Here is a 57671-nt window from a genome sequence, read left to right on the forward strand (position 1 = left end):
GCACCCAGGCATCGATCACCCGTTGCTCCTCAGAAGACAGCGCGATTGGCTCGGCGATATTCATCGCTGGCCAAAATATCAAAGTTCAAATCAAATGTCAATACAATTATGAAACACTACACTAGCTAGCCGGTTCGTGACCACAATGGGTATCGCACTCAATTTCTGAGCAAATCGGTCTTTTTTAGCTTGCTCTCCCAACCGGTCCGTCGTTTCCTTCAATCCCGGTGTTCACACGGGTCTTTTTCAAAGTCAGGCACGTTCAGGGACGAACCGAGATGGGGTGCCATTCATGAAGAATCGTTTCAAGGAAATTGACTGCTTTATCCTGGCCGGAGGCGAAAGCAATCCACGCGAAGATTTCCAGCCGTACGGGGAGCTCACCCGCCTCGAACAAGGGTATCGCAACTACGCCAGGTTGTTCGAGAAAGTCACGCTGGTGCTAAAGAAAGACCAGGCGCGCGAATGGTATTTGAATTACCCGCATGTGTGCGATGAATCCCCCGAGTTGGGCCCGGTGCATGGGGTCGAGGCTGCGCTCAACAGCGCCGAATCGGATGTGGTGTTCATTGGTTCCGCCGATATCTACGACTTCCCGGCCGAACTGGTGGCTGAGTTGATCCGCAACTATGACGGCGAACTATTTCTGGGGTATCGTCTCCGAGCTACCAAAGCCAGCAGCGTGCAGCCATTGTTCGGGCTGTACAACAAGAAGCTGGCCGCACGACTCCGCCAGCCGCAGACCGACCATCCGGTCAATCTTGCCGCACTGTTGAAAGCCGAGGGACGCCTGCTGCCATTACCTGCCTCAATTCCCGCCGAACAGATCGGGCTGCACTGAACGGACATTCTTGTCGCCGTTTTCGGAGATTCCCGTAGAAACGGCCGACAGCGCGATTGCTTTTTCATCACAGCAGCATATATTGTCGCATCGGGGAAACAGTGCACCGATGGGACGACTCAACGATTTTTTCGATTTTTCACCCGGACAGATCAAGTTCCTGGCTGTTCTGACAGCTACGGCCGCAGTCATGACCGTGTACCTCTTTGTTCGCCATTACGCCTATCGCCCCGCGCAAGCGGAGCCGCTGCCGGTGTTTCTGGCGGATGAAGAAAAATTCACCGGGCTTTTCGTGCTTGACCCAAATAGTGCACCGGCCGATTCGCTCGAACTTCTCCCCGGAATCGGCAAGACCCTTGCCGACCGCATTGTCGAGCGCCGGCAAGTGAAACCGTTCCGCGCTGAGATCGACATCACCGAAGTCCCTGGGATAGGCCCCAAGCTATACGAGCGGATCAAGCCGTACCTGAAAGTGCGGCGTTAGCCATGACCCGGCGGATCGGAATCGATTTTGTTGAGAACGGGATGCGTGTCGCAACAGTCGACACGGATGACACCGGACAAACGACAGCGAAAATCGAGCTCTTCAATGCAGCGTACGAACAGAAACCGGATCTTGTCGAGCGCGATGCTGTCACGGTCGGCGTTCCGGATAACCTCTGCCAGGTGAAACCGCTTCGACTGAGTGCGCCCACAGAATCGGACCTGCGACTGAGGGTGGAATTCGAGCTGGCGCAGACACAACTGGAACCGCCGGAGACGTTTCTTTACGATTTCATCAGCACGGCAAGGGACGATCGCCTGCTTGGCATGGTGTACCGAAGAGCATCACTCGCCGAATGGCAAAACGCACGACCGCTGCCTAACCCTCTTTCCAGCGGGAGCATTCGATACCGCAGCCGGGCCACAGCGCTGGGTCTCGGTTACCTTCAGTACTGCCGCCCTTTCGCCGGCGATCTCATTTGCCTGGCCGATTTTGGCCGGTCGGTAACGCCGGTCTGTTTCGTATACGGCAGGCAGGTTGTCGATCTGGCCCGACAGGTGACCGTGCCAGGCAAACAGACGGATGAGATCGCACTGCGCCGTCAGGCCATGGATCTCAAGACGATCGTCAATTTTCGCCTGATGGGGCTTGCCGATGCCGGTATCACGGTGCCGCTTTCACAGCTTGTGGTGGTGGGTGTTTCAGATGCTTTGCACTCGTTACTCGCCGAGTACTTCCCGATCGGCGTATCGTGTCCCGAACTGCTTCCATCGGTAACCGTCAATGGAGAGGTACAAACAGAGGCTGCCGGACTGGTAGCGCTTGGGCTGACGGTCTATTGACTTGCCTCCAAGTGAGTTGCGATATATGTTGCGTCCGAACCGACACCGTTGAGCGTGTGTCACGGTTCGGTAACGCACTTGTATGACAAAGCGAGCAACCGTTCGCCGGGCGGTCTATCCTGGCTCCTTCGATCCGGTCACAAACGGCCATCTGTCGCTCGTTCAGCGGGCGGCGGCGCTGTTTGATGAGGTTGTGGTGGCGGTATCTTCCAAGCCCAGCAAGGCGCTGCTGTTTTCGTTCGAGGAACGACTGGCGCTCATGAAGGGAGCAGTGGCTAAACTGCCTGAGAATGGCCGGGTCAAGGTGATCGGGTTCGACGGCCTGCTGGCCAGTCTGGTCAAACGGATCCGGGCGACCGCCATCATTCGCGGCCTGAGAGCAGTCTCCGATTTTGAATACGAATTCCAGATGGCACTGATGAACCGCAAACTGGCGCGCGAGGCGGAGACGGTGTTTCTGATGCCGTCGCTGTCGTGGGTCTACCTGTCATCCTCAATCGTTAAAGAGGTGGCTCGAAACGGCGGGGACGTCACCGGTCTGGTCCCGCCGGCGGTAAAGAAAGCGCTCGATAAGAAGCTGACCTCCGGCCGATAAGCGGTCTGACGCCTGGTACCATTTCCACGCCAATACAGGAACGAGATATGAGCGATACACCTCAAGAGGATCGGCACCATCAGGACGTGCCGAGCGATGCGACTATTCAGATACCTCTGGCCGAGTTGATCCGGATCCGACGCCAGAAGATTGCGGACCTTCGCGGCAAGGGGATCGAGCCATATCCCTATCGCTACGAGCGGTCGCACAGCGTACAGGAACTGTTGGACGACTTTGACGCTTTGGCCGCGGCTGAGACAAAAGTGCGCCTGGCAGGCCGGATCATGCTGAAGAGGAAAATGGGGAAATCGATATTCGCCGACCTGCATGACCAGAGCGCCAAGATTCAAATATATGCCAAACTTGACGTGGTCGGGGTTAAGTCATTCGATCTGTTTGATTCGCTCGATATCGGCGACATTGTGGGATGTCGGGGGATGCTGTTCGTGACCCGGACGGGCGAGCGGACGGTGCGTATCGATTCGCTCGAACTTCTTTCCAAGGCGCTTCATCCCCTTCCGGACAAGCACGCCGGCCTGACCGACATGGAGACACGCTACCGTCGCCGCTATGCCGACCTGATTGTAAATCCCGAGGTGCGGGCTGAGTTTATTCTGCGGACCCGCATCATTCAAATTCTCAGGGAGTTTCTGAATTCAAAGGGGTTCCTTGAGGTCGAGACGCCGATCCTCCAACCGCTCTATGGCGGCGCGAGCGCGCGACCGTTCAAAACTCATCACAATACGCTGGATATCCCGATGTATATGCGGATCGCGGATGAGTTGTATTTGAAACGATTGATTGTCGGCGGCTACGAAAAGGTCTGGGAGCTCTGCAAGGATTTCCGCAACGAAGGAATGGACCGCAAGCATAATCCTGAGTTCACCATGATCGAGCTCTATTGGGCGTACGCGGACTACCATGACATGGCGGCCCTGTACGAAGAGATGCTTCGCCACGCCGTACATGCGCTGTACGGCACGTACAAGGTGAAATTCGACCAGCACGAGATCGATTTTGAGCCCAAATTCAGGTGGATCACCATGATCGATTCGGTCAGGGAGGCGACCGGTGTCGATTTCACCGAGCTCACCTTCGAACAGGCATTGGCGGAGGCGAAGAATCTCCATATTGACACTGCGGAGCTGCTCAATCGCGGCCAAGTGATTGAGGCAGTATGGGAGGCTAAAGTGGAACCGAACCTGATCCAACCGACGTTTATCGCCGATTATCCGGTGGAGATTTCGCCACTGGCCAAGAAACATCGCACAAAGTCGGGTCTTGTGGAGCGGTTCGAGCTGTTTATCTGTGGCCAGGAGATGGGGAATGCGTTCAGCGAGTTGAATGATCCGATGGACCAATTGGAGCGATTCCTGCAGCAGGGGAAAGCAATCGCCGCAGGTGACGAAGAAGCGCAGCCGCTGGATGATGATTTCATCACGGCGCTCTCGTACGGCATGCCCCCCACAGCAGGGCTGGGGTTTGGGATCGACAGGTTAGTGATGCTCCTGACCAATCAGCAGTCGATCCGTGATGTTATCTTCTTCCCGCAGATGAAAGAGCTCAAGGAGGGGGCGGTGCCGGTCTCGACAATTCTCTCTCAGTTAGCGGATGAGGAGAAGGGGAAATAGGGTCGATCCGTTACCACCGTTCACGAAACCATGCTGACCATCAAGCCGATCCCGAAAGAACATACCGACCGGTTCGTCGAAATGGCAGCCAATGCCTACCCGGTCATGAAGGCGAACACCGAGGAGGAGAAGAAAAAACTCCGCGAGCGGTACGAAAAGCGAAACGCCGACCCACGCATCTCCATGTGGGGAGCATACGACGGCGACACGCTGCTGGGGGGAATGCGCTTTTTCGATTTCACGATGAACCTTCGCGGCGCCAAAATTCTCTGCGGCGGCGGCGGAATGCTGGCTGTTGACCTTGCTCATAAGAAAGAGCATGTCGCACGAGATTTGGTGCGGTTCTGGCTGAATCATTATCGGCAGAACGAGGCCCCGATGGCGATGCTCTGGCCGTTCCGTCCGGATTTCTACAAGCAGATGGGGTTCGGCTATGGCGCCAAGCTCGATCAGTACCGGGTGAAGCCGGAGCATTTCCCTTCCCACGGTCACAAAAAGCGGGTACGCCTGCTCGGACGTGCCGATATCCCAGCCCTGTGCGCTTGCTATAACCGATATGCTGACGGCATAACCGGTATGGTTGTAGAATCTGAGCTTGCCTGGCAGGTGCAGTTCGACATGTTTCCCCAGTGGCGGATGGCCGGCTACGAAGAACAAGGCAGGCTTCTCGGGTATATCATCTTTGAGTTCGAACCGGCGCAGCCGCCGACTTTCGTGAACAACAACATGCGAGTGCACCGACTGGTGTACGAAACACCAGACGCATTACATGGCCTCATGAGCTTCTTGCACAGTCAGGCTGACCAGGTCAACCGGGTTCTCATTAGCACCAACGACGAGTATTTCCATTTCCTCCTCGGAGATGTCCGCAACGGCACAGATAATCTTGTCGAAATTTATCACGAGAGCCACGTCTCCGGGGTGGGGGTGATGTATCGGGTCATCGATCTGCCATCGGTTTTCGTGGCATTACGAGATCACAATTTCAACGATCAAAGCTGCGCGCTGAAGATCACACTGCGGGACAGTTTCATTCCTGAGAACGAAGGAAACACACTGGTTCGGTTTGCCGGAGGACGTGTGACTGTTGAGCCCAGCGGTGACCCGGAAGCAGAGATTACTCTGGATGTTGCGGATCTCAGCTCGTTGTTGATCGGCTCCGTTTCTTTCCAGGCGCTCCACCGGCTCGGCCTTGTCCAAATCTCCGACGCACAATGTCTGAAGACTGTCCATCGCATCTTTGCCACCGACAGCAAGCCATCCTGTCACACCATGTTCTGAAGGAACAGTGGTCGCAAGGCAGTGCCCTTTGCGGGGCTACCGATTCGAACCTGGCGGAACCAGAAGCGGTTCCGCCCTATGGTTACCGAACGGCCTGCCAAATCGATTGATTTCGCACCCCCTCGTGGTGTATAATCGTTGCGTGAGCATACCAATCAGGCACGGAAAATCCTCAGGTCCTGATGACCTTTGAGAGTTATATCGCACGCCGCTATTTCCGATCGGGGCGGTTCTTCACCAATGTCTCCACCTGGATAACGATCATCGGCGTCATGCTCGGCGTGGCGGTCGTCTGCTTTGTCATGTCCATGCACAATGGCTTCGAGCGGGAAGTGCGCACCCGCCTGCTCGGAACTACCTCGCACATCTCGATCTTTCCCACGCAGGATGCGTTTATCAGCCACTATCGCGAACTGATCGATACGCTGGAGAAGATTCCCGGCGTGGTTGCGGCCTCCCCGTTCATCTACTACAAAGCGGCCATCTCGTCGGCATCCGAAGGGGACGGAATCATCGTTCGAGGCATCGATCCGGCCGCGGAACAGCGGACCGCCAATATCGAACGGGATATCACGTCCGGCGTCTATTCGTTCGCGCCGAAGGTTATCGACGGCGATACGATTGCGGGCATAATACTCGGCTCAGACCTCGCGGAGCGCCTGGCGGTGGGCCTGGATGACCCGGTAGTGCTGTATTCGCTTCGCGGCGATGAGCTTCGCAGCAACAGCCGTCCCCGGATCGCCAAGTTCTACCTGGCCGGAACGTTTGAAACCGGCATGTACGAATTCGACAGCCAGCTTGCCTACATATCGCTGGCCTCGGCGCAGCACTTGTTCAAAACCGGCGACGCCGTCAACACGGTGCATCTCAAACTGCAGGATATCTACCTCGCCAACAAACTCACCGGGGTGATCGATTCCGTGCTGGGTCGCAGGTACGACGTGGTCCCCTGGAATATTCTGCACAAGAACCTGTTCACCTGGATCGCCATCGAGAAGAAGATCCTGTTTCTGGGGTTTATTCTCATCGTCATCGTGGCGGCGTTCTCGATCATATCAACGCTGGTGATGATGACGATGGAGAAACGGACGGAGATCGGCATATTAAAGACGCTCGGCGCCACACCGTCCGCGGTCCGACGGATCTTCGTGTACAAGGGGTTGTTGATTGCCGCCGGCGGAGTGCTGGGAGGTTGGATTCTGGCGCTTGGTGGAGCCTTCCTGCAGAACCGCTACAAGCTGGTGTCGCTGCCGGCGGATATTTACTTCATCAGCTATGTCCCGATCGATGCCCACCTGATCGATTTCCTTGTGGCCGGGGCTCTGACGGTGTTGATCTGCTACCTGGCCGCGCTCTATCCAGCCTTGCAGGCGGCACGAATCTCAGTGGTCGAGGTACTCCGGTCGTGAGCCGCAGATGTCGTATGGGACTAAACGTTCGCCCGAAAGTGACGAAAATGAACAGTAGTCGGATCTGCTCGCCGAAGGCAGGGTGGCAAACGGCATGAATGGGATTCGCCCCATACTGACCGCTACCGATCTGCACCGGGAATTTCGGACCGCCAATGGCGTACTCCCGGTGTTGAAAGGAATCGACCTGGTGATCGGACCGCATGAGATGGCAGCGGTGACCGGCGCCTCGGGGGTCGGCAAATCGACCCTCCTGCACATACTTGGCGGCCTGGACCGTCCCACCCAGGGAGAGGTGGCGATCAGCGAGGTGTCGCTGACGGGTCAGGATGAGGAGTCGCTGGCCCGGTTTCGAAATAAGAAAGTAGGGTTTGTGTTCCAGTTTCACTACCTTCTGGAAGATTTTACCGCGCAGGAAAACATCATGATTCCCTTAATGTTGGCGGGTGTGAAGCAGTCCGAGGCCGCACCGCGAGCGGAACTCCTTTTGGCGGAGATTGGTTTAATCGATAGGCGACATCATCGTCCGCGACAGCTGTCGGGCGGCGAGCAGCAGCGTGTGGCGGTGGCACGGGCGTTGGCGAACAATCCGGATATCGTCCTGGCGGACGAACCGTCGGGGAATCTGGACACGGCTACCGGGCGCACCCTCCATGAGCTCCTGTTTCGGCTTAATGCCGAGAAGGGAATGACCTTCGTTATTGCGACACATAACCGTGAATTGGCGGAACGGTGTCACCGCGAGTTGCGCATGGCCGACGGGCGGCTGTGCTCGTAAGCGCAGATAGGACGGGCGAGTATGATTTGCCAGGATTGCAAGAAGCGTGAAGCCACCAAGAAGATGACTGTCGTCGAGGGACAAAAGACGACCATCCTGGTATTGTGTGAGGCATGCGCCGCGGCGCGCGGGTTTCATTCCCCCCTGGCCAACGTGCCGTTCCCGCTGGCCGAGATCCTCAGTTCTTTCGCCAGTTCTCCCAAGCCGCCGTCGAAAGCCGAGCCGATGGCCAAGCTCGTGTGTCCCACCTGTCACCTTACCTTCGAAGAGTTCACTCGCCAAGGACGATTTGGCTGCGGCGATTGCTACCGGGCATTTCGTCCACACCTTGAAGGGCTGATGCGTAAGATCCACGGTAACTCGTTGCACCGTGGGAAGACTCCCGTCGCCGAGGTATCAACTGGCGACACAGGAGCGGTCATTTCGGTCAAAGAGGAAAAACGTCTTGAATCCGAGTTGAAGAAGGCGATTCAGGCCGAAGATTTCGAGCGGGCCGCCGAAATACGAGACAAGCTTAAATCGCTAAAAGAGCATCTTTCGGTTAACTCCTGAGATGAGGAATCACAGGTGATCACCATGTTCGAGGATATGGCCAAGTCTCCGGCCGCCTGGCTGTCGGGCAAGGGGGATGAAGCGGCGGTGGTGTTGTCCACCCGGGTGCGACTGGCTCGGAATGTGGCCGGATGCAAGTACCCCACCTCGGCTGATGCCGAGACCTGTATGCGGGTGGTAGGGTATCTGGACTCCGCCATGGCCCGCTCCAACGTTCTCTCCGAGGGCAGCTACATCAAAGCCTCCGAAATCGACGATATCGACCGTGAATTCCTGGTCGAACGGCACCTCATTTCGCCGGTATTTCTCAATGGTGAATTGACCAAGGCGTTGTTTATCGGCCCCGCCGAACGAGTGTCCATAATGGTCAACGAGGAAGACCACCTGCGGATACAGGCGCTCTCCGGCGGTCTGGCTCCGCGCGAATCTTACGAACTGGCGATCAAATACGAGACAGAAATCGGCCGGCATCTGGAATTCGACTACGATCCGGATTTCGGTTACATGACGGCCTGTCCTACCAATGCGGGAACCGGCATGCGCGCATCGGTACTCATTCACCTGCCGGGGCTGGTGCTCACGCGCGATATCGACAAGGTTATTTCCAAGATCACACGCAGCGGCCTGCTGGTGCGCGGATTCTACGGTGAGGGGTCCGACGTGCTCGGCAATCTCTTCCAGGTAGCCAATCAGAATACGCTGGGGATCTCCGAGGAAGAAATCCTTTCCCAGATCAGCCGCGTTACACAGGAGATTATCGAAAGCGAGGCGGCCGCGCGGCAACGGCTTATGGATGAGGCGGCCGACATGGTTGAAGACAAGATCTGGCGGGCGTTTGGGATACTCAAGTACGCCCGCATGCTGACCTCCGAAGAAGTTATGAATCTCCTGTCGGCGCTCCGGCTGGGGCAGGCGTTGAAGATTATTGATTTTCTGTCCATCGCTCAGATCAATGAGATGCTGCTGCTGTCGCAACCGGCCCATTTGCAGAAATACTACGGGCAGCAGATGGATCCAAACCGCCGCGATTTCGTGCGCGCGCAGATGGTGCGGGAGAAGCTGCGGAACTCACATTGAAGAATTGCTGTTGAGGTGATTGTGTCGGCCGGTCTCCGGCCGTATCTTTGGGATGGCAACCAAGAGGAAGGATATAGACCATGAACGAGATGTTTACCGAAGCGGCCCGACGGGCTATCGAATATGCGCGTGACGAGGCCGCACGACTCCGGCATGACTACATCGGGACGGAACATCTCCTGTTGGGGCTGATTCGACTGGGCGAGGGACGCGCGGTCGACGTGGTGTCCAACCTCGGATTGGATCTGGATGATCTGAAAGCCTCCATCGAGGAAGTGGTGCAGCCGTCGGGCGGCACCATGCAGATGGGGCAGTTGCCGCTGACCGCCCGCGCCAAGAAGACGCTCGAGGTATCCGGCCAGGAGGCGCGCGCGCTCAAATCCAAGGATATCGACACCGAACATATCCTGCTCGCTCTGCTCAAGGATGAAGAAGGGGTTGCCGCCCAGGTTCTCTCGACCTATGAGATCGATTACAAAGAGGCGTACGAAGAACTGAAGAACATCCAGACCGGCAAGCCGTCATCGTTCAAGAAAAAGCGCAAAAAATCCAAGACGCCGGCACTGGACCATTTCGGCCGCGATCTGACCGAGCTGGCGCGTCGTGGTAAACTTGACCCGATCATCGGGCGCGAGATCGAGATCGAGCGGGTATGCCAGGTGCTTTCCCGCCGCAAGAAAAACAACCCGGTGTTGATCGGCGAACCCGGGGTCGGCAAGACCGCCATCGCCGAGGGGCTGGCACAGCGCATTGTCGAGGGGAACGTCCCGCAGACGCTTGAAAACAAGCGCGTGGTCACGCTCGACATGGCCTCGCTTGTGGCCGGCACCAAATACCGCGGGCAGTTCGAGGAGCGGCTCAAAGCGGTTATGAACGAGATTATCAACTCGTCCGATGTGATAATCTTCATCGATGAGCTCCACACTATCGTGGGGGCCGGCGGCGCCGAAGGTTCGCTGGATGCCTCCAATATTTTCAAGCCGTCCCTCTCGCGCGGGGAACTTCGCTGTATCGGCGCCACCACGCTGAATGAATACCGGAAATATATCGAAAAGGATGGCGCCCTGGAACGCCGCTTCCAGACCGTCATGGTTGAGCCGCCATCCGAAGAAGACACGATCAAGATCCTCAAAGGGCTCCGTCCCAAATATGAGGAACACCATCGCCTGTTAATCTCCGATGAAGCCATCGAAGCGGCGGTGCGGCTTTCGAACCGTTATGTCTCTGGCAAGTATCAGCCGGACAAGGCGATCGACCTGATCGACGAAGCCGGTTCGCGTGCTCACCTCTCGACGTTCACGCGGCCGGAGATATTTGGTCAGATCGAGACTCGCCTGGCTGAGCTGCAGCGCAAGAAGGAAGACGCCGTCAAGAACCAGGCGTTCGAAACTGCCGCCCAGCTCCGCGACGAAATCAAAGCCGAAAAAGAGAAACTGGCCGAGCACCAGCACAGCTGGGAAGAGACCCGCGAGAAAGAAAAAGTGACTCTCACGGCCGATGATGTCGCGCTGGTGCTGGCCAAGATGACCGGCATCCCGCTTTTCCGACTGGAAGAAAAAGAATCGCAGCGGCTGTTGCGCATGGAAGACGAGCTCAAGAAGACTATTGTCGGACAGGAGGAGGCGATAACCACTTTATCGCGCACTCTCCGACGCGCTCGCGCCGGGCTCGGGGACCCGCGTCGCCCCATCGGCACATTCTTGTTCCTCGGCCCGACCGGAGTCGGCAAGACCGAGCTGGCCCGCTCACTGGCGGCGTTTCTGTTCGATGACCCGGATTCGCTGGTTAGGATCGATATGTCAGAGTACATGGAGAAGTTTGCCGTGTCGCGCCTCATCGGCGCTCCGCCCGGATATGTGGGGTATGAGGAGGGAGGTCAGCTCACGGAGAAAGTGCGGCGCAAACCGTATTCTGTAGTGCTCCTGGATGAGATCGAGAAAGCGCATCCGGATGTGTTCAATATCCTGCTGCAGCTTATGGATGACGGCAGTCTGACCGATTCGTTCGGTCGCCGGGTCGATTTCAAAAATACCGTGCTGATCATGACCTCCAATATCGGCACCAGGCAGATTCGGGACGGTAAGACGGTTGGTTTCGACGGCGCCACGGTGGACATGTCATACGACGGCATGAAGAAGAAAATTCTGGATGAACTGAAGAAGCTGTTCAATCCGGAACTGCTCAACCGTATCGATGAATCGGTCATTTTCCACCCGCTGGAGCGGTCGCATATCAAGCAGATCATCGATATTCTCGTGACCGATATCGCCAAGCGCCTTGCCGAAAAAGGGATCAGTTTCAAGCTGACCGAAGAGGCCAAGGAGTTCCTGGTGAACAAGGGGTACGACCCGGCTTACGGCGCTCGCCCGCTTAAGCGCGCACTTCAGAAATATCTGGAGGATCCGCTTGCCGAAGAGATTCTGCGCGGCCAGTACGCCGGCGATCTGGACTTGGTGATTGGAGCGGCGGAAGACCACCTGACGTTCAACTTCGAGCGGCTCCAGCCGAAACCGGAGAAGGTCAGGTAAGAGCCGAATTTTGGAGCGTTTCGAAACGGCCGCATCAGTCGATGCGGCCGTTTGCGTGTCTGCAACTTACAATCTGACAATATCTTACGATTCTTCTTGCCATGATGCTGAGTCGCTATATATTAGGCGGCTACCTGAACCGCATGGGTTGATTCTCGTGAACAGGTTCGGGGCGAGAACACGAAAGAACATTTTCGGTTATAGAGGTTAACTATGGCACACAAGAAGGGCGTAGGCTCATCAAAGAACGGCCGGGATTCCGGCGGGCAGCGCCGCGGCACGAAGGTGTACAGCGGCGAAGCGGTCACCGCCGGTTCGATTCTGGTGCGCCAGTGCGGCACGCCGATCAAAGCGGGGTATAATGTCGGCGTTGGGCGCGACAATACGCTGTTTGCCAAGATCACAGGTGTCGTGAAATACGAGCGTGTCGGCAAGACCGGCAAGCGCGTGTCGGTGTACGAGTAAAATATTCCCGCGGTATCCCTCCCTCCCTCCCCCAAACCGCGGGATGTAAGCGTCGCCTGGGCTCACGCCCCGGCGACGTTTTCTTTTTTTGCTTTCCCCTGCTTCCCTTGCGTTCTACCTTGTTGACACAAGCGTAAACCGACATCACTGGAACAAATCAATGATCAAAACAGTGTTGGCAGTCGCCCTCGTTGCTGGCTTGGCCGTGCCTGTTGGCGGTCAGGACGCGGCGGCACAAGCATTCGACAGCGCCGGCCCCCAGCCGGACACGACCATCTCACGAACTGATACCGCGCAGGCTGCGGCCAGTGTCTACCCGCTCTCGCCCGAACGCAAAGAGAAGCTGATCGCCTATTCCCGTTTCACCATGCTCTGGCGGTTTGCTGATTTTGCCATCAGCGTGGGGGTGTTACTTCTGATCCTGTTCACGGGGTTCTCGGCTCGACTGTGCCAATGGGCGCAGGTCGCACGGAAACGCTTTCTCGTCACATGGCTCTATCTCGTTCTCGTCCTATCCACGATCTGGCTGCTCGGGTTCCCGTTCGATTTCTATCGGAATTACGTCGTCGAAAGCCGCTTTGGCTTCATGAACCAGACCTTCACCGGCTGGTTCAGCGAAAACGTCCTCTCGCTTGCACTCAGTATGCTGCTCGGCATCGTTCCGGCCTGGTTCCTCTATTGGTTGATCGGGAGGTTCCGCAAATGGTGGCTGTCGTTTTCGATCGGCGCGATCCCGTTCATGGTCTTTTTCATTGTGATCGCACCGGTTGTCATCGCGCCGCTTTTCAACAAATTTGAGCCGCTCAAGGACAAACAACTCGAAACTACCATCTTGAACCTGGCCGATAAGGCTGGTATCGAGGGGTCCGATGTGTTCCAGGTGAATGCCTCCAAGCAGTCCACCAAGGTGAACGCGTATGTCACCGGGCTGTTCGGGACCAAGCGGATCGTTCTCTACGACAATCTGATCAACAACTTCACCACCGATGAGATCCGGTTCGTGATGGGGCACGAAATGGGGCACTATGTCATGCATCATGTCTGGTGGGGGCTGCTGCTGGCGATCGTGCTTCTTCTGGTCATTCTGTGGCTCACCAATCTGTCCATACACGGAATAATCAGCAGGTTTCACCGCCGCTGGGGATTTGACCGGCTCTCGGATATTGCCTCGCTGCCGTTAGTGCTCCTCTATCTGACCGTCATTTCGTTTTTGCTCCAGCCGGTAATGAATGGCGTCAGCCGGCATTTTGAGCACCGGTCGGACGTCTACGGCATGGATATCACCAGTGTTTCCGGCGAGACCGCAGCGATTGCGTTCGACAAACTCTCGGCGCTCAACCTATCCGATCCGGATCCAAACCCAATCATCGAATTCTGGTTTTACAGCCACCCCGCCCTGCAAAAGCGGATGGCGTTCGTGCGGGCATATCGTCCTGTCGGCTGAGTGCCCGACATGAGTAGAAAGGGCGGTGCGCAATCGCAATAATGACGCTTGCTCGAACCCTGATGGGATGCCTGCTCCTCGGTATTTCGGGTTACACGCCGGACCTTCGGGCCACTGATGATACCGCACTTCTGACGGCGTTCCAGGAGTTGCGGACGCCGTTGCTCGACAGCAGCACCGCCAGGATAGTTGCCAATGTCATCATCGAGCATAAAGATTTCAGGCTCCTGTTGGATTCCGGAACACTCGTGTTCTTCGCGCCGCTGGTGATCGACGGCGACTCGCGTCGGTACGGCGGCATCTTCGAGGGAACCGGCCGGTTGCAGTTTGCGCCGCTGATTCCCATGGAGAAAGACCAGCTGCGACGGTTCTTTAAGTCCGATTCGATCGACCGTTCGTTTGAACGCGTGCAGTTCTGGTGCAACGGGGCGATCATGCAGAGACTCCTCGATTCCGTGCCGGGCACGCCCGTGCCGACTGAAAGGGGAACCATCAAGTGGGCGCGCTCCTTTATGAAGTTTCTTACCGACGACGAAAAGCTGATTCATGTCTACAGTGCTCTTCAGAACCTCGTACATCCTCGTCGCCAGCCGTACCTGCTGGTGAACACCTACTTGTCGCAAAAGCATCAGGTGGTGTACGAATACGACCCCTACGGTCGCGAAGAGGTGAGTTTTCTCAAGCATTACGATCAGTTTGGTTATGGCCGATGGCTCGAACCAATATGTGTCTATTCGGCCTTCGCCGACGGCTCCCTCGAAAAAATGAACGGTATCGCCAAGGATCAGATCGCCACGAGGCACTACGACATCACTGCCACGATCAGCCGCAACGGCGAGATGAATGCCGATGTCGCCATGAGCTTCGAAGTTAACATGACGCCGGTCCAGATCATTTACTTGTACCTCCTGGAGGATTTGCAGGTGGACAGCGTCCTGGATTCCACCGGCAGGCATCTTACATTTGTCCGCTACAAGAAGGAAAGCCACAAGTCCGGCGAACTGGTATTGCTCATGCCGCGGGTGTTGGATATGGGAGAGAAACTCACCCTCCGTTTCTTTTACCGGGGAGACGTGGCGGAAAAGAACATGGGAGAATTTTTTGTCGGCACCGGCGCCGAATGGTACCCGCGGTACGGCTACGGTCAGCGGGCCACCTATGACATGAAGTTTTCCACCCCGGCCGATTATGGGTTTGTCGCGACGGGCACGCTGGTGGAAAGCCGCAAGGAAAAGCACGTACTGCGCACTCGGTACAAGCAGGACAACCCGGCCAAGAATGTGGCCTTCAATATCGGCACATTCAAGCAGTACGATTTCGAGGAAGAGGGGCAGCCGCCGGTGCAGATACACTTCTCGGAGAGTATGCACAACGAACTGAGCAGGGCGCTGGCCTATGAGATGGTTGGTACCGGCTCCCACATGGAGCGGCAGGTCAGCGGCGATGTCAGAAACAGCCTGAAGCTATATTCGACTTTCTTCGGCGCCTATCCGCATGACCGGATGGTTGTATCAGAGATTCTGGCCGCGCACAGCGAGGCATTCCCAGCCTTTCTTCATCTCGGAGTCGCTACATGGATTAGCACTGACCCCTGGGGGTTCAGTCGTCTCCACCGATCACACGAAGTTGCCCACCAGTGGTGGGGGGGTGGGGTTGGATACGAGACCTACCACGACCAATGGCTCTCCGAGGGATTCTCCGAGTACAGCGCGTTTATGTACCTGCAGGCTACATCCGGCAACGACAAATTCCTGGACCGCCTGAACGACAACCGCAAGGAGATACTCTCGGCGCACCACTATATCTTCGGCGAGGATACCGAATCCGGACCGATCGCGCTGGGGTACCGCACGGCCTCGACAAAGACACTCGAGGATTATGATCTGATCATATACAAGAAAGGGGCGTTCATCCTGCACATGCTTCGGCAATTGCTCCTGGATCTCGAGACCATGAAAGAGGACCGATTCCTCACCATGATGCAGGATTTCTTCGTGGCCTATGTGGGACGGAATGCCTCAACTCTCGATTTCAAACGACTGGTAGAGCGCCACACGGGGGTCGACATGACCTGGTTTTTCGATCAGTGGGTCCTGCAGAGTGCCATTCCAACGTACAACTTCAGCTATCAGGTAGCACCAAAGAGCGAGGGCGGGGTTGATCTGGTCATGCATGTCGAGCAGAAGAACGTGGCGCCCGATTTCAAGATGTACGTGCCGGTTGAGGTCGAGTTGGAAAGCGGCGCCAAATCGTATCTCAGGCTGCTCATTGACGAACCGGTGAAGGAGTTCAGGATACCTACGCAGCAGAAACCACGGAAGGTGAAGTTCAACCCGTTTTATTCCGCGCTCGCGGATGTGAATCAGTAAACATGCCCTCATCCGGCCAAACGACTACACTCGGGACAGGGACTTCTGGCACCTTCTCCTGTATGGTGAAGGATTCAAAGGTGCCGTCAGGCGTCCCTGCCTGACGGCTTATGATACTACGAGGTGACGGCGGGGACGCCCGACACCACAGTCTGGTTCGCGTCTCGACTTCGCTCGACGCGACGAAGCGACTTCTCGGCAACGAATGACTCATGGTCGTCGGTTCGAGCGCAGTCGAGAACAGAGCGCTGGGTGCTTTCCTCCCTCCGATTGAGGTTGTCACGAAGTGACAGGTGAGGGAATGCAGGCCAACGTGTACAGGACCCACATCCGGCCTCTCGGCCACCTTCTGCCCGTCGGGGAGAAGGGATTGAACATGACGCCCGCATTGTGGGGCAGAATCGCCATAGTTTCTGTCACCTATGTTGTGTTTTGTCGCGTCTCGTCCGCGCTCGACGCGACGAAGCGACTTCTCGGCAACGAATGACTCATAGTCGTCGGTTTGAGCGCAGTCGAGAACAGAGCGCTGGGTACTTTCCTCCCTCCGGTTGAGGTTGTCGCGAAGTGACAGGTGAGGGCTTCTAACTCCCGACTCCCCTCCCCCTTGTGTCTTCAGGCCAAACCCGTATATTCTTCTCGATTATTGTGAATTTCGTAACATGCCGGAGGATATATGGAGTATCGCACTGAAACCGATTCGATGGGGGAAATAAAGGTCCGCGCCGACCGTTACTGGGGAGCTCAAACCGAGCGCTCGCTGTTTCATTTCAAGATCGGGGGCGAACGGATGCCGCGTGAGTTGATCCGCGCAATGGGGATTCTCAAAAAGGCGTCGGCCGTTATCAACATGGAACTTGGTCTGCTCCCGAAAGACAAAGGGGAGTTGATTCTGAAAGCAGCCGATGAAGTGATCGCCGGCAAACTGGATGAGCATTTCCCACTCGTGATCTGGCAGACCGGCTCCGGCACCCAGACCAATATGAACGTGAATGAAGTGATCTCCAATCGCGCGATCGAGATGGCTGGCGGCGTCATTGGGTCCAAGAAGCCGGTGCACCCGAACGACGATGTCAATAAGGCGCAGTCCTCCAACGACACGTTTCCGACCGCCATGCATATCGCGGCAGTGGAGGAGATTCATCGGCGCCTGATCCCAATGGTGACACAGCTTCGCGACACGCTGCAAAAGAAATCGAACGAGTACAACGACATTATCAAGATTGGCCGCACACATCTAATGGATGCTGTTCCGCTGACGCTGGGGCAGGAGTTCTCAGGTTATGCCGCACAGTTAACATTCGGCCTGGAGCGGATCAACGACAATATGAAGCGGCTCTATTTCCTGGCGCTGGGCGGGACAGCGGTCGGGACCGGGCTGAACACGCATCCGGATTTCGCCGTCAAGAGCGCCGCAGAGATCGCCAGGATCACCGGCAAGCCGTTCAAGACGGCGCCCAACAAGTATGAGGCGCTCGCCACGCATGACGCCCTGGTGGAGTTCCATGGCGCGCTGAAGACCCTCGCTTGCTCGCTTATGAAAATCGCCAACGACATCCGCTGGATGGGGTCCGGTCCGCGTGCGGGTTTGGCGGAACTGGCGCTTCCGGAAAACGAGCCCGGTTCCTCGATCATGCCCGGCAAAGTGAACCCGACCCAGTGCGAGGCGCTCACCATGGTCTGCGCGCAGGTGCTCGGCAACGATGTTGCGGTCAACGTCGGCGGTGCGATGGGGAACTTTGAGCTGAACGTGTTCAAGCCGGTGATCATCCACAATGTCCTGCAGTCGATCCGGTTGCTGTCGGATTCCTGCGAGATGTTCAACGAGCATTGTGCCGTTGGGATTGAACCGTTGAAAGAGAACCTGCGCAGGCATATGCAGAACTCGCTGATGCTGGTGACGGCACTGAACCCACATATCGGGTACGACAACGCGGCGAAAGTGGCCAAAAAGGCGCATAAAGAGGGGACGACGCTGAAGGAAGCGGCCATTGCGCTCGGTTTGTTGAGCGCGGAGGATTTTGAGAACAAAGTCCGCCCTGCGGAAATGATCGGGCCGAATTTGAAGGGGAAGTAGCAGCGCACGCAGTACTGGTGGCCCACTCGCTTGCGGGTGGGCCAAGGGACTTTTCACTTCACCCCTCACCTGTCACTTCGTGACATCCTCTCCCCAAGGGGGAGAGAAATTCGTTTGGTACTCCGCGCCAGAGAGACACCGATATACTTTCAGGACAACAGAACTGTCACCATCCCTTCTCCCCTCTGGGGAGAAGGTGCCCGTAAGGGCGGATGAGCAACTGTGTTGAGTGTCAAGACCCCTGCCCACGCTTAAACCCTCGATGGGGTCTTGACCTACACGAGCCTTTCGGTGTATCTTGCCTTCACTTTCCTAAGGAGGTCAATGTATGGCCAATCCCACCGGCGGCTTGCTCTGCTGGAACTGTGGCCGCCCAACCGGTATCGAACACAAAGTGACCCGCAACGACAGTTGCCCCCACTGCCTGGCGGACCTTCGCTGCTGCCGCGGGTGCCGTCATTTCGACCCCACCCGACGTTATCAATGCCGGGAGACGGTGGATCAGAATATCGTCAACAAGGAGAAGTCCAACTTCTGCGATCTGTTCCAGATGCGGGATGTGTTCAAGCGCCCGGGCGGCATCTCCACCAGAACCGACACCAAGGACACCCGGAAGAAGAATTTCGACGATCTGTTTAAGGATTAGCCGATCGAGAACACTGTCGCGTCTCGACTCCGCTCGACGCGACCATCTGTCTCTGACATAAATCGACCATACGAACGAGTCAATTCATCGCGAACGTGACAGATTCCTCGCACTCGCCGCCTTCGGCGACGGCTCGGAATGACTGGTCTCTTTGATCTGCCTCCCGAGCCACGGGAAAGTCGCATTTCGACTCCGCTTGACGCGACGATACGTTGCGGAAATCGACCTACCCTATCTGCTGCGCCAAGTAGTTCTCGATGCCGACCTGCTTGATCTGGTCGAGTTGTGCCTCCAGCCAGTCCACATGCTCTTCCTCGTCTTTTAGGATCGACTCCAGAAGCTCCCGTGTGGCGTTATCGGCGGCCTCGGTAGCCTGTTTGACCGCTTTATTATACAGCTTGGAGGCGGTGTGCTCCCCTTTCAGGTCGTTCTTGAGCTGCGCTTCGACATCCTGACCAATCTGGATTTTGTTGAGCTTGCTCACTTCGGGCGCCCCCTCCAGAAACAGAATCCGCGCAATCAGTTTCTCAGCGTGGTGCATCTCCTGAATCGCGCGTTTTTCGATCTTCTCGTGCAGTTTGCCATACCCCCAGTTGTCGCACATCTCCGAGTGCACCATGTACTGATTGATAGCAGTCAACTCTTCGGCCAGCAGGCCGTTGAGCGTGGCGATCAGCTTGTCATTTCCCTTCACCGTGCGCCTCCTCTCAGGCAGTTTGTCAGCAAACCTAATGTTCTGATTGAAATATATTGTCCATGATATCACATTGTCAAGGCGTCGGCGCGGTCGGGACAAAATCGGCCTACATTGTCCCGCTGGCTCAGCTTTGCCTCCGACTTCGGGCATTTTTCTTGTCCGCCAAGCACTCCATTGCGTATATTCCCCACGTGATTACCAAAAAGACCGAGTACGCTATCCGGGCCATGAGCGAACTGGCGGCCGATCCGGAACATCTGGCCACCGCCAATCAGATCGCACAGCGCCAAGCGATTCCGCCCAAGTATCTGCCGCAGATTGTCTCGGAACTGACCCGGGCGGGGCTGCTCATGTCCGTGCGCGGGTACGGTGGTGGCGTCCGGCTCAGCCGTCCGGCATCGGAGATCAATATCCTGAGCATTATCGAGGCGATGCAGGGAGCACTCACGATGTTTGAATGCCAGGTCGGCGAAACGGACTGTGTCCATCATCCCGACTGCCGCCTGCTGCAGGTGTACTGCCAGGCGCAGGCCGAACTGGAACGGACATTTGCGGAAACCAAACTGTCCGATATACCGTTACATCGACAAACACGAGGTTCGCATGCTAAGTAAGGAAGCTGTTCTCCATATCCTGTCCGGGATCGAGGATCCCGAACTCAAGCGACCGCTGACCGAGTTGGATATGGTGAAGTTTGTCGATATCCAGGGGGGGAATGTGACGGTCGGGATCACTCTCACGGTCCCGGGCTGCCCGCTCAAAGAGAAAATCAACGCCGATGTGACCAAAGGGCTGGGACTGATTCCAGGGGTGGAGTCGGTCAACGTGAAATTTGATGTCATGACCGATGAGCAGCGCGAGAAACTCAAAGAAAAACTGGGGTTTGCACGCGGCCCGCAGCGCGAGCCGGTTTCAATAGTCAATTTTGCCAAACGGTTTATCGCGGTATCATCGGGCAAGGGGGGCGTGGGCAAATCGACGATCACCACCAATCTGGCGGCTGCGCTGGCGCGATTGGGACACAAAGTGGGACTGCTTGACGCCGATGTGTACGGCTTTTCAGTGCCCCGCATGCTCGGCGTCCAGGGGCAGCCGACCATCATAGACGACAAGATTGTGCCGCTTCGCAAAGGGGATAACCTTCAAGTGGTCTCGATGGGGTTTTTCGTCAATGAGGATGATCCGGTCATCTGGCGCGGCCCGCTTCTGCACAAGGCGATCAACCAGTTCTTGAGCGATGTCGCCTGGGATGATCTGGATTTTCTGTTTTTGGACCTTCCGCCCGGCACCGGCGATGTGACCCTGACAATCGCGCAGGCAATCCCGGCGGCCGAACTGCTCGTAGTAACCACCCCGCAGGCAACCGCCACGCACGTGGCCGGACGAGTGGCTAAGCTGGCCGAACGCACCAAGTTGCGTGTGATTGGCGTGATCGAGAACATGGCGTATTTTGAAACCGACGGTCGCCGCGAGTACGTATTTGGCCGGGACGGCGGCAAGATGCTCGCCGAGCGGCTGGAAGTGCCGTTTCTTGGCGAGATTCCGCTGAATACATCGATTCGGGAAGGGGCCGACACCGGTCGTCCGGTCGCACTCGACGGGACGCCGTTGCAGATTGCAACGTTCGAAGCAATCGCGCGCACAATAGAGAGGATGCAGTAACGATAACCTTTTGGTGACATTACTGTTTGCCGCTCACGAAAATTTATCCACAGGCGATTTGCCGCGGGGACTCCAGTCGATTCCAAAGATATCCACACCTAATACGCTATCGGGCAAAGCGTTCAGGATCGACACTCTTTTTTGATTCGGAGCGCTTGACGTTTGTGCGACGATGTCATACTTATACTCGTGAATTGTATCGAGTCGCAAATTGTTGGCAGCGTGTGGATAAATTCCGGGGGTATCTCGGAACTCCCGAAACGCAATCACGTTAGAAAATCATTTCACCACTGATCGTGTGAATAAAATTGTGGGGAACGTGCTCACAAGCCGTGGTGACGTATCGCAATTTGCGGCCCGGAAAGGAATTAGGACAAACCTCACATGTTAATAAACGACCGAGGGGGTTCGTACATGTCGGAAAACGTGTCTAACTCGTCACAGTGGAATGACTGTCTCAAGTACATGGCGGTACGAGTCAAGGAACAGTCATTCAACATCTGGTTGAAACACACGAAAGGAGAACCGAACGGAAGCGGGGAGTTCAAGGTAACGGTCCCCAACCAGTTCGTCGCCGACTGGATTGACGACCATTTCCGCGAGTTGATCGATGAAGCGTTCGTCGAGGTGCTGGGGAAACCGTACGAGGTGGTCTATATCGTCACCGGGCAGAGCGACGGTACCGACCAGACAAGTCTCAATTTTGAAGCGGCCATGGGAATGCCCGTGGCGTTGCCGGCCATCAATTACCACCACAACCTCAACAGCAAGTACACGTTCGAGTCATTGGTGGTTGGTGACTTCAATCAGTTCGCCTGTGCTGCGGCCAAGGCAGTTGCCGAGGGGCCAGGCATGACGCGGTATAACCCGCTGTTTATCTATGGCGGCACCGGGCTCGGGAAAACGCACATTGTGCAGGCAATCGGCAACTACATTTTCGAGCAGTTTCCCACCAAGCGGATAGTCTATGCCACCTCAGAGAAATTCACTTCCGATTTCATTTCGGCGATCTCCGACCGGAGCATTTCGGATTTTCACAAGGTTTATCGCGATGTCGACGTGTTGATCATCGATGACATCCAGTTCTTCACCGGCAAAGAGTCGACCCAGGAGCAGTTCTTCCATACGTTCAACACGCTGTATCATGCCGGCAAACAGATCATTCTCACATGTGACCGTCCTCCCAGGGAAATCAAAGGGCTCGAAGAACGCTTGTTGTCCCGTTTCTCCTGGGGTCTGGTGACCGATCTTCAGGCACCGGATCTGGAGAACCGAACCGCTATCCTTCAGAAGAAGCTGGTTGATGAAGGTGCGAGTGTAGCCGACGCTGTGATCACTCATATTGCCGAGCAGGTCCGGACCAACATTCGGGAACTGGAGGGTGCGTTGACGCGAGTGCTGGCGTATGCAGCGCTCCGGGGGGTACCGGTCGACCTTGAACTGGCAGCTAAGATCTTGTCCGATACGCATGCCGACCACAAGAAGGAAGTGACAATCGAGGCAATTCAGCGGAAGACGGCGGATACGTTTCGTATCGAGTCCGGGATGATGACAGCCAAGAAAAAGACCGCCAAGATCGCACTCGCACGGCAGGTAGCCATGTATCTGTCGCGGTCACTGACCGATAACTCCCTTAAAACCATCGGTGCGGCATTCGGTGGTCGGGACCACTCGACGGTTATCCACGCCTGCGATCTTATCTCCAAGCGGATGGCCACTGACCATTCTTTTCGGGATAAAATTGACAAACTTACAGCAGCTCTGCTATATTGATATTGACAATCTGTGGGTAACCGTGTGAATGTAACTGGGCAAGTTCACGCCGGGACGCTATTGTGAGTAACACGAAGAGTTGCAGAGTATCTGTCAACAGGGATATGGATAGTCGTTCCGGCCATGTTCAGTGCAATAATGATATGCATCTATGGAGGATGTGAGAGTACAAGCGGCTTTGCGGTTGGGCTTGTTCACATCTCCACAGATATTATTATCATCAGTATATAGAGATATAACCGGGTAACAATATTATTTGCGTGTGTATGATTTCGAGCAGGAGAGTCCGACAATGAAGTTCTCTTTGTCAAAGACGAAACTCAGTAATTGCCTGCAGTCAGTCCTTCAGGTAGTACCATCCAAGTCAACCTTACCGATTCTGACCAATGTGCTGATTGAGGCGTTGGAGAACAAGTTGAAGATCTCCGCTACGGATCTTGATATCTCGATCACCGCCAGCGTAGAATGTACGGTTGCTAAGAAGGGCTCGGTAGCTTTGCCGGCGAGGATACTTTTTGAGATTATTCGCGAACTGCCCGAGTCGGAGATTACGTTTGAGGCGGCTAATCAGCGTGTTGAAATTCGAATACCCAACGGTTCATACAAGATCGCCAGTGTTTCGCCTGAGGATTTCCCAAAACTTCCTGCCGTTAACACAAAGCGTGAGATCAAAATAGACAGTAGCGATCTGGTTAAGATGATTCGTAAAACAACCTTTGCCTGCTCCACAGATGAAACGCGCCCGGCGCTCAACGGGGTACTCTGGCAGACGAAGGGGGACCGGATGCAGATGGTGGCCACTGACGGACATCGTCTGGCCAAAGTGTCCATGGAAAACAGCCGTCTCAAGGGAATGGCGGAGGATATTATTATCCCGCCGAAAGTCCTCAACCTGATCCCCAAATTCACCGATGGTGAACAAAAGGAGGTTGGTATTATTTTTGGTGAGAACAACATCATCTTCAATCTCAACGATACAATTCTTACATCGCGCCTGATCGAGGGTCCATATCCGAATTTTGAGCAGGTCATTCCAACCAGTAGTGACAAGAAGCTGACTGTATCCAAGGATGAACTGTCAGGCGCCGTGCGGCGAGTTTCTATTCTCTCTAACGCCCTTACTCATCAGGTGAAGTTTGCCATCAAGAAGGGCTCACTCACACTGTCCACCAGCAACGCCGATGTGGGCGGCGAAGGGAAAGAGACACTGGATTGCGACTACCAAGGGGAGCAGGTGGAGATAGGCTATAACGCCACCTATATTAACGATATACTGACCCGCATGGATGGCGGTGAGGTACTATTCGAGCTCTCCACACCGATTGCAGCCGGTGTCGTGTACAGTCCCGGTACACCCAAAGAAGAGTTTCTGTGTCTGGTCATGCCGCTTCGCTTGGCCGAGTGAGACTGACGGCAAGGGATGATCGGGTGGGAGATGTCAGCATCTGCCATTTCCATTGTTGGAAGTTGACATGATTGTCTCGGCACTGACCCTGACGCATTTCCGGAATTTCGAGTCGTTGACAGTCCCGTTTTCGCCAAAACTCAATGTCTTGTACGGTGACAACGGTTCCGGCAAGACAAATCTCCTTGAAGGCATTTTCGTGCTTTGCTTGGGCCGTTCTCAGCGCGGCGCTGCCGACAGCGTGTTGTTGCAAACTGGCCAGGAGGTGTATCGTCTCGAGGGAGTGGTGTGCCACGACGGTCAGGAGCACACGTTGGCGGTGGCATACCAGCGAGCCGGGCGACGCCGCATTACCATCGACCAGTCACCGGTTCGCCAAAGCGAGCTGTACGACCGCTTTTGCGTAGTCTCCGCCGGGCCCGAAGACAGCGAGATCATATCCGGACCACCGTCCATGAGGCGTCTGTTTCTCGACATTTACCTCTCGCAGTTCTCCCGGAGATATCTGGTGGACCTGACCGACTATCAGCGCGCTCTGGCACAGAAGAATGCTGCTCTCAAGGCAGAAATGGACCCATCGCCGTTTGAGAGTATCCTGATCAGTACCGGCGCGCGGCTCATACAGGCCCGCGTGCAGTTCACCACTGAGCTCTCACAATCGGCGGCCGAAAGTTACCGGGCTATTGCTCAGGGGGAGGGGTTGGAACTCCGGTATGAACCGTCGGTCCCGTGCGGAGCTGAAAGCATGGACATTCCGGCTATAGAGCAGTCGTTTGAGATCCGGCTCGCCAGTCTGGCGGAGCGGGAGCGGGCAGCGCACACGTCTCTCGTGGGACCGCATCGCGACGACCTGGCCATCGAGATCAAAGGGATGCCGGCACGCACCTTCGGCTCGCAGGGGCAATGGCGGACCACGGCCATCGCTTTGAAACTGGCCGTCTATGACCTGTTGAAACGGAAGCGGGAGACCACACCGATCCTGTTGCTCGACGAAATATTCGCGGAACTCGATCGCGGAAGGTCCCAGGCACTGGTCGAAGCGTTTGCCGGCTACGAGCAGCTATTTCTGACCACAGCCGGAGAGCCGCCGGTCGGTCTTGCCGCCGAAAGCCGGAAATTCCGGATCGCGTCCGGCGCGATCGAGGAGATACACTGACATGCCGGGACTCTCAGTGAACAATGTCTCCAAAACCTTCGCTGATTCCAGAGTGCTTGACAACATCTCACTCGAACTGACAGGGGGTGAACTGCTCGTGTTGCTTGGGTCGTCAGGATGCGGTAAATCGACTCTCCTGAGAATAATTGCCGGGCTCGAACAGGCTGACAGCGGACAGATATTCATCGATGGCCGCCGTGTCGATGAACTTCGCCCGCGAGATCGGAATATTGCGCTGGTATTCCAGAACTATTCGCTGTACCCGCACATGAGTGTCGAGAAGAATCTGGCGTTCCCGCTGAAGGTGAGCGGTGTAAAAAAAGACGAGATTAGACAGCGGGTCTCGCAGACGGCCCAACTGTTGGGACTGGCGGACAGGTTGAAAGACAAGCCGGGGCAACTTTCCGGTGGCCAGCGCCAGCGGGTGGCGCTCGGGCGGGCGATCATCAGGCAACCCTCGCTGTTTCTTCTGGATGAGCCGCTATCCAATCTCGATGCCGATCTTCGTGTCCGCATGCGCCAGGAGATCGTGAGGCTCCAGAAGGAACTCAACTGCACCATGGTGCATGTCACGCACGATCAGGCCGAAGCACTCACCATGGCGGACCGAATCGCTTTGCTTCACTGCGGGCGTATCGAACAGATCGGCACGCCCGAAGAGCTGTACCAATCCCCCGTGAGCGAATACGTGGCGAATTTTATCGGGCAGCCCAAAATCAACATGATCGACGGCTCGCTTGAGGGGACGAAATTGATGCCGTTCGGGCTGGAGTTCGCGGGGAATCTCGACAAGCTTGATCGGACACGGGTCCGATTCGGCATCCGACCGGAGGCTATAGCAATCCACCCGGAAGGGGATTTCACCGGGCACGTGGTATCAGCCGAGTACATGGGGGACCACTATGTCATGGTGTTGTCGTATCGGGAGCTTGCGTTGACAGTTATGACAGTCGCCACGCCACCGGAACCGACCTTGCCGGTAAGGTTTACGATCTACCCGCGCGACCTGCTTTTCTTCGACTCCGAGAGCGGCAAGAGACTTGAATTACTCTGAGCAGTGCCTGACAGCAATCTATCGGCGCGGCAACCGCTGACATTTTGGACAGAAGTGTGCCGATCGCGAGCCGATCTTCTCCCTCTCAATGAGATGCCCGCAGCGGCCGCATTTCTCCCCTTCCCGGCTGTATACGCGAAGATATTTCTGGAATGACCCCGGTTGCCCGTCCACTCCGCGGTAGCTGTCGACCGAGGTCCCCATCAGGCGGATCGCCCGCTGCAATAGGCTGCGAATATGACCGTGGAGGTCCTTCAGTTTCTCTCTGGAGACTGACGTCGTGATTCGGCGCGGGTGGATGCGTGCGTGATACAGTGATTCATCGGCATAGATATTCCCCAGCCCGGCTAGAAAGCTCTGGTCCAGAAGCGCCGGCTTGAACATGCGGGGCCGTCGATAACACAATTCGACAAACTGAGCGGCCGATATCTGGAGCGGTTCCGGACCAAGATCACGCAGTCCCTTCTGTTGCCAGAGCTCTGAATCACTATACAGACGCAGCCTGCCGAAGCGGCGGTAGTCGGAGAAGCGAAGCTGCATATCATCGGCAACTCTACTGTCCTGTTCAAAGTCGAAGATGACAAGATCGTGCTTTTGCCGGGGGGTCGAGCGAGGCACATAGAAGAAATGGCCGGTCATCTTAAGGTGAACCCAGAGTGTGACATTACCTGAAAGTGATATCAGAATATTCTTGCCGCGACGCGTTATATCCCTGATGGCGCGACCACGGAGCGACTCCGCGAAACCAGACCCAACAGCAGGGCTGACCACGATCGAGGACTTTGGGGCGTGCAGCTCGACCCGCGCTACCATACGCCCCGACAGGGTGTCGCGTAGACCGCGGACAACCGTTTCAACTTCCGGTAGTTCAGGCACATACAGAAGGTAAAGGAAACCTCCAGTTTCCGCAACGGTAACACCTTAAGGACGTGTTTCTCCGGTGCAAATAGTCCACTAGCGATGCGGACATGACATCACATCTCGCGACAGATTGAAATGTGATATTGTGGGCCGCTATTAGCGCAACTACCTCTCTGGACCATCCGTATACAGTTGCCTACACGTGGCCGAAGCGGTTTTTGGCTATGGCAGTAGGGAGATCATACATGATGGGAGCGAACATGTTCAGCAACAGAGATCGTCGTGGAAAAGCGGGGCGGTTTCTGGCTGTACTCTTGATGACAGCAACGGCGTGTGTCTTTGCGTTACCGTTATCCGGCCAGACCATTGAGCAAAAGCTTGACGAATATCTGAAAGCGGCGCAACGAATTCAGCATTTCCAGGGGGCTGTGCTGGTGGCCAAGGACGGCGACATCCTGCTGTCCAAGGGGTACGGTTATGCGGATGCTCAGTCGCTGACGAAGAATTTCGACTACACGGAATTCCTGATCGGCTCAGTGACCAAGCAGTTCACGGCTGTTGCGATCCTGCAACTGGCCGAGAAGGGAAAACTGAACCTCGATGCCCCGATCGGCAAGTATTTGCCGGATTACCCGGGTGAGACAGCTCAGAAAGTGACGATCCATCATTTGCTCACCCACACCTCCGGTATACCGAATTACACGGAGCTTGCCGATGTTGTGGGACGGCGCCATGATCCGATCACGGTTTCGGATCTCTTACACACCTTTGACACCCTGCCGCTGCAATTCGAGCCGGGTTCGGCGTTTCGCTACAGCAACTCCGGTTACGAAGTTCTGGGTGCGATAATCGAGAAGGTGTCCGGCCAGAGCTATGAGGGCTACATTCGCCAACACATACTCAAACCGGCCGGTATGAGTAGTTCCGGGGTCGCCGGCGATCCGAAGAGGGAGATAGCGATGGCCAGCGGCTATGCGCCGGATGAGACAGGCGGACTGGTCTCCGCCCGGTATGTCCACGGCTCGTTCTCGTATGCTGCGGGGGCGCTGTTTTCGACGGTACAGGACATGTATCGATGGGATCAGGCGCTTCGCGGCGAGAGAATGCTGCATAACGATTCCAGGGCCCTGATGTTCACGCCCTTCAAGGAGAAATATGGCTACGGCTGGGTGATTGATACGCTGTACGGGCACCTGGTGGTGACGCACGACGGGGGGATCGACGGCTTTGTCAGCAGTTTCATTCGCTTCGTCGACGTGCCGTTCTGTGCTATCGTTCTCGCCAACAGCGAGCAGGCCAGGGTTAACCCGATCACGTCGGCACTGGCGGCTATCGCCTATGAGCAACCGTACGACATGCCGGTCGAGAAGACGTCGATAGCGATCGAACCGAGTGCATTGGACCAGTATGTGGGAGCCTATGAGATCGGCCCCGAGCAGTACCGGCTGGTGCTCCGCGACGGCGACAAGCTGTTTGCCCGTCGTAGCGGGGGCGGGACAAGCCAGCTGCTCCCCGAAAGCAGGGATAAATTCTACTACGAGTCCGACAACTCGATAACAATGACATTTGTCCGTGACGCCTCCGGCGGCATCGTGGGCCATGTCCTGCACCAACGAGGGGCGGATGTGATGGCGAAACGGGTGGACGGCGACAAGGCGGCGCAACTTCTGGCCTCGACAACAGTAGCGCAGGTCGATCCTTCCGTGTACGACCAGTATGTCGGGGAATACGAACTTTCACCGGGATTCGTGTTGACCGTCAGGCGTGACGGCAGCCGTATCCTCACGCAGGCGACCGGACAACAGGAAGTGGAGATATTCCCCAGGAGTGAAACGCAGTTCTTTCTCAAGGTAGTGGACGCGCAGATCACTTTCGTGCGGGACCACGCCGGACTGGTCAGCAGCCTGGTGCTTCACCAGGGGGGCCGAGACATGCCGGCCAAGAAGATGAAGTAAGCCAAGTCGAGATGCATGGGGCCGCTGACCCTCCAAGGTCGGCGGCCTTTCTCATTCCTTTCGAACAAGCAAATATCGCTGGCGTGCGGTCAGGCCTAACAACGGGGAATACCGGCGGAATGAATCCGGAATCTGTTCCGGCACCAGGTGTAGTTTGGCCAATCGCAGTGAATCCAGAATGATATACTGTACACCCGTCCTTGAAGCATACTCCTCGACCGAAGCAGGTGTGGGCAGTTCATGGGCTGCCCGCTCGCAGCCCCACCAGCTCTGCACCACATATTGATTGGACCCGTTGAAGACGAAATCGAACGGTGCCATGACGATTGAGCCCGGTTCTATCTGCGCTGACAACCATTGGTTAGTGTCGCGCTGAACGCTCCAGTTACATAGGGCGGCCGACCCCAGCGCGAATATGCCATAGGCAAAGAAGAGAACCAGCCAACCGACCAGAATTTTCCGGACCATGCGCCCAATCCGTTCATTCTCAGACGGCTCAGCCCACGCCCGCGCGATGGCGAGCACAAAAAACGGCGTCAACGGCAGCATGTAGCGGGTGATTTTCGGAAGCGGCGCCATCCCCCCTGCGACTATCAGCGTGAGCAGGAATACCCAGAAAAATCGCTGCTGCCGCCACTGCGATTTGGTGGTGAGCGCCAATGCCAGGACGAATGCGACCGATAGGCCGATAACCTCTGGTTTGCGAAACAGGCGGGTATGCTCGCTCAGGAGATTGGTGATCGGCTGCCACCAGGCGAGCGACAATCTGGCATCCGTAAACGCGTTCACGAACAACTGCTTTCCGAACAGATCCGGGTCAGTTATCAGACCGGACAGATACGGCGAGAAAGTCAGCGCGGCGCATATCACGAACAGCCCCGCTGCCTTGAATTGTCGTTCGATGCCGAGCGCGATTACCCCTGCCACCACAAACGCGAGACCGGCGGCATGTGACAGGCCGGCCAACCCTGTCAGTGCACCTGCCGCTGCGACGGCGCTGAGGCGGCGTGACACGGTGGCGCGTTCCAGCACGAGATAACCGGCAAACCCGCACACAAGCAGCAGCATCTCCGGGCGGAACATCCGCATGTAATCCCAAAACAGCGGCGTGAACGCCAGAATGCTTGCAGCCAGAAAGCGCACGCGGCGCGTACTGTCGGCAATCGGACGGAACAACAGCAACAATAGAACGCCAAGGCCGGCCAGAGCCGGGATAAGGCGGAGTTGCAGGATTCCCCATCCGGCGATTCGTGAGATTGCCGCTCCGCACCAGATGAGTAGTTTATGGTACACGACAATGTGGCCATCAAGTGGCGGGACATCACGGAAAAGAGCGGAAGCCACCTCCCCCGTGTTGACCAGCGCCAGTACCTGCTGCCCCAGCCAGGCCTCATCGGTCTGGATGTCGCCGTGAATGAGGGCGAGAGGGAATAAGAAAACGAAGAGAGCGACCAGCCCAATGCAACTGCGGCGCTCCCACCGTGCCGTATGTGCGGTTTGCCCCGGTCGATCCGACATGAAGTGATAGATTCCTCGTTGATCGTTTTAGCGGAAAGCTATGTCCGACGCCGGTAAAGTCAAGCCGCGGCTGACGCCAACGCCACTTGCCGACGGTCGCACTTTTCCGGATATTGGTCACGGTACGTATTGCAACCCCCTGCCGAAAAGGACCACGTATGCCCGTACACGCGAAACCAGCTGCGCAACCAAAGCGCGATGAGATAGACCAACAGTACACCTGGAATCTGGCGGATATTTATGCCAGCGAGAGTTCCTGGGAGGCGGATTTCAAACGCGCCAGGCAGATGGTCGACAACGCCAAGTTGTTTGCCGGTCGCCTTCGGGAGTCGCCGTCCGTTCTATACGATTGTCTTGAAATCCGCAGCGAGCTTGGTATGTTGCTCTTCAACCTGTATCAGTATGCGTTTCTCAACAAGGATCTCGACAACCGGGTCTCCAAGTACCAGGCCATGACCGAGCGAGCCGCCATGCTCTCGGCGGAGGCGTCCACCGCCCTCGCTTTCGTTGAACCGGAACTGCTTCAGATACCGGAGGCGGAACTGCTGCGGATGGCGGCGCAGTTTTCCAAAACCGATGTCTACGATTTCTATATCGCCGAACTGATCCGGTCCAAGGCGCATGTTCGCTCGCACGAGGTGGAGGAGCTCCTGGCGATGGCCAGCACGGTCTCACGTGGGCCGGATACGATCTTCAGCATGCTCGATGATGCCGACCTCACCTACCCGGTGATTACCGACGAGCACGGCAACGAGGTTCAACTCACCAAGCAGCGGTTTGCAAAACTACTTGAATCATCAGATCAGCGAGTCCGGCGTGATACCAGCGACGGCTTCTATTCTTCGTACAAGGCGCACCTGAACACCATTGCCGCCACGCTGGCGGCCAGCGTAAACAAAGATGTATTCGTAACACGCGCGCGCCGATACGACAGCTGCCTTCACCGGGCGCTCGACGGTGACAATATCCCGGCGTCGGTGTATCATTCGCTCCTCGACAGCACCGAGGCGAATCTGGCCGCCCTGCACGACTACGTGACGCTCCGAAAGCGGATACTGAGGCTCGACACGATCCGGCCGTACGACATGTTCTGTCCGCTGTTTCCGGAATATGACTACGAGGTGCCCTACGACGATGCGGTTCGCCAGGTGCTCGAGGCGGTGAAACCGCTCGGGACGGAGTATCAGCAGGCGATGTCGCATGCCTTTACGACTCGCTGGGTGGACGTGTTCGAGACCGAGGGAAAAGGGAGCGGCGCCTACAACTACGGCAACTACAGCGTGCATCCATTCGTGCTGATGAACTACAACGATACGGTCGACAACATGTTTACGCTGGCGCACGAAATGGGGCACGCCATGCACAGCCATTTGTCCAACCGAACACAGCCGTACGCCAAATCACAATACTCCATCTTTGTGGCCGAGGTCGCCTCGACCCTCAACGAGGGACTTCTGTTGCATTATCTGCTGGAGAAGACGACCGACAAGCGGGCCAGGCTCTATTTGTTGAACCGGCATCTCGACAACACGCTCGGCACGTTCTTTCACCAGGTGATGTACGCGCGTTTCGAGCTCGTGATTCACGAACAAGTTGAAAGCGGCAACGCCCTCTCCCCCGAATATCTGAATCAGGTATGGGGTAAGCTGACGGAGCAGTACTACGGTCCGATCATGGAACTGGACGAGCATTCGAAACTCAAATGGTCCCGTGTCCCGCATTTCTACAACATGTATTACGTGTATCAATACGCGACATCGTATGCCGCCTCGCAGGCGATCATGGCGATGTTCCTCACGGGGGAAGCGGGAATTATCAAACGCTACCTCGAACTATTGTCCTCCGGCGGCAAAGATCATCCCATCGAGCTGCTCAAGAAATGCGGTGTCGACATGAGTTCACCCAAGCCAGTGCTGGCCACGATCGATCTGTTCCGGGATCAGGTGAAACAGATGGATAGTCTGGTGTAACGAGCAGCGAGACTCCTGCATGCGGCGCAAAGACAAAGAAATCACCGACCGCGGTCTGATCGAGACCATTCTGAGAGAGGCGCTTGTATGCCATCTCGCCTTTGTTGACAGCGATCGGCCGTATGTTGTGGCGATGAATTTCGGCTATCAGGACAACCGCCTTTATATGCATTCCGCTCCAGAGGGGCGTAAGATTGAGTGTATCAGGCGAAATCCGCTCGTCTGCTTCCAGATGGAGGCGCGCGCGGAACTGGTGACATCGGTCAAAGCGTGCAGCTTCAGTATGCGGTATCTGAGTGTCGTAGGGTATGGCAACGCATCCCTGGTCGAGAGTCCGGTCGAGAAGCGCCAGGCGCTCGACGTGATCATGCGGAAATACACCGGTCGTGACGGTTTCGTCTATGCCGATGCCTCGGTGGAGGAGATCGCGGTGATCAGGATCGACGTCACTGAAATGACCGGCAAGAAATCGAAACTCGAATAAACATGTTACTGTGCAGTGGAGGTTAGGTACATGGCAGGGTATTATGGTGGTGCGGAAGGGGGCGCGGCGGCGGCCGCGATAGCCAACGCGATCAAAGCAGCAGGCGGCATTGTGCGACTCGAACCCGGTGAGTTCGCCAAGATCCTTGTGCGCACGGATGCGCCCCTCGTGGTCACGGGATTCGGTGGTGTATTCACCAGGAAGAATCAATATCTGGCCAACTACAAGGGGATATTTTTCTTCACAGAATCCAGGCAGCCGTTGCAGTTACCCTACAAGGCGGAACAGGTGGAGGCCAAAAATATCTGGATGCCGCGTTAGGTGGCAGATTCTGCTTCAAGCAGTTCGGCTACCGCCTCATGAAGTTCGGCGCGGTACCAGAGTCCCCCCATGCCCATCGTGCGCATCACCTTGCCGAACGACGCAAACTCTGACCAGTCGACCAGACGGACCTCGCGAATCTCGCGGTGATCCGTATAGTTGAAATCCCCACGCAGGTAGGTAGTCAGGAAGACGAACGAACGCCAGCGTACTTCAGATGACGTCACGGAGCTGTCTCCGACGAAGAAACGCACACTGGTCTTGAGGAGGAACCGGTCGATCGATACTTCGCAGCCGGTTTCTTCGCTCACCTCACGCGCGATGCCGGTCTCGAAATCCTCGCCGGGATGAAGACCTCCTGATGGGGAACGGTACAGCCCCGGCGGGTAGGCATGCTTGGCGATCACCACCCATTTGGTTCCTTTGCGGATGTACAGGGTAACATCGTGATCCCGCTGCCCACGCTGCGACGATCGGATCCGGTCCAGTTCTTGTTGTGTGCAAGGAATATCGAAGCGCCGCCCGGCTGGGACACCGTACCGCGTCTCCATGCCGCGAATCATGGCCTCGGTGACGAACATGCTATAAGAGCGGAGTGATCTGCATTTGCAACGGGAGCGTGGTCACTTCGACCCCATCGTGACCGATCAGCACGTTTATCTCAGTGCGGAAGCCGCAGTCTTTCTGGTAAATACCCGGTTCGATCGAGAACAAGTGCCCTTTTTGGAGTCTTCGACGGTCCTCGGTCTCCAGGTTATCGATGTTCGGCCCGGTGCCGTGCTCGGACGACGTAATGGAGTGCCCGGTGCGATGGGTAAAGAACTCGCCGAATCCGGCGGAGCGCACCACGGCACGGCAGGCATCGTCGACTTCGTAGCCATGGACCGGCCGTTTCTCGATGTTTTCGCGCAGGAACGATACCGCCTTGTCCCGCGCACTCACCAGCACGCCGAACATCTGCGTATATCTGGCCGGGATCTGCTCGGTCGTCCCGGCGAACGCCATCCATGTGATATCGCCGAACACACCGTGTGGGACCTTCATTTTTGCCCAGAGATCCAAAAGAACGAGTTGGCCCTTCTTGATGACCGCTGAGCGGTGTTCGTCGGGCTCATAATGGGGGTCGCCGGCGTTGGCATCGACCGAGCAATTGGGGCCGCTTTCGGTGGTCATGTCGTACGCCTCAAACTGCTCTTTGATGAAGCGACAGACATCGAACTCAGTGATAGAGCGGCCATCCTTAAGAGCGGCGGTGACATAGGCAAACGCTTTGTCCTTTATCTCGATGCAGTTGCGCGCAGCGATGCGGTGCGCGGCCATCTGCTCGACGGAAAGACATGCTTGAAACGACGCCACCAAATCAGCCGATGAGACCACTTCGATTCCAAAGTCGCGCACCAGTTCAATGGTGCCGGCATCGACCAATCCGATGTACGGCAACCGGCCCATTGGCGAGTACTCCATGGCTACCCGTTTGCTGTGACTGAGCAACTCTTTGAGCTCTTGTTCGAGCAGGCTGTAGCTGGAAAAGGTGATCAGGCGCCCCTGGACTGCGGTAAACTTGGCTTTTTCGATAGCGTGCACCAGGGCCGTTGGTTCGCCGGCTGCCGGAATGAAATAGAACGAGCGGCGGGTCACGATACCACTCAGCCCCAGTATGGCAACGGCAATGGTGTTGCGGGCGTGAAAATCCGCCATCAGCCAGCCATCAAGCTCATGTTCCGCCAAATAGGCTTGGATTTTTTGTATGTCCATAACGTCTCTTGTGATAATACGAATTTCCGTTGGAGCTATCAACTGCTATTGCGACGGATGATGGCTTGACAGCCACGGAATGTCAAGGTAGATTGGCCGACAAACGGACAAACCACATGAATCACCGCATCGTCATAACCGGCGCTCCGGGGTCCGGTAAGACGGATTTTCTCCTGCGATTGTCGACCCATTCGACGTTTTCGCGTTTCACCTTTTTCGATGAGCTGGCCAGGCAACTGTTGATAGAGGATCCCTCGATTCGGCAGGACAAGAGGCGCTTTCACGGTGAAATCTATCGCCGCCAGACTTCGCGCGAACGGGCGGTCGATGGCCCGTTCATTACGGATCGTGGGACGGTAGATGCTTTCGCCTTTCACCCGGAAACACTCATCGATGTGGCGACCTCGCTGTCGCGTGAGTACAAGAGATACAGCGCCGCTATCCAGCTTGGTTCGGCGGCGCGACTGGGTGACAATTTCTATCGGTGCGACGCCGTACGGAATGAAACCATTGAGGATGCGTTGATTATCGAAGAGGCGCTCCGCCGTGTCTGGCAGGGGCATCCCGGTTACCATTTCGTTTCGGCGCAGCCGGATTACGAGGCCAAATACCAGGAGTTCCTCTCGCTGCTGAACCGTATCACCGATCGGTCCGGGGCGGACACCCGGCAGCCACAACACGAAAAACACTGAACCACCAATTCCGGGGATAGAGATACGTATGAAACTACGGTACCTGTTGATGCTGATGCTGACGGCGGTTGTCGGGACGGCGGCCGCTCAGTCGGATTTCTACAAGAAGTTCAAGTCAGATTACGCCTCCCTTGATCTGGACCTGCTGAACAACCCGTGCGAGCTGGGGATCGTGAAGGACTTTGTGTATCAGAAAGACATCGCGACATTCACGTTCCATGACGGCAAGATGTACCTGCTGCGCCCGATCGACGGACGTCCCACCACGGCCATCTTCATTGGGCGGGGGAGCGCCGCCATTGACATACCCGCACATGTCGAACGGCAGTGCCTCTGGTACGCCTCGGGAGACAGCGGTGTGGCGCAGGATTTCGTGGTCTGTTTCATCCGCATGGCCGACGATCTTGACCTTCGCCTGAAGGAGAAGTTCACGTTTGCCACACAGCAACTCGACTGGAAAGATTTCAACCTGGCCAAGAAGGCACAGGGGGAATTTTTCTTCAAGCCGGTCATCCAGCATGAGTACGACAATTATTTCCAGCTCCTTCGTTCTGCGTACGAAAGGTCGGCCGACGGTTATTTTTGGATCGATTTCAATCGCTACGTCTTTTCCTTTGACCCCAATCGAGCCGAGCAGACCGTTGTTGCCTACGAGAAGGAGGGGGGCGCGGTGACGGTCACTGATGGGGCTGTGTTGCAGCGCAAAGAGCGGGGCATCACTGATGACCTCAAAATGTCTGACATTTTCTATCCTACCACAATCATCGACCGGCGGGCCAACCTGGTGATGCAGGGCATGGAAGGGCGTCAGATCGATTCCGGTGACATACTAGCGCGGCTGGTTGTCAACACCGACAGCACACGGTTCCAGTCGCTGTTTCTCCACTACAATCTCAAGCTGGATTCCATGGCGGTCGACGGTGTGCCGGTCGAATTTCACCGCCGTCGCGATTTTAATTTCATAGGTGTCATGCTTCCGGCGTACCGCCACAAGGGGGACACACTCGATGTCCGGCTCTGGCTGCACGGCAAAGATTTCGTCTCGGCCATGCCGTACGTCGAGAATCCGGCGGTTTCGCCTCACCACCTGACCATCAGTTCGCGTCCTGAATTCAATTACCTGCTGCCGGGGGTCGAGAAGATGGAACAAGGGACCGGCGACGTCACGACTATCACCGTCGAACCAACTCAGCAATTCCGCGATTTCCAATTTCAGGGATATGCGCCAAAGTTCGATACCATTCCGAAAACGACCGAGACGGGCGTGACGGTCAATTTTCTCAAATCCCGCGCCATCACCAAGAAACAGTTCGAGTGTTTTGTTCCTGACGAGACCTATCAAAGCGCCACGCTTGGGGCGTTTAATTACTTCGCCGGAACGCTCGGGAATCCGGCCGGCCTGTTCGGGTTTTCGGTGTTCCCCGAAGGGAGCATGTCCATGCCGGGCATTCTGGAGATTCGCCAGGTGCACTGTATCATCGACGGTACCGGCGGCTTCCACCTGCTGCCCGGTGTCGAGATGGGGAGACAGTATTTTGGAGCGCTCATGCGACCGGCGTCGAGTCGCGAGCAATGGTTGGTCGACGCCGCACCTGAGTATCTCGGTCTGATGTATGTGCAGGAGGCACTGGGGGCCGGTCCGTTCTACACGGAACTGGTCGGTCGTAAGAACGTGGTGACGACGTTAGTCGAGCGAAGCCGGGACCTGCCGTTGGGCACAGGGTACCGTGTCCCCGATTCACTGCGCGTGTGCAAAGGGGCTTGGGTGTTGCACATGCTTCGGTTTATGATGCTGGACCTCGAGAAGCAATCCGATGCGACGTTCCTGAAGTTCCTCCGCGAGCTGTCGAATCTCTGCAACAGCCGGACCTTCACCAATGCTGATATTGTCGCGCTGGCGGAAAAAAGCTACGGCCAACCACTGGAGTGGTTTTTCCGGCATTGGTTGTTCGAGCGAAATATCCCGGAGTACTCGGTGGAATATACCATCGTGGAGAAGGAAAATGGCTGGGGGGTCGATGGTCAGGTGCGCACCAACGGCGTTGGATCGGATTTTCAGATGCCGGTGGTGATGCGGGTGGAAACGACCAACGGCGAATCCAGCTTCATGCGGCAGATGATCACAGGGAACCAGGATCACTTTACTCTGGGGCCGTTCGCGGTGCAACCGAAGCAGCTCTATTTCAACGAGTTTTACAGCGTCCTGTCCAAGGACAACGTGAAGAAGAAATAGCCGCATCACTGCCCTATACCTGTTGAGAGGATTCGTCGCCGCGCGCTTTTGGCCACCCGAACGACGGATTAGTTAACCATGCCTCCACGCTCATCACGCCGCCCGAAGACTCCCTTTCGGGCAGTCTATTTTCTCGTGCTGCTATTATTCGGAGCAGCGGCGCTGGCTCCGGAGTTACGGCTCTGGGGGTTTGGGGGTTGGGCGTTTCTGCCGCCGATACTCACGCTGGCCCTGTTGGCAGCGGGTGTGGCGGCGGGGCTGGGCGCAAATCGATTATACGCTCTTGTGGTGAAGCAACCGGTGCCGGCCGACGAGAGTCCAGGTGCGGATCGCAAATTCCTGCTGATCGCCGCGATCGTCACAATCATCACTACGGCGACGTTCTGGCTCTTCCGTGGACAGACACATTTTCTTGGCGACGGCTACCAACTGCTCTCGCGACTCACCGGTGGAAGCATGATGATCAAGCAATGGGACATAGGGGCATCGTTCCTTATGGACTCAGTCTATGATCTGCTGGGCGGTCCTCCTTCGGACCGGGCCCTGGCTGCGTATCGGATTGTGTCGATTGTTTCCGGTTCGCTGTTTATGATTACCGTTTGTCTGGCGGCCCGTGCGCTGTTCATTCGGAACCTCCACAGGTACCTGTTTTTTTTCGGTCTTGGCACCGGCGGATACATGCTCTTGTATTTCGGCTACGTGGAGAACTACGCCACGTTTATTTTCGCGCTCGTGCTCTTCTGCCTGACCGGATTGCTGGCGGCCAGGGGCCGTATCTCAAAATGGTGGGTCGTGCTGCCGTTTGTCGCAGCGTGTGGCCTGCATATCTTCGGAGCACTATTCCTGCCGAGCCTGATCTATCTGCTGGCGCGCGATACGGCGATAGGCAGGTCGGTCGGCAAAATGTCCGCCCGCGCCAGACTCCTGAGTGGAATAGGGCTCGTGCTGGCCGGGTCGGTCATCTATTACTATCTCTACACCCATTACTATTTCTTCACCTTTGCTTTGTTGCCGCTCTTGCCGGACCGGTTCACCGTGGAAGGGGATTACCTCGTTTCATTGAAGCATCTCGCCGATACGGTCAACCTCCTGGTCTTGCTCGTGCCGGGGCTGCCGTTGTTCATTGCTCTGGCAGGCAGTGCGCAGAACAGACCAATCCTTCGGACGCCGGAGAGCCAATTCCTGATAATCGCAGTACTCTGCTCGCTTATTGGCGTTTACGTGTTCAATCCAGGGATCGGGATGCCTCGAAACTGGGATCTGTTTGCAGTTGTCGGCGTACCGATAGCTGTGCTCTGTTACAGCCTTGCGCTCGGTGACGGCGTTCGCGGCCGGGAGCCGGTCATGGCGGCGCTTCTTGCGATCGTGCTGGGAGTTCTGTCACTCACTACTCGAGTTGTCGGTCAGGCCGTGCCGGAGATCGGTATCGCGACATTCAAGAACTACATGACGCTCGATAAGATTCGCAATCGCAATGCCCGGAGCTTGTTGGTCAGCTACTACCGTGAGACCGGTGATTCTGCGCGGGCCAATGTGGAGCAGGCCGCCGTCGAGGCCGATTTTCCGGAAAGCCTGTTAAACAAGCGCGCCAAATCGCTCATCGCTCAAAGGCAGTTCCGCGAAGCGGAGCGGCTGTTGAGACAATCTATTGAGATCAACCCATTGTATGTCGACGGCTACGGCAACCTGGGAGTCTGTTTGCTCGAACAGGGGAAGGTCGACTCAGCACAACTGCTGTTTGAGCTGGCTGACGGGATCAACCCGTACAATGTCAACACCATCAACAACATCGGCACCGCCATGCTTCGCCGCAAGGAGTATGTCGAGGCGGAAGGTATGTTCCATCGCGCCCTGGCGATTGATTCGACCTTGGTGTCGTCGATGGCCGGGTTAGCATCCGTCTATGTCGGACTCGACCAACTTGATAGTTCCATCGCGTATGTAGACCGGCTGGCGCATGTCGATGGGGTCCCCTCCGATTATTTCAAGCAGGCGGGGGATGCGTTCGTGGCCAGGTCCGCTTACCCGCAGGCGGCGCGGGCGTTCACATATGCTCTCGAAAGAGGGCTGGACAGTTCGTACGTCAGAGTTCTTCAGACAAAACACCCACAGTTGATTTTCCGGTGATCCATTCCCGCAAACGGTGAAAAAAAAAGACCGGCCGCGTGGGAAAGGGGGAGCGCCGGTCTTTGCCGAATCAGGTGGGTATGATTTTCTAACTCTTGGCTGCCTTGTCCATTTCCTCTTCGAACTTGTGCACGACGTTGTCGAGCACGTCGGCCAGATCACCCCCGTGTCCGGGAGAGGTCGGAGTGCCGTCCAGTTTGGCCCGGGTTGTCTCCGGCGTGGTTTGCTGCGACGTCCTGACCTTGTCGGTCGTCTCACTGACGTCTTCGCCCTTGATCTGCTGCGACAGGAGCTCGGGCGTGACAGTGGCGCCATTGCTGGTGACGAATTTGGGGGCCGGTCGGAGAATCGGGCCAGTGCTGCTCGGGTCCGCTTTGGCTCTGGCCTCGGCCAGACGCTTGTAGTTTTCCAGGGCGGCGGCCAGTTCCGGGTCAACGGACGGTTGCGCCTGTGGCTGGTCCTGGATAGCGCTCTTGAGTGCCGCCACGTCCTCGATCCCCGAGTCCGGCGTCACTGAGACGATCCGCTGTGCCGCATTGGCGTCCTCGGTGTGGATCCGCTGGGATTGCGACGGCTGCGTGGCAATGGTCTCGCGGCGGCGGGCATTGATCTCGGAGGTCTGGGTGATCTCAATGTCGTCCTCCGGAGACGAATGCACCCGTGACGGCGCCGGGCTGGTTGTGCCAACCTCGGTTTTCGCCAGTTCATCGACCCATTCCAGATGCGCGGTTATCAGGGCGCGCAGCTTGGAGAGATAGGAGCGGCGCGTCAGTTCGATCCTGGAGATCTCTGCCTCCAGCTCGTCCCGGCGCTGCGTCCGATTGGCCAGTACCTGGCTGGCTTCGGACGCCACTTTGTTGAGCAGCAGTTCGGCTTCTTTCCTGGCATTGGCCATGGTGATATCTGCATTACGGCGGGCATCGATTGCCGCGTTCTTGATGGCATCTTCGAACTGTTTCAGGCCGGCCAACTGCACTTTCAGAGACTCTGTCTCCATGGTGAGCTTCAAGTTCTCCTGCTTGAGCATCTCCAGTGACAGCGCCACCTGCTCCTTGAAGCTGTCTACTGCTTCCTTGTCATAGCCGCGCATCTGAGAGCCAAACTCAAAATTGCGGATGTCGTTGGGGGACAGTTCCATGATCGTTCTCTCTATCTTCTGGACTTACTTTTCAGCCGTTGACTTCTGCCGCTCGTACCCTCTCAGGTCCAAGCGTTTCAAAACGATACACCTCTTTCTATTATCGAACTTTGGCGCGGGAAATTAACCGGAAACGGCCAAAAATATACCGGTATTGAAGGCTGCCGGCGGATGTACCAAAGATGAGCCGAGGCCGGGAAGCTGGCTTTGCGGCTACAGCTGACGCGGGCCGAATAGACCGGTCCCGATCCGGAGCATCGTGGACCCCTCTTCAATGGCGATACGGTAGTCGTCACTCATCCCCATAGATAGAATCCCGAATTGATCGCCTGCTGTTCCTCTTGCCTGACCGAAAAGATCGCGGCAGGTCCGAAATGCGATACGGATATCATTCTCGTCGGAGGTGAGCGGCCCGACAGTCATGAAACCGCACAGTTTTATGTGGGACAAGGAAATGAGGCTCTCGACGAGTCCCAGTGCATGGTCGGGGTTGACGCCGTACTTCTGGGTCTCGCCGGAGCTGTTGATCTCGATACAGCAGTCAAGTGTTCGGCCAACCTCTCCTGCCCGTCGGCTGATCTCTTCGGCCAGTCGTAACGAATCGACCGACTGAATGACATCAAATAGCTGCACTGCTTTTTTCACCTTGTTTGTCTGGAGATGCCCCACCAGATGGTATCGGGCAATCGGCCCCAGCTCGAGCAGTTTTGCCTCCGCCTCCTGAACTCGGCTTTCCCCGATCTCCGAAAGACCAAGCGAGACAGCCTGTCTGATGGTCTCGGTCGGATGAGTTTTGGTGACGGCCAGGATTGTGATTTCGGTGGGGTCACGTCCGCAGCGATTGCACGCCTCGGCGATGCCGATGCGCAGATCATGGAGGTTTGCCGCGATCAGGTCATTCATCGCACAGGGCACGGTACTGGTTTGGCCGGCGGTCCGCAAACAGGTGATTCCGTGGTGTGATCTGTTTGTCGCGGGCTAAAGAAACATCGACGTCGACACTCCCTACCCACGTCTGGTCTGGTGGTGCCTCCAGCAGGAGGTCGCCGGAGGGAGCGGCTACAAGTGACCGCCCGGTGTATGTCAGGTCCCCTTCGGAACCGATGCGGTTGGCGGTGATGACATATACGCGGTTCACCATGGCGTGCACCGGTATCGCCCGTTGTGCCCGTCCCGGAATCACGAGATTCGAAGGATGGCAGATGATATCCGCTCCTTTCAGGGCAAGGGCACGCCAGACCTCGGGGAAATTCCAGTCGAAGCAGATCAGCAGGCCGACCTTGCAGCCGTCTACATCAAACAGAGGCAGGCCGCCATCTCCCGGTTGGAAGAAATCCTTTTCGTTTAAGAACAGGTGCAGCTTGCGATATTTGCCAATGACTCCATTCGGTCCTATCAGCACCGCTGTGTTGTATAGCTTGTCGCCGTCGCGTTCGTTCAAGCCGGACACGATACGCATCCGGTGCCTTGCGCTCAGCTCGGTCAAAAATCGGATAAACCGGCTGTCGGCGATCTGTTCGGCAGTCTCCGCGGCCTGTCGCTCTGAGACAAAATTGTATCCCGAATTACAGAGCTCCGGGAGCACGAGCAGCTCTGCCCCGGCAAACTGCGGGCTGAGCGATTCCAGGCGATGGATCGTAGCGTCCAGATCGGCAAGCGCTGGCGCAAACTGTACGAAACCGATTTTCATGTGTCACCTTTGGTGCAAGATAACGCCAGTTTACACCGTATTGTCAAGAAGCCACTGCGAGAGGTTTGTATGGCCGTATCCACACTCTCACACGAGGGTCGCGCGAGAGAAACGTTGACAAAACCGGGCGAAATTTGTATGTTCTGTTGTAGTATCCCAACCGCCTTTTGATACTGTCAGAAAACATCAGTTGCACGTATATCGGGGCAATCGGAGAAGGAGTGACGCATGAGACGAGCTGTGTGGACGCTGGTCGTTGTTGGCTGCCTTGCGGGAGCGTTCTGGCTCTGGCAAAGTAGCGACATGGGGGATGGTCAGGGCGCATTCAGTACGGGCGAGAATTCCCGCCAGGCCGAGACCGGCTACTACCACATGAAAGGGCACGGCAAGATGCCGCGGCGTTTGGAGGCGAGACCGAACGAGTGGTTCTTGTTCCAGCGCGCCTATCCGTTTGATACGGTACCGAATGACAAGTACCGTGCGGCGGTGACTTACACCGAGGATCTACTCGCCAGCGCCTCGTTCAAGCGGACCCCATTCGCAGCCTCGGTCTGGTCGGAGGCCGGACCAAGCAACATCCCGGGCCGGATCACAGATATTGAAGCCCTTGTCTCCGATCCCGCGAAAGTTTACGCTGCGAGCGCTGCGGGTGGCGTCTTCTATTCCACCAACTACGGACAGAACTGGACGCCGGTCTTTGATAACGCCGGCAGCTTCTCGATAGGCGACATCGCCATCAATCCAAGTAACTCTGACACGATTTTCATTGGCACCGGCGAGGCTAACCCCGCTTTCGACACCTACGAAGGAAACGGCCTCTGGCGTTCGACCAACGGCGGCACTGTCTGGACCCAGGTCGGACTACCGAGCAGCTATCGCATTGGTCGGATCATTATCGATCCCACCGATACGCGCCGCATCTGGGTGGCGGCCGGCGGCAAGGTGTTCGGTGGCGGGAATCCGGAGCGCGGCATCTATCGCTCTACTGATGGCGGCAACAACTGGTCGCAGGTGTTGTACGTATCGGACACAACCGGCGGCATAGATCTGGCCTACAACGCGACCGGCAACGTGCTGTTTGCCGCCATGTGGGAGAGAGTGCGTATTGTCAACCTTCCTCGCCGGCTCGGTGGCATCACCAGTGGGCTCTATCGCTCGCTCGACAAGGGGGACACCTGGACCCTGCTTGGTGCCGGCAACGGGCTGCCGGGTCCATCGGCGGATATGGGCCGGATCGGGGTCACACTCGACCCCGGAAGCAACACCGTGTACGCAGCCTATGCGGATCGTTTCGGTGTCTTTACCGGCCTCTATAAGAGCACGAATCTGGGAGTATCGTGGACAGAGGTAAACGATGCTGCGCTGTTCAGCGCGCCTCTCTATGCCTCCTGGCAGGGAGGTTGGTATTTCGGTCAGGTCCGAACGGCTCCCAATAATCCAAACGATGTCTACGCTCTCGGGCTGGATATATGGAAGAGCTCTGATGGCGGTGGTTCATGGAACTGGTACTCCTCCGGTGTCCATGTCGACCAGCACGCTCTGTGGATCAACCCTAACAACTCTAATGAAATGTACGCGGGCTGTGATGGCGGCGTCAACTACTCCAGCAACGGTGGCGCTTCGTGGACTGTCCGCGACATGCACAATACGCAGTTTTACGCCATCACGATAGACCGCAACAATCCACAGCGTCTGTATGGCGGCGCGCAGGATAACGGCACCATGCGCACCCTCACCGGCGCTCTGAATGACTACCAGCCGATCTGGGGAGGGGATGGCTTCTACGTTCTGGTCGACCCAGCCGATCCGAATATCATATATGCCGAATCACAGAACGGCAATCTGGTAAAGTCTATCGATGGTGCCGCCACGTTTTCGGGCGCTACCTCGGGAATCGATTTCAGCGTGGAGCGTCATGCCTGGAATACCCCGGTTGTCATGGACCCGAGCAACCGTAACATTCTGTATTACGGCACCAACTATTTGTACAAAACCACCAACGGTGCCAATTTATGGACGAAGATCAGTCCGGACCTGACGAACGGCCCCCACCCATACTCCGCGTTTGGTTGCGTGACCACCATCGCAGTGGCCAACACCGACGGTAATGTCGTGTATGTGGGAACCGATGACGGCAATGTCTGGGTAACGCAGAACGGCGGCACTGGGTGGACGGCGATATCGGGCACGCTGCCCGACCGCTGGGTGACCCGCGTGGCAGTCGACCCAACCAGCGCCGGAACCGCCTATGTCACGCTGTCGGGTTACTTCGAAGGCTCCTCCACTCCACACATCTACCGGACCACGAATTTCGGAACATCCTGGACCGGTATCAGCGGCAATCTACCGAACGTGCCGGTCAACGATGTTATTGTCGACCCAGCCAACACCAGCCAGTTGTTTGTTGGCACCGATGTTGGCGTATATATCACGACCAACCTTGGCACCACCTGGTCGCCGCTCGGTACCGGCCTGCCGATCCTGCCGATTCACGACATCGCCTTTGACCAGCGCTCCCGCAAGCTGGTGGCCGGGACGCATGGGCGCTCCATGTATTCGACCACGGTGGACTGTCCGGGGATTACGGATTCCGACCTTGACGGCAAACCGGATCTCTGTGACAACTGTCCCTCGGTCTCGAATCCCGATCAGGCAGACCTTGACTACGATAACATAGGTGATGCCTGCGACAACTGTGTCGACCCGGATAAAGACGGCTTCGGCAATCCCGGCTATCCGGGGACCACGTGCGGCATCGACAACTGCCCCACGGTCTACAATCCCGGCCAGGAAGATTCGGATATGAACGGCATCGGTGACGCCTGCGAGGTGAGCCAGAGTTTTGTCGAGGATACGATCGCCACCACCTGTCTGCAACTGGCGGTCAACGACGGCGGGCGGTTTGGTATCTCCCGCGCCGGCGCTTCCATGGACTATCTATTCCAGGGAGACTGCGAGGCGGTGTACATGTACGACGGTTCCCCGGTGATCGCCTGGACCTCAGGCGGCAACTACTTCGCGAAATACTACATGTTCAGTCAGAATCTGTTTGTCAAACCGCTCAGCGGCGACCCCACCATTCCATCGGTCGATTCCGGCGCTTTTGAGTTCTATCGGACCGGTACATTTATGTCCGATGATCAGACTATTGGTCTGCAGAAGACTTGGTGGGCGCCTCGTCAGGCCGACACGTGTACGTTTGTCATCCAGTGTCTCAAGCTCTATTCGTATGATGGCGGCACGCACAGCGGTCTGTCGGTGGGCGAAGTGATCGACTGGGATGTTCCGGCGTCATCGAGCTCGCAGAATACCGGGGGTTCCGACGCCGGTCGGAAGCTTATCTATCTCCGCGGTACCGGCACCGGCTGCCAAGCCAACACCAATCGCTGGGCCGGCCAGGCGCTGCTTGGCACACGCATTAACGGCGGTTGTATAGACACCAGTGCCACACCATACAGTGCATACACCGCCAGCAACGTAACCTATGTCTATCCGACCAACGGATTCGTGGCTTCGGAGATATACGGTCTCATGCAGAATGCAGGTTACCACCCCAGTCTGTCCTCGGTGGACCAGCACGCCAACCTGGTCACGTTCGGTTCGTTGACAATCGGTCCGAATGACACGGTTGAGATATACACGGTCATCACGACCGTCCGCAACAGTGCCAGTAACGGTCAGCTTCTGACGCAGGTTGACCAGGCCCGCAAGTGGTTTGCAGTCCATGTGCCGCAATGTACCGGCGGCGGATGCTGCACTGGGACAACCGGCAATCTCGACGGGGATCCAAGTGACCTGATCGACATATCCGACCTATCAGCCATGGTGGATTATCTCTTCTTTGGCGGTTCAATCTCCAGTTGTTTTGAGGAGAATGATATCGATGGGTCACTAAGCGTGGATATCGCCGACCTGTCATTGCTGGTGGATTATTTGTTCTTCGGTGGGACTCTGCCGAACTGCCCGTGAGGCATATTTGATTTCTTACTATTGAAAGGAAGCTGGGCACCCCAGGTGCCCGGCTTCTTTGTCTGCAACAGGTCGTCGAGGATAATACTTCCGAGCATGGATAGCAAGAGAGACCTTCGCCTCGCCCCCGGTGCACGGCTATCGGCGCTTACCGATCATCGCCCCACGACATCTCTTGCATTGAGGGACCGAATGTGCTACCATATCATCAAGCACTGGGGCTTCCCATAACGTGCGCCGGCCGGAGGGCCCGCCCAATGGACCAGAATCACAATACCGACGATCAAACCGATTCATTCGCCATGTGGTGTGCGGGTGCGACAGTCGCCCACTACAAAATCATCCAGCGCATCGGCGCCGGAGGTATGGGGGAACTGTTTTTGGCCCAGGACACCCGCCTCGACCGACTGGTGGCGCTCAAAACACTCGCCCCGAAACTGGCAGCCGATAACAAAGCACGCAACCGTCTTCTGACCGAGGCGCGCGCGGCCGCCCGGTTGTCACACCCGAACATCTGCGCCATCTACGCTATCGAAGAGACCTCCGATGCCCACTTTATCGCCATGGAATATGTGCAGGGGAAAACGCTCCGTGAAATGGCTGATTGCGCCCCCGTGGAACTGGCCGCGCTTATCGACGTGGCCATGCAATGCTGTCTCGGTTTGAGCGTGGCCCATGCCGGGGGTGTGATCCACCGCGATATCAAACCCTCCAACATCATGATCGACCGTCGCGGCTGTGTCAAACTCATGGATTTTGGACTGGCGACTTCCATTTCTCCGGAGTCAGAGGACACGACGGTACGCGGGACTGTCCCCTACATGTCGCCGGAGCAGGTGACCGGCAAGGCCGTTGACACCCGCAGCGACATTTTCTCCCTGGGGGTGGTGTTGTACGAGCTGACCACCGGACAACGTCCTTTCAGCGGCGATTTTGGCGCGTCGGTCGCCTATGCCATCGTGTATGAGGAGCCTCTACCCTTGGTCGCGCTTCGGCCGGAGATTCCCGGCGTCTGGCGGAGTATCGTCCAACGCGCCATGCAAAAGGATGTCGAGCGACGATATCAAAGCGCCGAAGATATGCTGACCGACCTCAGATCGATACAAACCGTCTCAAGTCGCGTACACACGCCGCCGTGTGAACCGGTCTCGGTCGCGGTCTATCCGTTTCGCAACATGAGCGATGACCCGCATATCGATTATGTCGCCGACGGCCTTTGCGATGACATCATCACGCTTCTCACCAAAATTCGCAGGTTGAATCTCCCTTCGCGCACGGCCGTCTTCCGACTGCGGGAGCGACAGCGCGACGCTGTCCAGACGGCTCGCGAACTGATGGCGACCAATGTCCTGGAAGGGAGCATTCGGCAACACGGCGAAATCATGCGCATTCACGTGCGGATGGTTCGCGCGCAGGACAGCTTCGTTGTCTGGTCGGAGACGTATGACCGCGCCATGACTGACCTGCTGCAACTGCAGGCGGATATCGCGCATCGGGTGGTGGCGGCGCTTGACTTTGAATTGACCGGCGACCAGGAGCGCCTCATCACGCGCAAGACCAGAGTGAATCCGGATGCGTACGACCGGTATCTGCGCGGCAAACATTGCCTGCGTAAGAGAACCTCAACCTCCGTGCTGGAGGCGATTGACCTTCTTGAGAAAGCCACCAAGCTTGACCCTACTTTCGCAGCCGCGCACGCCGAACTGGCGGTGGCGTATGGTCTGTACCATACCTACGGCTTTGGTCAGGGTGCTGAACTGCCTCAACAGGCTTTCGCAGCCGCTACCCGGGCTGTGGAGCTTGATCCGGCGTCGTCGGAAGCACACATGTCGATGGTGTTTGCTCTCCGAAATGTGAGTATCAAAAGAACGGAGGCCGAATTGCGCACGGCCATCGCCCTTGATCCCAACAACTCCGAGGCGCATCACTACCTGGCGCACGCGCTCGTTCTGAGAGGTTACTATCGAGCCGCGGAATCCGCCGAACAAATAGCGATCCGGCTGGACCCATTGAACGAAATTTCACGCGCTCATTTGGCGCGCATTTGTTTTTTCCATGGCGACCTGGCAAAAGCGATGGAACAAGCTGACAATCTGCTCGAGTACGCGACTGGCTCGCACCTGGCCCATTTTACGAAAGGCTGGTTGTACTGGAGCACCCGCAGATGGTCCGATGCGGTTAACTGTTTCGAGCTTGCATTGAGCGCTGGTGCAGATGACCACTATTTGGCAGACTACTTGAGTGACTGTTATCGCCGTCTTAAGTCATACGATAAAGCAATCGCTTGTTTAGAACGTGGACTGCAGAAGAACCCAGCGCAACACCTGCTTGAGGCCCGCCTCGGTCAGGTGTTAGCTGAGTTGGGTGAAAAGGAACGCGCTGCGAGCCACTTCGACCAAGCGCGTCTACTGCTTCAGAGAGAGAGCCAGGCAGGACTACAGCCAGCGTCAGCTCTCTTCCAGTACGACCGAGCGTGGCTCTACGCCCTTCAGAACAATGCAGAAGAGTCAATTCACCAGTTGCACCTTGCTGTCGAAAACGACCTCGGCCATTACGCCGATCTACGGACCCGACCGGACTGGGATTCTCTGCGATTACACGGCCAATTCACCAGACTGGTCGACGATCTGGAATCACGGAAACGGAACGAAGATCGATCTGTGTCCTGATCGTGCGAACCTCCGTGACGGCGTCATCGATCCTGAAGCTATCTCCCTTCGCGAAGTTGTTGCAGCAACTTCCTAAGCGAGTCCAACTGCCTGCTCATCGCGCGGTTCTCAACAGTATACGCCTTCATCATAGTCTTCTGAGAAGCGAACTCCTGTGCATAATGAAGGGTATCGCCGAGCGTATCGATGGCAACCGCGGTCGCCAGGCTGTTTGATGGAATGTAGCCTTCGATTGCCCTCACTATTTGTACCCGTGGCAGGATCGGATCGGACCACGAGGGTTGTACCTCAAGATACCTCATCGGCATCACCGAGTCGCCGGTCACTGTGCCATACAACACGGCGTTGCTGATTGGTCCGAGTGAGACCCAGATAACACCGGCCGCTGACGCCTCTACCAGGCGGGTGTCTTCCCAGAGCGGCTCGCCGCCGGTCGGCTGGTCGAAAATTCTGAAAGTCACGTCGTACTGCCCAGCCCCAACCGGATTGCCGGAGGTGCCGAGCAAGACTCCTTGATAGATGACCAGGCTTCCGGCCGGGACGACAGATGTGCCGGTTGTGATCACGCTGGCAAGCAGAACCAGTCCGAGTCCTAAGATCGTGCAGATGATCAGTCTCATGATAACCCTCCTTTGTTGGGTATATGATATTTTGGTGCGGAGTTTGTATTAGCCCTCTGTACAGTCGCTTCCGGCCACTTAATCGCCGACCCGGCAATGGCGCTTAGGTTAGTTCTGGAAACTCACAGGTGCACGATTGGCCCGAACCGACCGGATGACAATAGTATAGACCCATGAACACCACAAGTCAAGCGGGATTTCACCCTGCGAATCGGAACCAAACGTGACGTGTTCAGATCTGCATACTGTACAAGTCAATGGAGACAGGTGGCGAAACCCGGATCGGCTCTGAAGCCATTCGGGAAGAAACTGGCGTAATCTTGGAGTATTTGTCTTACCTCATCGTACACGTGCCACATGCGGATCTCGGGTGCCAACGGAATAGAGTAGTATACATACAGCCACTCGTTGGTATCGGGAAAGATCACACGCATCCTCCGAGGAGCGGCCGACTGATGTATGACATCGCCAACTCTATCCTGGAGGAATTGCAGGTAAGCTCGTTCCACTAACTCCCCCAGCGAATCGTCAGGATTTCTGTAAGGAAAAACTGCCAGAAGAGTGTCCGCAAACACCCACTGCCACCAGACGTCTACGTCGAATACAATATCATGCGTTACTCGGACTTCTTGTACCGTGTCCGGATAAGTGAAGTCAGTCTCGACAATCAACGAGTAGAGACCTGATGGGAGTTGGATCTCGAACCACGACGAGTCGTCCGTGAGACATGAGTCGCTTTTCCCCGAACTGTCAACAAACGTGAGCAAAGCACGCCTTTCCGTTAGGGAGGCATAGGGGTATCCACCGGGCGGGTTATTTACGGGATCACGAAGCTCACACCTCCATGCAACAACCTGCCCAGTCACGCTATTTAGGACCTCAGGTTTGATCGGTTGGTCGTCATCGGAGCATGACCAGCACAGAAAGCCAAGCACCAGCGCGGCCATCCAAACGAAAAGTTTGTTTCTCATAAGAACCTCCCTGGCTCTGTGAGCCGTGTAAATCTCCAATCCTAATAATATACCAGATTGTCCAGACTCCGTACACAATATCCCTCTCTTGTGAGACGTTTCAGGAGCCAGACTGTGCATCAATAGTAGGGGCAGGCGAGCCCCGTCGGCCCCCCATTTTTCCTTTGGCAAATCAACCTCAAGGCCCTACCTTTGCCGATTGCCGAGGAATGAAAACAATGCGATTCGACCCGTTCAAAGACCAGTTCAGTCTCCCTGCCGCCGAGGAGAAAATCCTCGCCTTCTGGCAGGATCAGGAGGTGTTCCACAAGGCCCACGATGCGTCTTTGGATAGGCCGGAATTCGTCTTTTACGAGGGTCCCCCGACGGCCAACGGCCGCCCCGGCATTCACCATGTTATCTCGCGTGCTGTCAAGGACTTAGTGTGTCGTTACAAAGCCATGAAGGGGTTCCGGGTGGACCGGAAAGCGGGCTGGGATACCCACGGCCTTCCGGTCGAAATCGAAGTCGAAAAAGCGCTCAAGCTGGACTCCAAGGCCAAAGTGCTTGAATACGGTATAGCCGCGTTCAACCAGAAATGCCAGGAGTCAGTTTTCAAATACCTCAAGGACTGGGACGAGATTACGCGCCGGATCGGCTACTGGCTGGACCTCGACGATGCCTATGTCACACTCAAAAACGAATACATCGAGTCGGTCTGGTGGATTCTGAAAAACTTCTTCGACCGGGACCTGCTGTACCAGGGATACAAGACTGTCCCGTTCTGTCCGCGCTGCGGCACCGGCTTGTCCAGCCATGAGGTCGCCCAGGGGTACGATCTGGTCAAAGACCCATCGCTGTTCGTCAAGGTGAAAGCGGCCGACGGCGATTTCAGCTATCTCGTCTGGACCACCACGCCCTGGACCCTTCCCTCCAATGCTGCCCTCTGCATGAAACCGGATGCCGACTATGTGTTGGTCGAGCACGAAGGCGAAAAACTCGTCCTGGCCGAGGCTCTCGTGCATCGCGTTCTCGGTGAAGACAAGACCGCGCTCAAGCGTTTCAAAGGGTCCGATTTTCTCAAGCGCCGCTATATCCCGCTGTTCGACATATTCAAAGACAAATCGGATAAAGCATTCTATGTCATCAACGGAGACTTCGTCACACTCGAGGACGGTACCGGTATCGTGCACATCGCTCCCGGTTACGGCGCCGATGACTACGAAATAGGCAAGGCGTACGGTCTACCGGTTCTTCAGGCTGTCGAGGCGAACGGCTACTTTGTCAAGCACGCAAAGCCATACAACGGCATGTATATCAAAGATGCCGACAAGGTCATCACCAAAGACCTGAAAACGGCTGGGCGCCTGTTCAAGATTGAGCAGTACGAGCACAACTATCCGTTCTGCTGGCGCTGCGATTCGCCGCTGATCTACATCGCTCGACAGTCGTGGTATATCAAGACCACGCAGTTCAAAGAGCAGTTGATCGCCAATAACAACGCAATTAACTGGGTCCCCGATGAGATTCGCACCGGCCGGATGCTGAACTGGCTGGAGAACAACGTCGACTGGGCCCTCTCTCGTGAGCGGTTTTGGGGCACGCCGCTGCCGATTTGGGTATGCGACAAGCAGGGCTGTTCCAAGCTGCGCGCGGTCAGCTCCGTGGAACAATTGCGAAAAGAAGGCATCAGTGTTCCCACCGACCTGGATTTGCACAAACCGATGATCGACACAATCAAGCTCAAATGCGAGTGCGGCTCGACTATGACGCGCGTACCGGAGCTTATCGATGTCTGGTTCGATTCCGGCGCTATGCCGTACGCCCAGTGGCATTATCCGTTCGAGAACAAAGAGCTGTTTGAACGAAAATACCCGGCCGATTTCATCTCCGAGGCGGTCGACCAGACCCGCGGATGGTTCTATTCGCTGCTGGCGATTTCCACCATGCTGTTCGACAAGCCGCCGTTCAAGAATGTGGTGGTGCTCGAATTCATACTCGACAAAGAGGGGAAGAAGATGTCCAAGCACAAAGGGAATGTGGTGGACCCCTTTGTAACTGTCGCCAAATACGGCGCCGACCCGGTGCGGTGGTATCTTCTCTCGACCTCAAACCCCTGGATGCCGACACGCTTCGACGAAGATGGCTTGGCCGAGGTGGTCCGCAAATATTTCGACACCCTTCGCAACACGTACACGTTCTTTGCCATCTACGCCAATATCGATGATGTCGTAAGCAAGGCGAATGCGGCAGATACGACGATTGAGCAATATCTCGAACGGAAAGCCGGCCCGCCGGAGCGGTTCGATCTCTGGGTCATGTCGCGCTATCACTCGCTGGTGAAAGATGTCACCGACTGTTTCGACCGTTATGAAATCACCCGGCCGGTCCGCGCCATGCAGAACTTCGTCATCGACGATCTCTCCAACTGGTATGTGCGGCTCAACCGCCGTCGCTACTGGGCCAAAGCAGATGATCCTTCCAAGATGCGCGCCTATCTGACCCTCTACCGTATCCTCGAGGGGGTCTGCCGCCTGAGCGCGCCGGTGTCGCCGTTTATCTCGGAGCTGCTCTGGAAAGAACTGACTGGCGAAACACGCCAGCGCCACAACCTGCCGCTTTCGGTTCACATGATGCCATTCCCCGAAGTCGATTCGGCCCTGGTGAACGCCGAACTTGAGGACTCCATGGAGTTGGTGCGGACAGTCGTGTCGCTGGGGCGGGCGGCCCGGTCGCGCAAGAACCTCAAAGTGCGCCAGCCACTGGCGCGCCTTCTGGTCAATATCGCCGGAGCAAATCAGTTTGAAAAATTGACCGAAGATATCGATATTATCCGGGACGAGTTGAATATAAAGGAAGTGATTGCTGCGGTCGATTTAGACCAGTACATCACCTACGCCGCCAAGCTCAATTTCAAGAGTGCCGGTCCCAAGCTGGGCGGCCATGTCAAAGCGGCGCAGGCGCATGTTGGCAAAATGGACTCTGTTGCGGTCAAGCAGTTCAGCCAGAGCGGCGAACTGTCGTTCGATGACAACGGCACCAAAGTCACCCTGATCGCCGATCTGGTCGAGGTGCAGAGAATCGAGCGGGATGGCTTCGCGGTCGAATCCGATGGTCCGGTGACGGTCGCCCTGTCGGTCAAGTTGACCCCGGAGTTGATCGACGAAGGGTTCGCTCGTGAAATGGTGAACAAAATCCAGAACATGCGCAAAAGTTCCGGGTTTGAAGTCACCGATCATATTATGGTAAGGATCGGCTGCGCCGGGAGATTGAAAGCGGCGACCAGCAAACACGAAGAGTTCATCCGCCGGGAAACTCTGGCCCGACGAATCGAGTTTATAGAGGCAGGTGCCGTTGATGGCGCTACGGAGTGGAATATCAACGGGGAAAAGGCCGCTATCGCGGTGGCCAAACTGTAGCATGCGGAGCACACGATGAAAAAGGCCGATTTGAAAAAGTACGAGACACTCCTTCTGGCCAAGAAGAAGGAGCTGCTCGATGAAATGGGTGTCATCGGCACCACCATGAAAGAGTCCTCCGGCGACCTGTCGTCTTACTCATATCACATGGCCGACCAGGGGACCGACACCATGGAGCGCGAAATGCAGTTTATGTTCGCTTCCAAATCCGGGCGGCTGGTGTACCATATTGATGAAGCACTGCGCCGTATCCAGGATGGTTCCTATGGCACCTGCCAGACCTGTAGCAAGCCGATAAGCCAGGCCCGTCTGGAAGCCGTGCCACACGCGCGCTTGTGCATCGACTGCAAGTCCAAGGAAGAGGAGAAGAAATCTGGCCGCTGACTCGCGCAATCTCCGCTGGCCGGCCGTCATTGTCTTTCTCGTCGTTCTTCTGGACCAGCTCACAAAACTCTGGGCGGTCTCCGCACTCACCGGCCAACCCTCGCAGCCCTTCCTCGGGCGCTTTTTCATGTTTACGCTCATCTACAACGAGGGGGGCGCCATGGGAACCAGCTTCGGGTCCTCGACTTTCTATCTCATCGTCTCGCTCGTGGTCACGCCGATTCTCACCTACTTCATATACACGCATCGCGAACAGCCGATTCTCGCCTTGCCAATGTCCTTTATCGTTGGGGGTGCGATCGGCAACATCATTGACCGAATCCGGTTCGGCCAAGTTGTCGATTTCATCGATATCGACATTCCGGATATCAACCTCCTCTGGATACAGATCGATCGATGGTGGACATTCAACATCGCTGATGCCTCGATAAGCTGTTCGCTCGCGTTTCTGATAGTCTATCTGACTTTCTTCAAACACAAACATTCCGCGCCGCTATCCACCGACACACCGCAGTCCCGACCCGTCGACACGCACTGACGCCCACGCACCGCGCTACTATTGTCATTCCCGCGAAACTTGTCCCGGACTTGATCCGGGAGCGGAAATCGAGTTCTTTGTAGGTCAAAACCCCCACGTTGCAAATCTGTCGGACGGGGTTTTAACAATTGATGCCTTCTACGTCAAGACCCCTCGCAACCTTGAGCCTCAAGAGGGGTCTTGACCTACACATACTTAGAGAACAATATGTTCAGAAGCTATCGTTGTTCGTACGGGAACTGGTTCAGGCAGACATCGTTCACCGTTGACTGAGCGCCGGGAGGTCGATGTCATCGACCCCCCGGTTGTCAGTGCTTTTCGCTAGGATCAAGCGAGGTCGAAGCGATCGAGATTCATGACCTTGGCCCACGCAGCCACGAAGTCCCGTACGAACGCCTGTTGCGAGTCATCACACGCGTAAACCTCTGCAATGGCTCGGAGCTGAGAGTTCGATCCAAAGATGAGATCGACACGGGTGCCCGTCCACTTCAGTTTGGCCGTCGAGCGATCGTATCCCTCGAACACTTCTTCGGCCTTCGATGTCGGCTTCCATATCGTGCTCATGTCGAGCAGGTTCACGAAGAAGTCAGTGGTGAGCGTCTCTGACCGCTTGGTGAAGACGCCGTGTGGTGATTGTCCGACGTTGGCATTCAGGACGCGCAGGCCGCCGACGAGCACCGTCATCTCAGGAGCCGTCAACGTCAATAGCTGAGCGCGATCGACCAGCAAATCCTCCACCGCCCGATGCTGTCCACTAGCCACATAGTTACGGAACCCGTCTGCAGTCGGCTCGAGCACGGCAAAGGAGTCGATATCGGTTTGCTCCTGCGTCGCGTCCGTGCGTCCCGGTGAGAAAGGAACCTTCACGTCATACCCGGCATTCTTCGCGGCCGTCTCGACGGCTGCGCACCCGCCGAGGACGATGAGGTCGGCCAGAGAGATCTGCTTACCGTCCTTACGCGAACTGTTGAAGCCCCGCTGGATTGCCTCCAGCGTCTTCAGTACTTTCGCGAACTGGTCCGGCTGGTTCACAGCCCAGCCACGTTGCGGTTCGAGACGAATGCGTGCGCCGTTCGCACCTCCCCGTTTGTCGCTGCCCCGGAAAGTCGATGCCGACGCCCAGGCAGTGAAGACCAACTGGGAAATGGATAGTCCCGAATCGAGGATTTTGCGTGTCAGTTCGGCGATCTCAGCATCGCCAATCACCTCGTGGGTTACGGTAGGCACCGGATCCTGCCAGAACAACACCTCTGCAGGCACCTCCGGTCCCAAGTAACGAGAGATCGGCCCCATATCACGGTGGGTCAGCTTGAACCATGCACGGGCGAAGGCGTCTGCAAACTCCTTCGGATGTTTGTGGAAGTGACGCGAGATCGGTCCATAGATGGGATCCATTCGCATCGCCATGTCCGCCGTCGTCATGATGGTCGTAACCCGTTTCGACGGATTGTGAGCGGCCGGTGCAAGGTCCTTCTCGGCCGGATTAACCGGGACCCACTGCCAGGCACCGGCGGGACTCTTCACCAGATCCCAGTCGTAGCCGAACAGCATGTCAAAATAACCCATGTCCCATTGGGTCGGTTTCGACGTCCAGGCGCCTTCGATGCCGCTGGAG

At 56.5% G+C, this 57671-nt stretch carries 45 protein-coding genes (1 of these 45 running past the window's edge); 34 read left to right on the forward strand and 11 right to left on the reverse strand.

Annotated features, from left to right (window positions below; translation table 11 throughout):
* The first annotated feature begins 292 nt into the window (after positions 1 to 292).
* From AB1644_12440 to AB1644_12515, 16 genes are all read left to right on the forward strand, one after another.
* A complete protein-coding gene (locus AB1644_12440) occupies positions 293 to 841 on the forward strand; it encodes an NTP transferase domain-containing protein (GenBank protein MEW6051853.1) in 549 nt (182 codons plus the stop codon).
* Positions 842 to 950: 109 nt separating this feature from the next.
* Positions 951 to 1325, forward strand: a complete 375-nt coding sequence (locus tag AB1644_12445; protein MEW6051854.1) for a helix-hairpin-helix domain-containing protein — start codon at positions 951 to 953, stop codon at positions 1323 to 1325.
* Between the two features lie 2 nt (positions 1326 to 1327).
* Complete coding sequence (locus tag AB1644_12450) at positions 1328 to 2167, forward strand: hypothetical protein (GenBank protein MEW6051855.1); 840 nt, start codon at positions 1328 to 1330, stop codon at positions 2165 to 2167.
* 82 nt (positions 2168 to 2249) lie between these two features.
* Positions 2250 to 2762, forward strand: a complete 513-nt coding sequence (gene coaD / locus AB1644_12455; protein MEW6051856.1) for a pantetheine-phosphate adenylyltransferase — start codon at positions 2250 to 2252, stop codon at positions 2760 to 2762.
* 47 nt (positions 2763 to 2809) lie between these two features.
* Positions 2810 to 4393 carry a lysine--tRNA ligase gene (gene lysS, locus AB1644_12460; protein ID MEW6051857.1) on the forward strand — a complete coding sequence of 528 codons (1584 nt, stop codon included), beginning with the start codon at positions 2810 to 2812 and terminating at the stop codon, positions 4391 to 4393.
* Positions 4394 to 4423: 30 nt separating this feature from the next.
* Positions 4424 to 5674 carry a GNAT family N-acetyltransferase gene (locus AB1644_12465; protein ID MEW6051858.1) on the forward strand — a complete coding sequence of 417 codons (1251 nt, stop codon included), beginning with the start codon at positions 4424 to 4426 and terminating at the stop codon, positions 5672 to 5674.
* 182 nt (positions 5675 to 5856) lie between these two features.
* Positions 5857 to 7083, forward strand: a complete 1227-nt coding sequence (locus AB1644_12470; GenBank protein ID MEW6051859.1) for an ABC transporter permease — start codon at positions 5857 to 5859, stop codon at positions 7081 to 7083.
* A 94-nt stretch (positions 7084 to 7177) separates the two neighbouring features.
* Positions 7178 to 7861: an ABC transporter ATP-binding protein gene (locus tag AB1644_12475; GenBank protein ID MEW6051860.1), complete on the forward strand. Its 684-nt coding sequence runs from the start codon at positions 7178 to 7180 to the stop codon at positions 7859 to 7861.
* Between the two features lie 21 nt (positions 7862 to 7882).
* A complete protein-coding gene (locus AB1644_12480; GenBank protein MEW6051861.1) occupies positions 7883 to 8413 on the forward strand; it encodes a UvrB/UvrC motif-containing protein in 531 nt (176 codons plus the stop codon).
* A gap of 24 nt (positions 8414 to 8437) precedes the next feature.
* Positions 8438 to 9490: a protein arginine kinase gene (locus AB1644_12485; protein MEW6051862.1), complete on the forward strand. Its 1053-nt coding sequence runs from the start codon at positions 8438 to 8440 to the stop codon at positions 9488 to 9490.
* 80 nt (positions 9491 to 9570) lie between these two features.
* Positions 9571 to 12018 (forward strand): ATP-dependent Clp protease ATP-binding subunit, encoded by a 2448-nt coding sequence (locus AB1644_12490; protein MEW6051863.1) that lies wholly within the window; start codon positions 9571 to 9573, stop codon positions 12016 to 12018.
* A 213-nt stretch (positions 12019 to 12231) separates the two neighbouring features.
* On the forward strand, positions 12232 to 12483 hold the full coding sequence (rpmA, locus tag AB1644_12495; GenBank protein ID MEW6051864.1) for a 50S ribosomal protein L27: 252 nt from the start codon (positions 12232 to 12234) through the stop codon (positions 12481 to 12483).
* Between the two features lie 160 nt (positions 12484 to 12643).
* Positions 12644 to 13927, forward strand: a complete 1284-nt coding sequence (locus AB1644_12500) for a M48 family metallopeptidase (GenBank protein MEW6051865.1) — start codon at positions 12644 to 12646, stop codon at positions 13925 to 13927.
* 41 nt (positions 13928 to 13968) lie between these two features.
* Positions 13969 to 16296, forward strand: a complete 2328-nt coding sequence (locus AB1644_12505) for a M1 family aminopeptidase (protein MEW6051866.1) — start codon at positions 13969 to 13971, stop codon at positions 16294 to 16296.
* 673 nt (positions 16297 to 16969) lie between these two features.
* Positions 16970 to 18370 (forward strand): class II fumarate hydratase, encoded by a 1401-nt coding sequence (fumC, locus tag AB1644_12510; protein ID MEW6051867.1) that lies wholly within the window; start codon positions 16970 to 16972, stop codon positions 18368 to 18370.
* 328 nt (positions 18371 to 18698) lie between these two features.
* Positions 18699 to 19016 (forward strand): hypothetical protein, encoded by a 318-nt coding sequence (locus AB1644_12515; protein MEW6051868.1) that lies wholly within the window; start codon positions 18699 to 18701, stop codon positions 19014 to 19016.
* A gap of 226 nt (positions 19017 to 19242) precedes the next feature.
* Here the strand turns inward: AB1644_12515 and bfr are convergent, their stop codons facing one another.
* Positions 19243 to 19710 (reverse strand): bacterioferritin, encoded by a 468-nt coding sequence (bfr, locus tag AB1644_12520; protein MEW6051869.1) that lies wholly within the window; start codon positions 19708 to 19710, stop codon positions 19243 to 19245.
* 62 nt (positions 19711 to 19772) lie between these two features.
* Here bfr and AB1644_12525 point away from each other — a divergent pair, with 62 nt between their 5' ends.
* The 6 genes from AB1644_12525 to AB1644_12550 all read left to right on the forward strand — a co-directional run bounded on the left by AB1644_12525 (position 19773) and on the right by AB1644_12550 (position 26763).
* Positions 19773 to 20327, forward strand: a complete 555-nt coding sequence (locus AB1644_12525; GenBank protein MEW6051870.1) for an Rrf2 family transcriptional regulator — start codon at positions 19773 to 19775, stop codon at positions 20325 to 20327.
* Positions 20317 to 21375, forward strand: a complete 1059-nt coding sequence (locus AB1644_12530; GenBank protein ID MEW6051871.1) for an Mrp/NBP35 family ATP-binding protein — start codon at positions 20317 to 20319, stop codon at positions 21373 to 21375. The genes AB1644_12525 and AB1644_12530 overlap by 11 nt, the downstream gene beginning before the upstream one ends.
* A gap of 384 nt (positions 21376 to 21759) precedes the next feature.
* Complete coding sequence (gene dnaA, locus AB1644_12535) at positions 21760 to 23148, forward strand: chromosomal replication initiator protein DnaA (protein ID MEW6051872.1); 1389 nt, start codon at positions 21760 to 21762, stop codon at positions 23146 to 23148.
* A 292-nt stretch (positions 23149 to 23440) separates the two neighbouring features.
* Positions 23441 to 24553, forward strand: coding sequence for a DNA polymerase III subunit beta (gene dnaN, locus AB1644_12540; GenBank protein ID MEW6051873.1), 1113 nt, complete (start codon positions 23441 to 23443; stop codon positions 24551 to 24553).
* Between the two features lie 67 nt (positions 24554 to 24620).
* Positions 24621 to 25709 (forward strand): DNA replication/repair protein RecF, encoded by a 1089-nt coding sequence (locus AB1644_12545; protein ID MEW6051874.1) that lies wholly within the window; start codon positions 24621 to 24623, stop codon positions 25707 to 25709.
* Position 25710: 1 nt separating this feature from the next.
* Positions 25711 to 26763, forward strand: coding sequence for an ABC transporter ATP-binding protein (locus tag AB1644_12550; GenBank protein ID MEW6051875.1), 1053 nt, complete (start codon positions 25711 to 25713; stop codon positions 26761 to 26763).
* An 18-nt stretch (positions 26764 to 26781) separates the two neighbouring features.
* On the opposite strand, the gene mutM is transcribed toward AB1644_12550, so the two are convergent.
* On the reverse strand, positions 26782 to 27639 hold the full coding sequence (mutM, locus tag AB1644_12555) for a bifunctional DNA-formamidopyrimidine glycosylase/DNA-(apurinic or apyrimidinic site) lyase (GenBank protein MEW6051876.1): 858 nt from the start codon (positions 27637 to 27639) through the stop codon (positions 26782 to 26784).
* A gap of 245 nt (positions 27640 to 27884) precedes the next feature.
* Here mutM and AB1644_12560 point away from each other — a divergent pair, with 245 nt between their 5' ends.
* A complete protein-coding gene (locus AB1644_12560) occupies positions 27885 to 29579 on the forward strand; it encodes a serine hydrolase (protein MEW6051877.1) in 1695 nt (564 codons plus the stop codon).
* A gap of 51 nt (positions 29580 to 29630) precedes the next feature.
* On the opposite strand, the gene AB1644_12565 is transcribed toward AB1644_12560, so the two are convergent.
* Positions 29631 to 31097 carry a glycosyltransferase family 39 protein gene (locus tag AB1644_12565; protein ID MEW6051878.1) on the reverse strand — a complete coding sequence of 489 codons (1467 nt, stop codon included), beginning with the start codon at positions 31095 to 31097 and terminating at the stop codon, positions 29631 to 29633.
* Between the two features lie 158 nt (positions 31098 to 31255).
* Between AB1644_12565 and pepF the strand changes: the two genes are divergently transcribed.
* Genes pepF through AB1644_12580 form a run of 3 tightly spaced genes read left to right on the forward strand, consistent with a single transcriptional unit; the run spans position 31256 to position 33872 of the window.
* Entirely contained in the window at positions 31256 to 33067 is a 1812-nt protein-coding gene (gene pepF / locus AB1644_12570) for an oligoendopeptidase F (GenBank protein ID MEW6051879.1), read from the forward strand.
* A gap of 19 nt (positions 33068 to 33086) precedes the next feature.
* Positions 33087 to 33551: a pyridoxamine 5'-phosphate oxidase family protein gene (locus AB1644_12575; protein MEW6051880.1), complete on the forward strand. Its 465-nt coding sequence runs from the start codon at positions 33087 to 33089 to the stop codon at positions 33549 to 33551.
* A 30-nt stretch (positions 33552 to 33581) separates the two neighbouring features.
* A complete protein-coding gene (locus tag AB1644_12580; GenBank protein MEW6051881.1) occupies positions 33582 to 33872 on the forward strand; it encodes a hypothetical protein in 291 nt (96 codons plus the stop codon).
* Here AB1644_12580 and AB1644_12585 read toward each other — a convergent pair.
* Both AB1644_12585 and AB1644_12590 read right to left on the reverse strand, forming a co-directional pair.
* Positions 33869 to 34423 (reverse strand): NUDIX hydrolase, encoded by a 555-nt coding sequence (locus AB1644_12585; GenBank protein ID MEW6051882.1) that lies wholly within the window; start codon positions 34421 to 34423, stop codon positions 33869 to 33871. The two genes, AB1644_12580 and AB1644_12585, sit on opposite strands and share 4 nt — an antisense overlap.
* 31 nt (positions 34424 to 34454) lie before the next feature.
* Entirely contained in the window at positions 34455 to 35627 is a 1173-nt protein-coding gene (locus tag AB1644_12590; protein ID MEW6051883.1) for a M24 family metallopeptidase, read from the reverse strand.
* 116 nt (positions 35628 to 35743) lie between these two features.
* Between AB1644_12590 and AB1644_12595 the strand changes: the two genes are divergently transcribed.
* From AB1644_12595 to AB1644_12605, 3 genes are all read left to right on the forward strand, one after another.
* Positions 35744 to 36319 (forward strand): AAA family ATPase, encoded by a 576-nt coding sequence (locus AB1644_12595; GenBank protein MEW6051884.1) that lies wholly within the window; start codon positions 35744 to 35746, stop codon positions 36317 to 36319.
* 28 nt (positions 36320 to 36347) lie between these two features.
* Positions 36348 to 38552, forward strand: a complete 2205-nt coding sequence (locus tag AB1644_12600; GenBank protein ID MEW6051885.1) for a hypothetical protein — start codon at positions 36348 to 36350, stop codon at positions 38550 to 38552.
* Positions 38553 to 38630: 78 nt separating this feature from the next.
* Entirely contained in the window at positions 38631 to 40679 is a 2049-nt protein-coding gene (locus AB1644_12605) for a tetratricopeptide repeat protein (protein MEW6051886.1), read from the forward strand.
* 88 nt (positions 40680 to 40767) lie between these two features.
* On the opposite strand, the gene AB1644_12610 is transcribed toward AB1644_12605, so the two are convergent.
* The 3 genes from AB1644_12610 to AB1644_12620 form a co-directional block, all read right to left on the reverse strand.
* Entirely contained in the window at positions 40768 to 41817 is a 1050-nt protein-coding gene (locus tag AB1644_12610) for a DivIVA domain-containing protein (protein ID MEW6051887.1), read from the reverse strand.
* 213 nt (positions 41818 to 42030) lie between these two features.
* A complete protein-coding gene (locus tag AB1644_12615) occupies positions 42031 to 42720 on the reverse strand; it encodes a YggS family pyridoxal phosphate-dependent enzyme (protein ID MEW6051888.1) in 690 nt (229 codons plus the stop codon).
* Entirely contained in the window at positions 42713 to 43507 is a 795-nt protein-coding gene (locus AB1644_12620) for a nitrilase-related carbon-nitrogen hydrolase (protein MEW6051889.1), read from the reverse strand. The genes AB1644_12615 and AB1644_12620 overlap by 8 nt, the downstream gene beginning before the upstream one ends.
* 228 nt (positions 43508 to 43735) lie before the next feature.
* Here AB1644_12620 and AB1644_12625 point away from each other — a divergent pair, with 228 nt between their 5' ends.
* Both AB1644_12625 and AB1644_12630 read left to right on the forward strand, forming a co-directional pair.
* Positions 43736 to 47476 (forward strand): thrombospondin type 3 repeat-containing protein, encoded by a 3741-nt coding sequence (locus tag AB1644_12625; protein ID MEW6051890.1) that lies wholly within the window; start codon positions 43736 to 43738, stop codon positions 47474 to 47476.
* Between the two features lie 257 nt (positions 47477 to 47733).
* Positions 47734 to 50145: a protein kinase gene (locus AB1644_12630; GenBank protein ID MEW6051891.1), complete on the forward strand. Its 2412-nt coding sequence runs from the start codon at positions 47734 to 47736 to the stop codon at positions 50143 to 50145.
* 38 nt (positions 50146 to 50183) lie between these two features.
* Here the strand turns inward: AB1644_12630 and AB1644_12635 are convergent, their stop codons facing one another.
* Together AB1644_12635 and AB1644_12640 are read right to left on the reverse strand one after the other, a co-directional pair.
* Positions 50184 to 50765: a hypothetical protein gene (locus AB1644_12635; GenBank protein ID MEW6051892.1), complete on the reverse strand. Its 582-nt coding sequence runs from the start codon at positions 50763 to 50765 to the stop codon at positions 50184 to 50186.
* 254 nt (positions 50766 to 51019) lie between these two features.
* A complete protein-coding gene (locus tag AB1644_12640; protein MEW6051893.1) occupies positions 51020 to 51736 on the reverse strand; it encodes a hypothetical protein in 717 nt (238 codons plus the stop codon).
* A 209-nt stretch (positions 51737 to 51945) separates the two neighbouring features.
* On the opposite strand from AB1644_12640, the gene ileS reads away from it, so the two are divergent.
* From ileS to lspA, 3 genes are read left to right on the forward strand one after another with little or no spacing between them, the layout of a single operon-like run.
* Positions 51946 to 55134, forward strand: coding sequence for an isoleucine--tRNA ligase (ileS, locus tag AB1644_12645; protein ID MEW6051894.1), 3189 nt, complete (start codon positions 51946 to 51948; stop codon positions 55132 to 55134).
* Positions 55135 to 55149: 15 nt separating this feature from the next.
* On the forward strand, positions 55150 to 55518 hold the full coding sequence (locus tag AB1644_12650; protein MEW6051895.1) for a TraR/DksA C4-type zinc finger protein: 369 nt from the start codon (positions 55150 to 55152) through the stop codon (positions 55516 to 55518).
* The gene (gene lspA / locus AB1644_12655) at positions 55508 to 56056 is read left to right on the forward strand and encodes a signal peptidase II (protein ID MEW6051896.1); all 549 of its coding nucleotides are present in this window, start codon (positions 55508 to 55510) and stop codon (positions 56054 to 56056) included. Before AB1644_12650 ends, lspA begins: the two co-directional genes overlap by 11 nt.
* 327 nt (positions 56057 to 56383) lie before the next feature.
* Here lspA and katG read toward each other — a convergent pair whose 3' ends face one another.
* Positions 56384 to 57671, reverse strand: partial view of a catalase/peroxidase HPI gene (gene katG / locus AB1644_12660; GenBank protein MEW6051897.1) — the 3' portion only. 914 nt of this gene lie beyond the right edge of the window; only the last 1288 of its 2202 coding nucleotides appear in the window; its start codon lies off the right edge, out of view — the gene reads right to left on this strand; the stop codon is at positions 56384 to 56386.

Source organism: Candidatus Zixiibacteriota bacterium (assembly GCA_040753875.1).
Classification (GTDB): domain Bacteria; phylum Zixibacteria; class MSB-5A5; order GN15; family FEB-12; genus DATKJY01.

Bases quoted from the DNA above. Each gene is read 5' to 3' on its own strand.
- AB1644_12440 (MEW6051853.1), top strand. From the start codon at position 293: ATGAAGAATCGTTTCAAGGAAATTGACTGCTTTATCCTGGCCGGAGGC.
- AB1644_12445 (MEW6051854.1), top strand. From the start codon at position 951: ATGGGACGACTCAACGATTTTTTCGATTTTTCACCCGGACAGATCAAG.
- AB1644_12450 (MEW6051855.1), top strand. From the start codon at position 1,328: ATGACCCGGCGGATCGGAATCGATTTTGTTGAGAACGGGATGCGTGTC.
- coaD (MEW6051856.1), top strand. From the start codon at position 2,250: ATGACAAAGCGAGCAACCGTTCGCCGGGCGGTCTATCCTGGCTCCTTC.
- lysS (MEW6051857.1), top strand. From the start codon at position 2,810: ATGAGCGATACACCTCAAGAGGATCGGCACCATCAGGACGTGCCGAGC.
- AB1644_12465 (MEW6051858.1), top strand. From the start codon at position 4,424: ATGCTGACCATCAAGCCGATCCCGAAAGAACATACCGACCGGTTCGTC.
- AB1644_12470 (MEW6051859.1), top strand. From the start codon at position 5,857: ATGACCTTTGAGAGTTATATCGCACGCCGCTATTTCCGATCGGGGCGG.
- AB1644_12475 (MEW6051860.1), top strand. From the start codon at position 7,178: ATGAATGGGATTCGCCCCATACTGACCGCTACCGATCTGCACCGGGAA.
- AB1644_12480 (MEW6051861.1), top strand. From the start codon at position 7,883: ATGATTTGCCAGGATTGCAAGAAGCGTGAAGCCACCAAGAAGATGACT.
- AB1644_12485 (MEW6051862.1), top strand. From the start codon at position 8,438: ATGTTCGAGGATATGGCCAAGTCTCCGGCCGCCTGGCTGTCGGGCAAG.
- AB1644_12490 (MEW6051863.1), top strand. From the start codon at position 9,571: ATGAACGAGATGTTTACCGAAGCGGCCCGACGGGCTATCGAATATGCG.
- rpmA (MEW6051864.1), top strand. From the start codon at position 12,232: ATGGCACACAAGAAGGGCGTAGGCTCATCAAAGAACGGCCGGGATTCC.
- AB1644_12500 (MEW6051865.1), top strand. From the start codon at position 12,644: ATGATCAAAACAGTGTTGGCAGTCGCCCTCGTTGCTGGCTTGGCCGTG.
- AB1644_12505 (MEW6051866.1), top strand. From the start codon at position 13,969: ATGACGCTTGCTCGAACCCTGATGGGATGCCTGCTCCTCGGTATTTCG.
- fumC (MEW6051867.1), top strand. From the start codon at position 16,970: ATGGAGTATCGCACTGAAACCGATTCGATGGGGGAAATAAAGGTCCGC.
- AB1644_12515 (MEW6051868.1), top strand. From the start codon at position 18,699: ATGGCCAATCCCACCGGCGGCTTGCTCTGCTGGAACTGTGGCCGCCCA.
- AB1644_12525 (MEW6051870.1), top strand. From the start codon at position 19,773: ATGATATCACATTGTCAAGGCGTCGGCGCGGTCGGGACAAAATCGGCC.
- AB1644_12530 (MEW6051871.1), top strand. From the start codon at position 20,317: ATGCTAAGTAAGGAAGCTGTTCTCCATATCCTGTCCGGGATCGAGGAT.
- dnaA (MEW6051872.1), top strand. From the start codon at position 21,760: ATGTTAATAAACGACCGAGGGGGTTCGTACATGTCGGAAAACGTGTCT.
- dnaN (MEW6051873.1), top strand. From the start codon at position 23,441: ATGAAGTTCTCTTTGTCAAAGACGAAACTCAGTAATTGCCTGCAGTCA.
- AB1644_12545 (MEW6051874.1), top strand. From the start codon at position 24,621: ATGATTGTCTCGGCACTGACCCTGACGCATTTCCGGAATTTCGAGTCG.
- AB1644_12550 (MEW6051875.1), top strand. From the start codon at position 25,711: ATGCCGGGACTCTCAGTGAACAATGTCTCCAAAACCTTCGCTGATTCC.
- AB1644_12560 (MEW6051877.1), top strand. From the start codon at position 27,885: ATGTTCAGCAACAGAGATCGTCGTGGAAAAGCGGGGCGGTTTCTGGCT.
- AB1644_12565 (MEW6051878.1), bottom strand. From the start codon at position 31,097: ATGTCGGATCGACCGGGGCAAACCGCACATACGGCACGGTGGGAGCGC.
- pepF (MEW6051879.1), top strand. From the start codon at position 31,256: ATGCCCGTACACGCGAAACCAGCTGCGCAACCAAAGCGCGATGAGATA.
- AB1644_12575 (MEW6051880.1), top strand. From the start codon at position 33,087: ATGCGGCGCAAAGACAAAGAAATCACCGACCGCGGTCTGATCGAGACC.
- AB1644_12580 (MEW6051881.1), top strand. From the start codon at position 33,582: ATGGCAGGGTATTATGGTGGTGCGGAAGGGGGCGCGGCGGCGGCCGCG.
- AB1644_12585 (MEW6051882.1), bottom strand. From the start codon at position 34,423: ATGGAGACGCGGTACGGTGTCCCAGCCGGGCGGCGCTTCGATATTCCT.
- AB1644_12590 (MEW6051883.1), bottom strand. From the start codon at position 35,627: ATGGACATACAAAAAATCCAAGCCTATTTGGCGGAACATGAGCTTGAT.
- AB1644_12595 (MEW6051884.1), top strand. From the start codon at position 35,744: ATGAATCACCGCATCGTCATAACCGGCGCTCCGGGGTCCGGTAAGACG.
- AB1644_12600 (MEW6051885.1), top strand. From the start codon at position 36,348: ATGAAACTACGGTACCTGTTGATGCTGATGCTGACGGCGGTTGTCGGG.
- AB1644_12605 (MEW6051886.1), top strand. From the start codon at position 38,631: ATGCCTCCACGCTCATCACGCCGCCCGAAGACTCCCTTTCGGGCAGTC.
- AB1644_12610 (MEW6051887.1), bottom strand. From the start codon at position 41,817: ATGGAACTGTCCCCCAACGACATCCGCAATTTTGAGTTTGGCTCTCAG.
- AB1644_12615 (MEW6051888.1), bottom strand. From the start codon at position 42,720: ATGAATGACCTGATCGCGGCAAACCTCCATGATCTGCGCATCGGCATC.
- AB1644_12620 (MEW6051889.1), bottom strand. From the start codon at position 43,507: ATGAAAATCGGTTTCGTACAGTTTGCGCCAGCGCTTGCCGATCTGGAC.
- AB1644_12625 (MEW6051890.1), top strand. From the start codon at position 43,736: ATGAGACGAGCTGTGTGGACGCTGGTCGTTGTTGGCTGCCTTGCGGGA.
- AB1644_12630 (MEW6051891.1), top strand. From the start codon at position 47,734: ATGGACCAGAATCACAATACCGACGATCAAACCGATTCATTCGCCATG.
- AB1644_12635 (MEW6051892.1), bottom strand. From the start codon at position 50,765: ATGAGACTGATCATCTGCACGATCTTAGGACTCGGACTGGTTCTGCTT.
- AB1644_12640 (MEW6051893.1), bottom strand. From the start codon at position 51,736: ATGAGAAACAAACTTTTCGTTTGGATGGCCGCGCTGGTGCTTGGCTTT.
- ileS (MEW6051894.1), top strand. From the start codon at position 51,946: ATGAAAACAATGCGATTCGACCCGTTCAAAGACCAGTTCAGTCTCCCT.
- AB1644_12650 (MEW6051895.1), top strand. From the start codon at position 55,150: ATGAAAAAGGCCGATTTGAAAAAGTACGAGACACTCCTTCTGGCCAAG.